50 protein-coding genes (2 of these 50 cut by a window edge) are annotated in these 57,671 nt (G+C 62.7%); 39 read left to right on the top strand and 11 right to left on the bottom strand.

Annotated elements, in window-relative coordinates:
- Positions 1-1,097, bottom strand: partial view of an MFS transporter gene (locus tag ACYG9V_RS02845; protein ID WP_352765277.1) — the 5' portion only. The gene continues 85 nt to the left of window position 1, outside the view; only the first 1,097 of its 1,182 coding nucleotides appear in the window; its start codon is at positions 1,095-1,097; its stop codon lies off the left edge, out of view.
- A gap of 123 nt (positions 1,098-1,220) precedes the next feature.
- Here ACYG9V_RS02845 and ACYG9V_RS02840 point away from each other — a divergent pair, with 123 nt between their 5' ends.
- Entirely contained in the window at positions 1,221-2,129 is a 909-nt protein-coding gene (locus ACYG9V_RS02840) for a LysR family transcriptional regulator (RefSeq protein WP_352765205.1), read from the top strand.
- Positions 2,130-2,179: 50 nt separating this feature from the next.
- On the opposite strand, the gene ACYG9V_RS02835 is transcribed toward ACYG9V_RS02840, so the two are convergent.
- The 3 genes from ACYG9V_RS02835 to ACYG9V_RS02825 form a co-directional block, all read right to left on the bottom strand.
- On the bottom strand, positions 2,180-3,229 hold the full coding sequence (locus ACYG9V_RS02835; RefSeq protein ID WP_023668653.1) for an aldo/keto reductase: 1,050 nt from the start codon (positions 3,227-3,229) through the stop codon (positions 2,180-2,182).
- Positions 3,230-3,370: 141 nt separating this feature from the next.
- On the bottom strand, positions 3,371-3,625 hold the full coding sequence (locus tag ACYG9V_RS02830; protein WP_023700209.1) for a type II toxin-antitoxin system Phd/YefM family antitoxin: 255 nt from the start codon (positions 3,623-3,625) through the stop codon (positions 3,371-3,373).
- 89 nt (positions 3,626-3,714) lie between these two features.
- On the bottom strand, positions 3,715-4,377 hold the full coding sequence (locus tag ACYG9V_RS02825; RefSeq protein WP_023700210.1) for a YggS family pyridoxal phosphate-dependent enzyme: 663 nt from the start codon (positions 4,375-4,377) through the stop codon (positions 3,715-3,717).
- Positions 4,378-4,524: 147 nt separating this feature from the next.
- Here ACYG9V_RS02825 and leuS point away from each other — a divergent pair, with 147 nt between their 5' ends.
- Positions 4,525-7,152, top strand: a complete 2,628-nt coding sequence (gene leuS / locus ACYG9V_RS02820; RefSeq protein WP_023824302.1) for a leucine--tRNA ligase — start codon at positions 4,525-4,527, stop codon at positions 7,150-7,152.
- Positions 7,139-7,735, top strand: a complete 597-nt coding sequence (lptE, locus tag ACYG9V_RS02815) for an LPS assembly lipoprotein LptE (RefSeq protein WP_023815277.1) — start codon at positions 7,139-7,141, stop codon at positions 7,733-7,735. The genes leuS and lptE overlap by 14 nt, the downstream gene beginning before the upstream one ends.
- 83 nt (positions 7,736-7,818) lie before the next feature.
- Here the strand turns inward: lptE and fsa are convergent, their stop codons facing one another.
- The gene (gene fsa, locus ACYG9V_RS02810) at positions 7,819-8,475 is read right to left on the bottom strand and encodes a fructose-6-phosphate aldolase (protein ID WP_023688874.1); all 657 of its coding nucleotides are present in this window, start codon (positions 8,473-8,475) and stop codon (positions 7,819-7,821) included.
- A gap of 90 nt (positions 8,476-8,565) precedes the next feature.
- On the opposite strand from fsa, the gene ACYG9V_RS02805 reads away from it, so the two are divergent.
- The 4 genes from ACYG9V_RS02805 to ACYG9V_RS02790 all read left to right on the top strand — a co-directional run bounded on the left by ACYG9V_RS02805 (position 8,566) and on the right by ACYG9V_RS02790 (position 14,905).
- Positions 8,566-10,749, top strand: a complete 2,184-nt coding sequence (locus tag ACYG9V_RS02805) for a primosomal protein N' (RefSeq protein WP_352765208.1) — start codon at positions 8,566-8,568, stop codon at positions 10,747-10,749.
- 224 nt (positions 10,750-10,973) lie between these two features.
- Positions 10,974-13,232 (top strand): TonB-dependent receptor, encoded by a 2,259-nt coding sequence (locus ACYG9V_RS02800; RefSeq protein WP_352765210.1) that lies wholly within the window; start codon positions 10,974-10,976, stop codon positions 13,230-13,232.
- A 15-nt stretch (positions 13,233-13,247) separates the two neighbouring features.
- Positions 13,248-13,622: a hypothetical protein gene (locus tag ACYG9V_RS02795; RefSeq protein ID WP_155923829.1), complete on the top strand. Its 375-nt coding sequence runs from the start codon at positions 13,248-13,250 to the stop codon at positions 13,620-13,622.
- Entirely contained in the window at positions 13,619-14,905 is a 1,287-nt protein-coding gene (locus ACYG9V_RS02790) for a RhtX/FptX family siderophore transporter (RefSeq protein ID WP_352596762.1), read from the top strand. The genes ACYG9V_RS02795 and ACYG9V_RS02790 overlap by 4 nt, the downstream gene beginning before the upstream one ends.
- Positions 14,906-14,916: 11 nt before the next feature.
- Here the strand turns inward: ACYG9V_RS02790 and ACYG9V_RS02785 are convergent, their stop codons facing one another.
- The gene (locus ACYG9V_RS02785; protein WP_352741756.1) at positions 14,917-16,083 is read right to left on the bottom strand and encodes an MFS transporter; all 1,167 of its coding nucleotides are present in this window, start codon (positions 16,081-16,083) and stop codon (positions 14,917-14,919) included.
- A gap of 121 nt (positions 16,084-16,204) precedes the next feature.
- On the opposite strand from ACYG9V_RS02785, the gene ACYG9V_RS02780 reads away from it, so the two are divergent.
- The 5 genes from ACYG9V_RS02780 to ACYG9V_RS02760 all read left to right on the top strand — a co-directional run bounded on the left by ACYG9V_RS02780 (position 16,205) and on the right by ACYG9V_RS02760 (position 23,007).
- The gene (locus ACYG9V_RS02780) at positions 16,205-17,992 is read left to right on the top strand and encodes an IucA/IucC family protein (protein WP_352765211.1); all 1,788 of its coding nucleotides are present in this window, start codon (positions 16,205-16,207) and stop codon (positions 17,990-17,992) included.
- Entirely contained in the window at positions 17,989-19,053 is a 1,065-nt protein-coding gene (locus ACYG9V_RS02775) for a GNAT family N-acetyltransferase (RefSeq protein WP_352765213.1), read from the top strand. The genes ACYG9V_RS02780 and ACYG9V_RS02775 overlap by 4 nt, the downstream gene beginning before the upstream one ends.
- Complete coding sequence (locus ACYG9V_RS02770) at positions 19,050-20,870, top strand: IucA/IucC family protein (protein WP_352765215.1); 1,821 nt, start codon at positions 19,050-19,052, stop codon at positions 20,868-20,870. The genes ACYG9V_RS02775 and ACYG9V_RS02770 overlap by 4 nt, the downstream gene beginning before the upstream one ends.
- Positions 20,867-22,201, top strand: coding sequence for a lysine N(6)-hydroxylase/L-ornithine N(5)-oxygenase family protein (locus ACYG9V_RS02765; RefSeq protein ID WP_352765217.1), 1,335 nt, complete (start codon positions 20,867-20,869; stop codon positions 22,199-22,201). Before ACYG9V_RS02770 ends, ACYG9V_RS02765 begins: the two co-directional genes overlap by 4 nt.
- A gap of 110 nt (positions 22,202-22,311) precedes the next feature.
- Positions 22,312-23,007, top strand: a complete 696-nt coding sequence (locus ACYG9V_RS02760; protein WP_352765219.1) for an aspartate/glutamate racemase family protein — start codon at positions 22,312-22,314, stop codon at positions 23,005-23,007.
- Between the two features lie 16 nt (positions 23,008-23,023).
- Here ACYG9V_RS02760 and ACYG9V_RS02755 read toward each other — a convergent pair whose 3' ends face one another.
- Positions 23,024-23,212, bottom strand: a complete 189-nt coding sequence (locus ACYG9V_RS02755) for a hypothetical protein (RefSeq protein WP_023726136.1) — start codon at positions 23,210-23,212, stop codon at positions 23,024-23,026.
- A gap of 138 nt (positions 23,213-23,350) precedes the next feature.
- On the opposite strand from ACYG9V_RS02755, the gene ACYG9V_RS02750 reads away from it, so the two are divergent.
- The 7 genes from ACYG9V_RS02750 (at position 23,351) to lepB (ending at position 30,432) form a co-directional block, all read left to right on the top strand.
- On the top strand, positions 23,351-23,746 hold the full coding sequence (locus ACYG9V_RS02750) for an AGROH133_08824 family phage infection protein (RefSeq protein ID WP_023684099.1): 396 nt from the start codon (positions 23,351-23,353) through the stop codon (positions 23,744-23,746).
- Between the two features lie 246 nt (positions 23,747-23,992).
- Positions 23,993-24,553 (top strand): F0F1 ATP synthase subunit delta, encoded by a 561-nt coding sequence (locus tag ACYG9V_RS02745; protein ID WP_023688887.1) that lies wholly within the window; start codon positions 23,993-23,995, stop codon positions 24,551-24,553.
- Positions 24,553-26,082: a F0F1 ATP synthase subunit alpha gene (gene atpA, locus ACYG9V_RS02740; protein ID WP_023684101.1), complete on the top strand. Its 1,530-nt coding sequence runs from the start codon at positions 24,553-24,555 to the stop codon at positions 26,080-26,082. Before ACYG9V_RS02745 ends, atpA begins: the two co-directional genes overlap by 1 nt.
- A gap of 34 nt (positions 26,083-26,116) precedes the next feature.
- Positions 26,117-27,001: a F0F1 ATP synthase subunit gamma gene (locus tag ACYG9V_RS02735; RefSeq protein WP_023668672.1), complete on the top strand. Its 885-nt coding sequence runs from the start codon at positions 26,117-26,119 to the stop codon at positions 26,999-27,001.
- Between the two features lie 70 nt (positions 27,002-27,071).
- Positions 27,072-28,643 (top strand): F0F1 ATP synthase subunit beta, encoded by a 1,572-nt coding sequence (gene atpD, locus ACYG9V_RS02730; RefSeq protein WP_023668673.1) that lies wholly within the window; start codon positions 27,072-27,074, stop codon positions 28,641-28,643.
- 109 nt (positions 28,644-28,752) lie between these two features.
- On the top strand, positions 28,753-29,160 hold the full coding sequence (locus tag ACYG9V_RS02725) for a F0F1 ATP synthase subunit epsilon (protein ID WP_023668674.1): 408 nt from the start codon (positions 28,753-28,755) through the stop codon (positions 29,158-29,160).
- A gap of 525 nt (positions 29,161-29,685) precedes the next feature.
- On the top strand, positions 29,686-30,432 hold the full coding sequence (gene lepB, locus ACYG9V_RS02720; RefSeq protein ID WP_352765279.1) for a signal peptidase I: 747 nt from the start codon (positions 29,686-29,688) through the stop codon (positions 30,430-30,432).
- A gap of 28 nt (positions 30,433-30,460) precedes the next feature.
- Here the strand turns inward: lepB and ACYG9V_RS02715 are convergent, their stop codons facing one another.
- Positions 30,461-31,969, bottom strand: coding sequence for a mannitol dehydrogenase family protein (locus ACYG9V_RS02715; protein WP_023688888.1), 1,509 nt, complete (start codon positions 31,967-31,969; stop codon positions 30,461-30,463).
- A gap of 189 nt (positions 31,970-32,158) precedes the next feature.
- Between ACYG9V_RS02715 and uxaC the strand changes: the two genes are divergently transcribed.
- The 9 genes from uxaC to recQ all read left to right on the top strand — a co-directional run bounded on the left by uxaC (position 32,159) and on the right by recQ (position 41,405).
- Positions 32,159-33,568 (top strand): glucuronate isomerase, encoded by a 1,410-nt coding sequence (gene uxaC, locus ACYG9V_RS02710; RefSeq protein ID WP_023698223.1) that lies wholly within the window; start codon positions 32,159-32,161, stop codon positions 33,566-33,568.
- A 38-nt stretch (positions 33,569-33,606) separates the two neighbouring features.
- A complete protein-coding gene (locus ACYG9V_RS02705) occupies positions 33,607-34,584 on the top strand; it encodes a TRAP transporter substrate-binding protein (protein ID WP_023684104.1) in 978 nt (325 codons plus the stop codon).
- A gap of 70 nt (positions 34,585-34,654) precedes the next feature.
- Positions 34,655-35,218 carry a TRAP transporter small permease gene (locus tag ACYG9V_RS02700; protein ID WP_460221906.1) on the top strand — a complete coding sequence of 188 codons (564 nt, stop codon included), beginning with the start codon at positions 34,655-34,657 and terminating at the stop codon, positions 35,216-35,218.
- The gene (locus tag ACYG9V_RS02695) at positions 35,219-36,499 is read left to right on the top strand and encodes a TRAP transporter large permease (RefSeq protein WP_023693176.1); all 1,281 of its coding nucleotides are present in this window, start codon (positions 35,219-35,221) and stop codon (positions 36,497-36,499) included.
- A gap of 38 nt (positions 36,500-36,537) precedes the next feature.
- Positions 36,538-37,314: a FadR/GntR family transcriptional regulator gene (locus ACYG9V_RS02690; RefSeq protein ID WP_352765221.1), complete on the top strand. Its 777-nt coding sequence runs from the start codon at positions 36,538-36,540 to the stop codon at positions 37,312-37,314.
- 20 nt (positions 37,315-37,334) lie between these two features.
- Positions 37,335-38,192, top strand: coding sequence for a 5-dehydro-4-deoxy-D-glucuronate isomerase (gene kduI, locus ACYG9V_RS02685; protein ID WP_352765222.1), 858 nt, complete (start codon positions 37,335-37,337; stop codon positions 38,190-38,192).
- Positions 38,189-38,956, top strand: a complete 768-nt coding sequence (gene kduD, locus ACYG9V_RS02680) for a 2-dehydro-3-deoxy-D-gluconate 5-dehydrogenase KduD (protein WP_352765224.1) — start codon at positions 38,189-38,191, stop codon at positions 38,954-38,956. The genes kduI and kduD overlap by 4 nt, the downstream gene beginning before the upstream one ends.
- A gap of 10 nt (positions 38,957-38,966) precedes the next feature.
- Positions 38,967-39,305: a cupin domain-containing protein gene (locus tag ACYG9V_RS02675; protein ID WP_023684110.1), complete on the top strand. Its 339-nt coding sequence runs from the start codon at positions 38,967-38,969 to the stop codon at positions 39,303-39,305.
- A 261-nt stretch (positions 39,306-39,566) separates the two neighbouring features.
- Complete coding sequence (recQ, locus tag ACYG9V_RS02670) at positions 39,567-41,405, top strand: DNA helicase RecQ (protein WP_352765281.1); 1,839 nt, start codon at positions 39,567-39,569, stop codon at positions 41,403-41,405.
- 1,317 nt (positions 41,406-42,722) lie between these two features.
- Here the strand turns inward: recQ and ACYG9V_RS02665 are convergent.
- Positions 42,723-43,661 (bottom strand): AraC family transcriptional regulator, encoded by a 939-nt coding sequence (locus tag ACYG9V_RS02665; protein WP_352765226.1) that lies wholly within the window; start codon positions 43,659-43,661, stop codon positions 42,723-42,725.
- A 127-nt stretch (positions 43,662-43,788) separates the two neighbouring features.
- On the opposite strand from ACYG9V_RS02665, the gene ACYG9V_RS02660 reads away from it, so the two are divergent.
- Positions 43,789-44,682: an SDR family oxidoreductase gene (locus ACYG9V_RS02660; RefSeq protein ID WP_352765228.1), complete on the top strand. Its 894-nt coding sequence runs from the start codon at positions 43,789-43,791 to the stop codon at positions 44,680-44,682.
- A 276-nt stretch (positions 44,683-44,958) separates the two neighbouring features.
- Here ACYG9V_RS02660 and ACYG9V_RS02655 read toward each other — a convergent pair whose 3' ends face one another.
- Positions 44,959-46,005 carry a class I SAM-dependent methyltransferase gene (locus ACYG9V_RS02655; RefSeq protein WP_352765230.1) on the bottom strand — a complete coding sequence of 349 codons (1,047 nt, stop codon included), beginning with the start codon at positions 46,003-46,005 and terminating at the stop codon, positions 44,959-44,961.
- A gap of 267 nt (positions 46,006-46,272) precedes the next feature.
- Here ACYG9V_RS02655 and ACYG9V_RS02650 point away from each other — a divergent pair, with 267 nt between their 5' ends.
- The 7 genes from ACYG9V_RS02650 (at position 46,273) to ACYG9V_RS02620 (ending at position 51,708) form a co-directional block, all read left to right on the top strand.
- Entirely contained in the window at positions 46,273-48,252 is a 1,980-nt protein-coding gene (locus ACYG9V_RS02650; RefSeq protein WP_023715924.1) for a putative bifunctional diguanylate cyclase/phosphodiesterase, read from the top strand.
- A 317-nt stretch (positions 48,253-48,569) separates the two neighbouring features.
- Complete coding sequence (locus tag ACYG9V_RS02645; RefSeq protein ID WP_352765232.1) at positions 48,570-49,745, top strand: tyrosine-type recombinase/integrase; 1,176 nt, start codon at positions 48,570-48,572, stop codon at positions 49,743-49,745.
- Positions 49,745-50,203, top strand: a complete 459-nt coding sequence (locus ACYG9V_RS02640; RefSeq protein WP_352765234.1) for a hypothetical protein — start codon at positions 49,745-49,747, stop codon at positions 50,201-50,203. Before ACYG9V_RS02645 ends, ACYG9V_RS02640 begins: the two co-directional genes overlap by 1 nt.
- A gap of 121 nt (positions 50,204-50,324) precedes the next feature.
- Positions 50,325-50,501, top strand: coding sequence for a helix-turn-helix domain-containing protein (locus ACYG9V_RS02635; RefSeq protein WP_023827081.1), 177 nt, complete (start codon positions 50,325-50,327; stop codon positions 50,499-50,501).
- Positions 50,502-50,510: 9 nt separating this feature from the next.
- The gene (locus ACYG9V_RS02630) at positions 50,511-50,723 is read left to right on the top strand and encodes a hypothetical protein (RefSeq protein WP_352765235.1); all 213 of its coding nucleotides are present in this window, start codon (positions 50,511-50,513) and stop codon (positions 50,721-50,723) included.
- Positions 50,723-51,247, top strand: a complete 525-nt coding sequence (locus ACYG9V_RS02625) for an HNH endonuclease (RefSeq protein ID WP_352765237.1) — start codon at positions 50,723-50,725, stop codon at positions 51,245-51,247. The genes ACYG9V_RS02630 and ACYG9V_RS02625 overlap by 1 nt, the downstream gene beginning before the upstream one ends.
- Positions 51,244-51,708 (top strand): hypothetical protein, encoded by a 465-nt coding sequence (locus ACYG9V_RS02620; RefSeq protein ID WP_352765239.1) that lies wholly within the window; start codon positions 51,244-51,246, stop codon positions 51,706-51,708. The genes ACYG9V_RS02625 and ACYG9V_RS02620 overlap by 4 nt, the downstream gene beginning before the upstream one ends.
- 467 nt (positions 51,709-52,175) lie before the next feature.
- Here the strand turns inward: ACYG9V_RS02620 and ACYG9V_RS02615 are convergent, their stop codons facing one another.
- Positions 52,176-53,099 carry an SGNH/GDSL hydrolase family protein gene (locus ACYG9V_RS02615; RefSeq protein ID WP_352765241.1) on the bottom strand — a complete coding sequence of 308 codons (924 nt, stop codon included), beginning with the start codon at positions 53,097-53,099 and terminating at the stop codon, positions 52,176-52,178.
- A 203-nt stretch (positions 53,100-53,302) separates the two neighbouring features.
- On the opposite strand from ACYG9V_RS02615, the gene ACYG9V_RS02610 reads away from it, so the two are divergent.
- The 3 genes from ACYG9V_RS02610 to ACYG9V_RS02600 all read left to right on the top strand — a co-directional run.
- Positions 53,303-53,527, top strand: coding sequence for a plasmid mobilization protein (locus ACYG9V_RS02610; RefSeq protein WP_352765242.1), 225 nt, complete (start codon positions 53,303-53,305; stop codon positions 53,525-53,527).
- 3 nt (positions 53,528-53,530) lie between these two features.
- A complete protein-coding gene (locus ACYG9V_RS02605; protein WP_352765244.1) occupies positions 53,531-54,751 on the top strand; it encodes a hypothetical protein in 1,221 nt (406 codons plus the stop codon).
- A gap of 127 nt (positions 54,752-54,878) precedes the next feature.
- Positions 54,879-57,671: the 5' portion of a hypothetical protein gene (locus tag ACYG9V_RS02600; RefSeq protein ID WP_352765245.1), read on the top strand. 522 nt of this gene lie beyond the right edge of the window; the window shows 2,793 of its 3,315 coding nt (coding positions 1-2,793); it begins with the start codon at positions 54,879-54,881; the stop codon falls past the right edge of the window.

The following is a 57,671-nucleotide window of genomic DNA, read 5'->3' as shown; positions in this document are numbered from 1 at the left end:
GGCAGCAAAGCGGCGATCCAGGTTAGTGAGCCGAGGCCGAGGCCATGGGCAATCACCGCGCCGCCAAGCCAAGCGCCGGCGGCATTGCCGAGGTTGAAGGCGGCGATGTTGAAGGACGAGGCGAGGCTCTGGCCCGCGCCTTGCGCCTTTTCCAGCACCCACATCTGCAGCGGCGCCACGGTGGCGAAGGCGGCGGCACCAAGCAGGCCGACATAGATGACGGCCAGGATTTGGCTGTGGACGGCGAAGGTCATGGTGGCCAGCACCAACGCCAGCACCACGAGGCTGCCGAGCACAGTCGGCACCAACCAGCGGTCGGCGACCTTGCCGCCAAGCAGATTGCCGGCGATAAGACCGCCGCCGAAGACGAGCAGGATCGGCGACACGGCGGCTTCCCCAAAACCGGTGATCTCGGTGAGCAGCGGGGCGATGTAGGTGAAGACGGCGAAGACGCCGGCGTAGCCGAGCACGGTGGTGGCGAGGCCGAGCAGCACCGGCGTGCGGCGCAGCACGGCGAGGTCGGCGCGCAGATTGGTCTTCTCGGGCGCTTCCTTGCTGCGCGGCACCAGAAGCAGGATGACGGCAAAGGCTGCCAAGCCGACCAGGGTTACGGCCCAGAAGGTGGCGCGCCAGCCGAAGGTCTGGCCGAGCCAGGTGCCGAAGGGCACGCCGAGGATGTTGGCGATAGTCAGGCCGGTGAACATCAGCGCGATCGCCGAGGCTTTCTTGTTGGGCGCGACCAGGCCGGTGGCGACCACCCAGCCGACGCCAAAGAAAGTGCCATGGGCAAAGGCGGTGATGATGCGGGCGCCCATCAGCGTCCAGTAGTCGGGGGCGATCGCACAGGCGAGGTTGCCGAGCGTGAAGATCGCCATAAGGGCCAGAAGGACGGTCTTGCGGGGCCAGTTGCCGGTGGCGATGGTTAAAAGCGGCGCGCCGATGACGACGCCCAACGCGTAGCCCGAAATCAACTGGCCGGCGGCCGAGATCGAGACTCCGAGATCTTTGCTGACATCGATCAGCAGCCCCATGATGACGAATTCGGTGACACCGATGCCGAAGGCGCCGGCAGCGAGGGCGTAGAGAGCAAGAGGCATGGCGGTTTCCAGTTCGAACTCGATGAACGCGACCAGACCCGCGCCCCGATCGCAGAGATCGTGTTGCCATGCCTTGTGAACCAGACTTGCCTTGGGCATATTTCCTGTGAAATAGATTCACAAATGGCCAGACCCGATATCAACCGTTCCGGCGAGATCGAAGTGTTCGTCCGCGTCGTCGAGGCGAGCAGCTTCTCGGCTGCGGCTCGTTCGCTGCGTATGACACCGTCGGCGGTGAGCAAGCTGATCGCGCGACTGGAGGCAAGGCTCGGCGCGCGGCTGGTCACGCGCTCGACGCGCAAGCTGCAGCTGACGCCGGAAGGGACGGCGTTCTATGACAGCGGGGTGCGCATCCTGGCCGATATGGCGGCGGCCGAGCGCGAGGCGGCCGTGGGTGCCGCGCCGCGCGGACGGCTGCGCGTCAACTCCTATGTGCCCTTCGGGGTGCATCGGCTGATCCCGCTGCTGCCTGATTTCCTCGAACGCTATCCCGAGATTTCGGTCGATCTGGTGCTGACCGACAGCGTCATCGATTTGATGGCTGAGCGTGCCGACGTCGCCATCCGCGCCGGGCCGCTCGGCGAGTCGCGGCTGGTGGCGCGCAAGCTCGGGCAAAGCCGGATGACAGTCGTTGCCGCACCGTCCTATCTCAAGACGCATGGCACGCCGCTAGTTCCAGCAGATCTCGACCGGCACAATCGCATGGCTTTCGGCTTTGCCCGGCATGTCGATGGCTGGTCGTTTGTCGATGCAACCGGGAACGCCGTCATGGTGCCGATCACCGGAAACACGCTGGTCGGCGATGGCGAGTCGATGCGGTTGATGGCGGTCGGCGGCGCCGGCATCGCCCGGCTGGCACACTGGCATGTGGCCGATGACATCGCGGCGGGGCGGCTGACGGCGCTGCTGGAGGATTTCAATCCGGGCGACGAGGAGCCTACCCACGCCGTCTATGTCGGCCAGGGCCGGCATTTGCCCGCACGGGTGCGGGCGTTTCTCGACTTTCTGGTCGAGAGCGTGCGGATGAGCTGAAAAGACGTTGGGGAGCCAGATGACCCCCAAGCATCAGGCGACAGCGATGACTATTTCTTCGGGGTGAACGGCGCCGGGCGGCGACCGGCGCCCTGACGCTCCAGCATCCAGCCGGGATATTCGGCCGGCAGCGCACTGACCTCATCCAGTCTGGCGAGATCGTCGGCGTCGAGCTTCACCTCGGCCGCGGCAAGGTTCTGCTCGAGCTGCTCCATGCGGCTGGCGCCGATGATGACGCTCATGACGAAAGGTTTGGCCAGGACATAGCCGAGCGCCACCGTGGCGACGCTGACGCCGTGCTTCTGGGCGATCTCGCGCATCACGGCGACAGCCGCCCAGGCGCGGTCCTCATCGACCGGCGGGAAGTTGAAGGCGGCGCGGCGGCCTTCGCCATTGCCGGGAGCGCCGGGGCCGTATTTGCCCGACAGCAGGCCGCCGGCCATTGGCGACCAGACCATCAGGCCGAGCTTTTCCTCGTTGATGAGCGGCACGATCTCGCGCTCGAGGTCGCGGCCGGCGATCGAGTAATAGGACTGGATGGTCTCGAAGCGGGAAAATCCCTTGCGCTCGGCAACGCCCAGCGCCTTGGCGATGCGCCAGGCCGCCCAGTTGGAGACGCCGACATAGCGGACCTTACCGCTGGCAACGAGATCGTCGAGCGCCCGCAGCGTCTCGTCGACTGGCGTCACGGTGTCGGTGCCGTGCAGCTGGTAGAGATCGATATGGTCTAGCTGCAGCCGCTCCAGGCTGCCCTCGACCGAATCCATGATGTGGCCGCGCGAAGAGCCGCGCTCGTTCGGGCCCTGGCCCATGGCGCCATGCACCTTGGTGGCAATGACGACGTCCGAGCGTTTGACGCCAAGATCCTTGAGCGACTGGCCAAGCAGGCGTTCGGACTGGCCGAATGAATAGACGTCGGCCGTGTCGAAGAAATTGACGCCGGCGGCGATGGAACGGGCAACGATGTCGTTGACGCCCTTCTGGTCGAGGCTGGCGATCAGGCCCCATTGGGCATTCTCGCCGGCGGCGCCGAAGGTCATGGTGCCGAGGCACAGTTCGGAAACGAACATCCCCGTATTTCCGAGTTGATTGTAGCGCATGGTGGCGGCTCCAGCAGATGTGTGATGACGCCATGCAAATAGGAACGGTGCGTTTCGTTTCCAGTGGTGGCACAATCGACCTAGCGCAGTTGGCTCATAGAGCCCGTCAACCGTCGCGAGATCTTCATGCCGAAAAATCTATCAGAATTCCACGGGTCGGATCATCGTCTCTGAGCGGCGGTTGACCTCCTCGACGAAATCGTCGTCCCATGCGGGACCGGAGAGGAGATATTCCGCAAGCGAAGGCTTTGCGCCGATCAGTTGGTCATAGTCATCAGGAGACAACACGACGGCAGCTGGCTTTCCGCGCAAGGTGATGGTTTGCGGCCCTTCTTCGCGCGCCTGTCGCACAAGCTTCGAAAGATTGTTTCGTGCGTCCCTGAGGTGCCAGTCCAAGAAGAATAGTCCTCGCTAACTCGGCCGGATGTGCTCGATACATTAGCTCGAAAAATCGGGGATCGACAGGTGTCTCGCGAAGCCGACGACTACCGGCTCCCAAAAATCGCCGAGCCGACCCGGACGCTGGTGGCGCCGAAGGCGATCGCGGTCTCGTAGTCGCCGGACATGCCCATCGACAGTTTGGCGACGCCGGCCTCCTTGCCGAGCTTTTCCAGCAGGGCGAAATGCGGGCCGGGATTCTCGTCCGCCGGCGGGATGCACATCAGGCCTTCGATGGCGAGGCCGTGGACATCGCGGCAGCGGGCAACGAAGGCAACGGCGTCGCGCGGCTCGATGCCGGCCTTTTGCGGCTCCGAGCCGGTATTGACCTGGACATAGAGTTTTGGTGCACGGCCTTGCCTAGCGATCTCCTTGGCGAGTTCGGCGGCGATCTTCTCGCGGTCGACGGTCTCGATGACGTCGGCGAGCGCGACGGCTTCCTTCGCCTTGTTCGACTGCAGCGGGCCGATCAGATGCAGCTCGATGTCGGGGAATTCAGTTTTCAGCGCCGGCCATTTGCCTTGCGCCTCCTGCACCCGGTTTTCGCCAAAGACGCGCTGGCCGGCCTCGATGACCGGGCGGATGGCGTCGGCCTCAAAAGTCTTCGACACAGCAACCAGCGTCACGGAGCCGGCGTCGCGGCCGGCCTCGCGCTCGGCGGCAGCGATCCTCGTCCTGACGGCGAAAAACTGTTCGACGGCGCTCGCCATGCCTATATCCTGCCTGTCTTTCTAGCCCTCGCCGGCTCACCGCAGTTGACGGGTCCGGCAATCCATGGTGAACACCGCCACGACATTTACCTTGGCCACCGGGCCTTGTCCGGCGGTCTGCGCCTGCTTTTAAGTGAAAATCATCCGATGGCAACCGAACGATACAATCCGCGCGCGTCAGAGCCCAAATGGCAGAAGGCCTGGGCCGAAAAGAAGCTGTTCGAAGCGCAGAACGACGACCCGAAGCCGAAATACTACGTGCTGGAGATGTTCCCCTATCCCTCGGGGAAGATCCATATCGGCCACACCCGCAACTACACGATGGGCGACGTGGTGGCGCGCTACAAGCGGGCCAAGGGTTTCAACGTGCTGCACCCTATGGGCTGGGACGCTTTCGGCATGCCGGCCGAAAATGCGGCGATGCAGAACAAGGTCCATCCCAAGGAATGGACCTACGCCAACATCGCCGCCATGCGCGAACAGCTCAAGATGATGGGCCTGTCGCTGGACTGGACGCGTGAGTTCGCCACCTGCGACGTCGACTATTACCACCGCCAGCAGATGCTGTTTCTCGATTTCGTCGAGAAAGGGCTGGTGACGCGCAAATCCTCCAAGGTCAATTGGGACCCGGAGGACATGACGGTGCTCGCCAACGAGCAGGTCATCGACGGGCGCGGCTGGCGCTCGGGCGCGCTGGTCGAACAGCGTGAGCTGACGCAGTGGTTCTTCAAGATCACCGATTTTGCGCAGGACCTGCTGGACTCGCTGGACGGCCTCGGCGAATGGCCGGAAAAGGTCAAGCTGATGCAGCAGAACTGGATCGGCCGCTCGGAAGGGCTGCTGGTCCGCTGGCCGCTGGCTGCTCCGGTTGGGGACACGCACGAGCTGGAAGTCTACACGACCAGGCCCGACACCATTTTCGGCGCCTCCTTCATGGCTGTCGCCGCCGACCATCCGCTGGCCAGGAAGGCCGCCGAGACCAATGTCGAACTGGCCAAGTTCATTGACGAAATCAGACATATGGGCACCTCGGTGGCCGCGCTTGAGACGGCGGAGAAAAAGGGCTTCGACACCGGCATCCGCGTCGTTCATCCGTTCGACGACTCGTGGACGCTGCCGGTCTATGTCGCCAATTTCGTGCTGATGGAATACGGCACCGGCGCCATATTCGGCTGCCCGTCGGGCGATCAGCGCGACCTCGACTTCGCCAACAAATACGGCCTGCCGGTCATCCCGGTGGTGATGCCCGAAGATGGCGACGCCAAGACCTTCCAGGTCACGGAAGAGGCCTATGTCGACGATGGCGTGATGATCAATTCGCGCTTCCTCGACGGCATGAAGCCGGAGCAGGCGTTCGACGAGGTCGCAAAGCTCCTGGAGCAGAAGACCATCGGCGGCAGGCCGATGGCCGAGCGCAAGGTGAACTTCCGCCTGCGCGACTGGGGCATTTCGCGCCAGCGCTACTGGGGCTGCCCGATCCCGATGATCCATTGCGAGGATTGCGGCGTGGTGCCGGTGCCGAAGGCCGACCTGCCGGTCAAGCTGCCCGACGACATCGAGTTCGACCGTCCCGGCAATCCGCTCGATCGTCACCCGACCTGGCGGCATGTGACGTGCCCGCAATGCGGCAAGGATGCGCGGCGCGAGACAGACACGATGGACACGTTCGTCGATTCGTCCTGGTATTTCGCGCGCTTTACAGCACCCTGGGCCAATGACCCGACGGAGCCGAAGGCTGCCGATGACTGGCTGGCCGTCGACCAGTACATTGGCGGCATCGAGCACGCGATCCTGCATCTGCTCTATTCGCGCTTCTTCACCCGCGCCATGCGCGCGACCGGTCATCTCGACCTGGCCGAGCCGTTCAAGGGTCTGTTCACGCAAGGCATGGTGGTGCATGAAACCTACCGCGTCGGCGGTGCGTCGAACAATGGGCGCTGGCTGTCGCCGGTTGAGGTCAGGGTCGAGGATATCGGCGGCAAGCGCCGTGCCATCGAGATCGCCACCGGCGAAGAGGCGGCGATCGGCTCACTCGAAAAGATGTCGAAGTCGAAGAAGAATACGGTAAGCCCGGAAGACATCACCGACGGCTACGGCGCCGACACCGCACGCTGGTTCATGCTGTCGGATTCGCCGCCCGAGCGCGACGTCGAATGGACGGACGATGGCGCCGCCGGCGCACATCGCTTCATCCAGCGTGTCTGGCGCCTGGTGTCCATTGCCGCCGAGACGCTTGACGGCGCCAAGCCGCAGGCGGCGCCGGAGGGCGAGGCGGGGGCCGTTTCCAAGGCCGCGCACAAGATCCTGAAGGCTATCGGCGAGGATATCGAGAAGCTCGGCTTCAACCGGGCCATCGCCCGCATCTACGAACTGGCCAATGCCTTGACCGCGCCGCTCAACGACGTCGCCGAGGGCAAGGCCGACGCGGCGCTGAAAGGCGCCTGCCGCGAGGCGGTGGAGATCCTTGTGCATGTGGTCGCGCCGGTCATGCCGCATCTGGCTGAAGAGTGCTGGCACACGCTCGGCGGCACCGATCTGGTCGCCGAACGGCCTTGGCCGGTCTACGATCCGGCACTGGTGGTCGACAACGAGATCGTGCTGCCGGTTCAGGTCAACGGCAAGAAGCGCGGCGATTTGACAATTGCCCGCGACGCGGACCAAGGTGCGGTCGAAAAAGCGGTTCTGGCTCTCGACTTCGTGCAGAAAGCGCTGGAAGGTAAGGCGCCCCGCAAGGTGATCATCGTGCCGCAGAGGATCGTCAATGTCGTTGCTTGACTTCAGAAGGATGGGGCCCGATCTGGAAAAGACGACGCGCTTGCTGCGCCGCACCGCGCTCTGCGGGCTGGTGGCCTCGATGACGCTGATTTCGGCCTGCACGGTCAGGCCGCTCTATTCGAGCGCGCCGCTGACGGCAGGCTCGACTGTCAGCGCGTCGGCGGAGCTCGCCTCGATCGCGGTCAAGCCGGTCAAGACCCGCTATGCCCAGCAGGTCCGCAACAATCTGATCTTCGCCTTCGGCCAGGGTGCCGGCGAAACGACGGCACCGGTCTACATGCTCGATCTCGGTGTCACCGAACTGGTCGAATCGGCCGCGGTGGTGCAGATCCAGACCGACGAAGACGAACCGACGGCAGGCACGGTGACGCTGACCGCAAACTATGTGCTGACCGATGCCAGGACCGGCGTGGTGATCGCCACCGGCAAGCGGTCGATCCCATCATCCTTCGACAAGCCGACGCAGGAGTTCGCTTCCTACCGGGCGCAGCTCGACGCTGAGAACCGCGCCGCGCGTGAACTGGCTGAAATGGTGAGCCTGTCCGTCGCCCAGGACTTGGTCAGGCACGGCAAGAAAGCCTGAGCATTCCCTGGCGCTGCCAACTCGACTTTAGCAGTCCGCAATAAAAAGGCCGGTTTCCCGGCCTTTTTGTATCGAACCCGATCTCAGCCGATCTTCTGGCCGGTCTTGGCCCAGTCGGCAGCGAACTGATCCAGGCCCTTGTCGGTCAACGGGTGCTTGACCAGCGCCTTCAGCGTCGCGGCCGGCGCGGTAACGACATCGGCGCCGATCAGGGCTGCCTGCTTGACGTGGTTCACGGTGCGAACCGAAGCGACGAGGATCTCGGTGTCGAAATCGTAATTGTCGTAGATCTGCCGGATCTCCTGGATCAGTTCCATGCCGTCCGCGCCGGTATCGTCGACGCGGCCGACGAAGGGCGAGATGAACGAGGCGCCGGCCTTGGCCGCCAGCAGCGCCTGGTTGGCCGAGAAGCACAGCGTTACATTGACCATGCGGTTCATCTCGGTGCGGATCGTCTTGCAGGCGCGCAGGCCGTCGAGCGTCAGCGGCACCTTGATGCAGACATTGTCGGCGATCTTGGCCAGGATGTTGGCCTCGGCCATCATGTCCTTGTATTCGACCGCAACAACCTCGGCCGAAACCGGGCCCTTGACGATGTCGCAGATCTGCTTGGTGACCTCGGCGATCTTGCCGCCGGATTTCAGGATCAGCGAGGGATTGGTGGTCACGCCGTCGAGCAGCCCCAGGTCGTTCAGTTCCTTGATGTCCTTGATGTCAGCGGTGTCGACAAAAAATTTCATGGGGGTCTCCTGAAAGATTTCCATGTGCATGCCATGCACATTCGGGGTTGCCCTTTGATCTAGACCAAAGTCGGGGCAAGGTCACGCCCGATGATCGAAGATTCGCCCTTTGTCGCAGCCGCGCCGGTGCTGGTGCCGATGCCCGCCGAACGGCCCTATACCTACGCTGTGCCCGCCGGCATGCGCGTGGTGCCGGGCTCGATCGTGCGCGTGCCGCTCGGTCCGCGCCAGGTTGCCGGCATCGTCTGGGATGGTGCGGTCGAGAATATCGACGCCAAAAAGCTGCGCCCGATCGAACAGGTCTTCGACTGCCCGCCGATCGACCGCGGCATGCGCCGCTTTGTCGACTGGCTGGCGCAGTACACGCTGTCGCCGCCCGGCATGGTGGCGCGCATGCTGTTGCGCGCGCCGGAGGCGTTCGATCCCGAACCATGGATCGAGGGCCTGCAGCGGACCCTCGTCATGCCCGACCGGATGACGGATGCCAGGACGCGCGTGCTGGAGACGGCGGAAGGGGGGCTTGCCTGGACGCGATCCGGCCTGGCGCACGCGGCGGGCGTGTCGTCGACGGTGGTCGAGGGGCTCAAGGCGCAAGGCGTGTTCGAGACGGTGATGATCCCGCCTCGACCGGTGGTCGCCGCGCCCGATCCCTCCTACGCCATGCCGGAGCTGATGCCGGACCAGGCAGACGCGGCCGCCATGCTGCGCGCCAATGTCACGGCCGCTGCTTTCAACGTCACGCTGCTCGACGGCGTCACCGGTTCAGGCAAGACGGAAGTTTATTTCGAGGCGGTGGCGGCAGCCCTCGACCAGGGCAAGCAGGTGTTGATCCTTTTGCCGGAGATCGCGCTGACGCATGCCTTCCTCGAACGCTTTCAGCGGCGCTTCGGCGCCAAGCCGGCGGAATGGCATTCCGACCTGCCGCCCCGAATGCGCGAAAAGGTCTGGCGACAGGTGGCGGAAGGCGGCGTGCGCGTCGTCGCCGGCGCACGCTCGGCGCTGTTCCTGCCGTTCCGCGAGCTCGGGCTGATCGTCGTCGACGAGGAGCACGACCCTGCCTACAAGCAGGAGGACCGTGTCTTCTACAATGCCCGCGACATGGCGGTGGTGCGCGGCCATATCAGCGGCTTCCCGGTGGTGCTGGCGTCGGCGACGCCATCGGTCGAAAGCCGGGTCAATGCGCAGCAGGGCCGCTACAGCAGGGCGGTGCTGTCGGCGCGCTTTGCCGAAGCCGCGCTTCCCGATCTCAAGACGATCGACATGCGGCGCGCGCCGCCGGCCCGCGGCGGCTTTCTGTCGCCGCTGCTGATCGACCAGATGCAACGTACGCTGGAGAAGAAGGAGCAGTCGCTGCTGTTCCTCAACCGGCGCGGCTATGCGCCGCTGACGCTGTGCCGTGTCTGCGGCCACCGCTTCGGCTGCCCGGTCTGTTCGGCCTGGCTGGTTGAGCACCGCTTTCGCGGCCAACTCGTCTGCCATCATTGCGGGCACAATGAGAAGCGGCCGGAGGCTTGTCCGGAATGCGGCACGCTCGACCATCTGGTCGCCTGCGGGCCTGGCGTCGAGCGGATAGCTGAAGAAGTCGTGGCGCATTTCCCCGACGCGCGCACGATCGTCCTGTCGTCCGATTTGATGGGTGGAGTGCGACGGCTGCGTCTGGAGCTTGAGGCCATTGCCAATGGCGAGGCCGACATCGTCATAGGCACGCAGCTGGTCGCCAAGGGCCATAACTTTCCCAGCATGACGCTGGTCGGTGTCGTCGATGCCGATCTCGGCCTCGCCAATGGCGATCCGCGCGCCGCCGAACGGACCTTCCAATTGCTCAGCCAGGTTACTGGACGCGCCGGCCGCACCGGCAAGAAGAGCCTCGGCCTGCTGCAGACTTTCCAGCCGGACCATCCGGTGATGCGGGCGATCGTCTCGGGCGATGCCGAGGCGTTTTACGAACGCGAGATCACTGAGCGCGAACGGGCAGCCCTGCCGCCCTTCGGCAGGCTTGCCGGCGTCATCGTCAGTGCGTTGACGCGGGCCGAGGCCGAAGGCCACGCGCGCGGCCTGCGCCGTGCAGCACCCCAGGCCAGCGACCTGTTCGTGCTCGGCCCGGCCGAGGCGCCGCTGTCGCTGCTTGGTGGGCGCCATCGTTTCCGCTTGCTGATCCAGGGTGAAAAGCGCGCCGACATCCAAGGCTTCATCCGCACCATGCTGGCCGAAGGGCCGAAGCAGCGCGGCTCGGTTCGCGTGCAGGTCGACATCGATCCGCAGAGCTTCTTGTAAGCACAAAGGCTGACGACGCCGCCGGCTGCCCTATGCCGTTTTGTCAAGAAAGCTCAACATCTTAGCGCCCGCTAAAATACGTTCTGCTCATATGCACAGCCCCGTCCGTTGCGGAACAATCCTGATCAAAGAACTCATAAAATAAATGTTGACTCCTTTCGTCATGAATTATAACTGGGCCTCTCCGCTCTGGCACTGGGGACCAGGGCATGGATGGGGGCAGCATGCGCAGATTTTACAGTTCACTTCTTTGGTCATCGGCTTTGGGTTGGTCGATCCTGGCAGGCGCGGCATTTGCCCAGGAAGCCGCCCCGACAGGCAAGCAGGAAGCCACGGTGCTCGACCAGATCCTGGTCACCGGCCGCAATGAAAGGTCCATTTCCAGCGTTGCCCAGTCTGTCCAGGTCGTGGAACGGCAACAGGTCGAGGAAGCCGCGCAGGAAAATATCGACGCCGCGACCCTGATCAGCCGCATCGTCCCCGGCTACGCGCCACGCAACCAGACCGTTTCCGGCGCTTCGGAAACCTTCCGCGGGCGCAGCGTTCTCATCATGGTCGACGGTGTGCCGCGCAACACACCGCTGCGGGACGTCTCACGCATCCTGTCGATGATCGACCTGAATTCGGTCGAGCGCATCGAAGTCATCAATGGCGCGTCCAGCCTTTATGGCGCCGGCGCCACCGGCGGCACGATCAACTTCATCACCAAGCGCGGCGACAGCGACAAGCCGAAGGTGACGGTGCGCACCGGCGTCACCGCCTTCACCGAAAACCCCGGCAAGTCGGCCGGGCCAAGCACCAGTGTCTCGGTCGAGGGCAAGAAAGGCGATTTCGACTATTTCTTCTCGGCGTCCGGTGATCTGTCGCGCCGCACCTATGACGGCCACGGCAACGAGATGGCTTCCGACGCCATGCTTGGGCAAGGCGGCGGCGACCGCACCGGCACGGGCAATCTCTTCGGCGTGGCCGGCTACCAGTTCGATTCCAGGCGCTTCGAGGCCAGCGTCGACTGGACCTATGCCAACCAGAAGCCGGACTGGTTCACCGATTACACGACCAATCCCGTCTCCCCGGATTTCGGCGATCCCTATGAAGGCAAGCCGCTGAAGGAAGATTCGAAATATCTGACCGCCAAATACACCGACAGCGACTTCGCGCTCGGAAACCTCGAGGTCAAGGCGTTCTACAACGACATCTTCAAGCAGTCGCCCTTTACCAAATTCTCGGCCGTCAACAGCCAGGTGTATTTACCGACGAACCCGACGCGGCCGGTGATCCTGCCGCCGGGTACGGACCCGACCGCCGACTTCAACCAGACGGCGCTGCAATCGCGGCGCAGCGGCGTCAACCTGACCGTCAACACGCCGATGGACTTTATCACTCAGGGCAGCACACTGACCTGGGGCGCCGACTACGTTTTCGATGCCACCGATCAGCAGCTGACCAACGGCCAGGACGCCATCTCGCCCACGACCCAGAACTCGGTTGCCTTGTTTGCGCAGGGCGAAATTCCGGTGACGGATCGCTTTCGCATCAGCGGCGGCGCGCGCTACGACCAGTTTTATCTCAACGTTGAAGACTTCACCCGGCCTGCCGCTGCCGTTCTGCTAGGCCGCAACATTATCGGCCTGCCGGCGATCCAGGTGACCGGCGGCTCGTTCGACTACGACGCCGTCACCTTCAACGCCGGCGCCGTCTACGATCTGACCGAAAGGATGCAGCTTTTCGGCAATTTCTCGCAAGGCTACAGCCTCACCGACATTGGCGGCTTCACCCGCCGCGCCGGGTTGAACTCCAACGCCGAGACCTGCGACGCCTATGGCACGGCGATCCGGCCGCTGCTGCCGTGCACCAACGCGCCGGACTATGCGATCAGCTATGCCGATATCGCGCCTGAACCCCAGCTGGTGAACACCTGGGAAGCCGGTCTGCGCGGCGATTGGGGCGACTATCGCGGCGGCGTCAGCACCTATCTGTCGACCTCGGACAACGGCGTCAGCTACGACATCGTCAACAACCGGGTATCGCAGCAGAAGGAACGTATCTGGGGCGTCGAAGCCAATCTCGAGGCAGACCTCAGCGGCATGTTCACGCTGGGCGGATCGGTCGGCTATGTCGAAGGCAAATACGACGCGGATCGCGACGGCCACATCGAAGCGAACGAGTATCTGCCGAACAACCGTGTCCCCTCGACCTACAAGGGCCTGGTCTATCTCACCACCCGTTTCGAGAACGAGCTGACCCTGCGCAGCGAGTTGGAGCTGTTTTCCGGACGCGACCGCATCGCCACCCAGGAACTGGACGGTGCAGCACTGGTCAATCTCGCCGTCTCGAAGACGTTCGGCAATGAAAGCGTGCTGAACCTTGCCGTGCGCAATGTGTTCGACACCTACTACATCAACCCTTCCGCATCGGCGACCCGCGGCGCCGACGTTCCGGGTCTGGGACGTTCGGTCGCTCTGTCCTACCAGATCACATTCTGAGGGGCGGCGGTGGCGGTGTCTCTCCAACGAAACGGTGCATTGGTCTCGCTGCTGGCAGAAGCGCCAGCCGATCCGGCGGATGGCGCGCGCTATATCGAGGCGCTCGGCCGCCTTTCGCAGGAACGGGAGCCGTTCGTGCTCCTGGTCGATATCCGCATCGAGATCGCGCTGAGCGACGCCCAGCGCAAGGCGCAAAACCTCTGGTACAAGGCGGAACGCGAGCAGCTCGAAAAAGCCTGCCGCGCCTGTGCGCTGGTGCGCCCCGCCGCCGACGAGAACATGCAGCGCGTCTGGCAAAGCCTGTTCGGCTTTCCAGTGCTCGTCACCCGCAGCCGGGCGGAGGCCGGCGCCTTCCTGAACGGTTACGCACCGAAGGACTATGTCAAATGAGCGCCGACGCAGACCGGCCGGCGCCAGCCGGGCTTTCGCGCCTGCGGCTTTTCGTCGTTCTCGCCTGCCTTTATCTGGCGCAGGCCATCCCGAGCTATCTGTTTGCCGCGGCGATCCCGCCGATCCTGCGCGAGCAAGGCGTGTCGCGCACCGCCATTGGCTTGATGGCGCTGCTGATGCTGCCGCTGGTGCTGAAATTCCTATGGGCGCCGCTGGTCGACCGCTTTCGGCCAATGGCCCGCGCCCATCGCGCCGGCTGGGTCATCATCACCCAGATCGGCGTCATCGCCGGCATCGCCGCCATGCTTTGGATCGAGCCGACCGATGTCGCCGGTATCTTTGCCGTCGGCCTTGTCGTGAGCCTGTTGATGTCGACCCAGGACATCGCCACCGACGGCTACGCGGCCAAATATCTCGACCCGAAGGACAGGCCGATCGGCAATGCGATCCAGGGCGGCGCCGTCGCGCTCGGCGTCGTTCTCGGCGGCACGCTCGGCCTGTTGGCTTATCATCATGCCGGCTGGCAAACCATGGTGGCCATGGTGGCCGCGCTGTCCATCATCCCGCTGGTCGCCGCCTTCGCCATGCGCGAGACCGATCCCGTCGCCAGCGCGCCGCAGGCGGCCATCGACCGCCCCTCGATCCTGCGCTTTCTGCGCCGGCCGGAGGCACGCCAGATCCTGTGGATCGCGCTCATCTACCGCGCCAGCGAGGGGCTGGTGAAGTCGATGGAAGGCTCCTATCTCGTCGATGCCGGCGTGCCGCTCGATATCATCGGTTATCTCTCGGGCGGTGCCGCGCTCACCGTCGGGCTCGGCGGCTCGGCGCTGGCGGCGTGGCTGCTGCACAACAGGGGCGCCGCCTCGGTGCTCGGCCTGCTCGGCGCGCTGCGAACCATCTGCTTCCTGATCTTCGCGCTGCACGCTTTCGGCGCTATCGCCGGCTTCTGGCCGATCTTCGGCGCCTCGTTCCTGCAGACGCTGGTGCGCTACATGGAGATCGTGGCGCTCTACAGCCTGTTCATGGCCGTGACGTCGTCGGACCAGCCGGGCACCGACTTCACCATCCTGTCCTGCGCCCAGCTTATCGTCTACCTCGTCGGCTCCATGCTTGCCGGGCGCCTCGCCGACATGCTCGGCTACTCCGCGCTGTTCACCCTGGCGACCGTGCTGTCGGGCATCGCCGTGGTGGCGACCTATCGCATGCTGAATGCCCATTTCGCCGATGCCGCAAAAGCCCAGCCGGGTACTCCGATGCAGCCGCTGCCGGAGGTCGCCGAATGAGCGCGGTTTGGCTAGTGCTTGCGAACCATGGCAGCGAGACAGGCAGCGGCCAGCGCCAGCGCCGCGCAGTCGGCCAGCGGCGCAAAGGGCCAGAGCGTGAAGGCAAAGCCGCCGGCCAATGCGCCGATGCTCTGGCCGAGCACATGGGTGCTGGTGAGCCAGCCGGCCGCCGCGCCCTGCTCGCCGGGCTCCAGGCGCTTCATCAGCCAGGCGGTGTAGCCGGGTGTCGCCAGGGCAATGCCGGCCGCCGCCACCACCAGAGACGCTGCCGAGGCAACATGGCTGGCCGTGACGGCCAGCGCCGTCATGCCGACGCAAACCATGAGACAGCCGACGACGACGCTGTTGCGCTCCGCCAGCCGCAGGCGCGCCATGAGCAGTCCCTGGACCAAAACCATGACGATGGCGACCAGCATCAGGGCCAGGCCGGTCACCGTCGTGGCCTGCGTCGCACCAAGGCCAAAACGCTGCTGGGCCATCGGGCCGAGCATCATCTGCACCTGTCCGAAGCCGAGCGTCAGGCACAAGCCCATCGCCAGGCAAGGCAGAGCGCGGCGATCGAAGGGCGATATTCCACGGCCGACGTCGGCTGCCTTGCCGTCGCTCCGTCCGCCGGCTTCCCCTTTGCCCGGCGCGAGCCACAGCAACAGCGGGCTGAACAGGAACAGGATGGGCGGCAGCAGCGGCGACAGGACGGCAGCCGTTGCCGCCAGCGCGCCGGCCAGCCGCCCCATGCTGACGCCGGCGCCAAGCAGTCCCAGCGCGGCCTGTCGCCTGTCATCGGCAACCGAGCGGCTGGCCCAGACCTGCGCCGTCGGCATGACGCCGGACGTGGCAAAACCGTACACGGTTCGCGAAAGCATCAGCAAAGCGATGCCGAGCGCGGCTCCCATGCCGGCTATCAGCAGAATGGCGAACACCGCCTGGCCGGCCAGCATGGAGAGGCCGAGCAAGCGCAGCAGCCTGGCATGGCCAAGCCGCTCGCCCATACGGCCCCACAGCGGCGAGCCGACCAGAAAGGCCGCCGCGCCGACAGCAGTTGCCGCGCCGATCGCAAACGTGTCGAGCCTCAGCCGCTCCATCACCAGGGGAACGAGCGATACGAAGGCCGACTGGCCGAAGCCGATTGCCGAGACCGCGATTGCCAGGCGGCGAAGAAGCGAAGATCGATTTTTCATACTGGTCGTCATAACGCGAAGCTTATTTCCTGGTTAGAATAAATAATCAACAGAAATGTTCTAATAACCACAGCGTATAAGATATAATACTACAGTATTGTGTGGATTTATGAGGATGCACATGGAACAAGTAAAACCAGAATCTTCCTCTGCATTAAGCCCGTTCCTCAACGCGTTGCTGCGGGAATGGGATGGCTGGGAATTCGTCGACGCCAGCCAAACCGGGCTGTTTCGGCCGCAGGCGGCCGTGCTGCGTCTGAATTTCCCTGCCTCGCGCGCGGCGGTGCTCGTCGAGGCGCGGCATCGCTCGAAGGTTGGTTACCACGAGTTCGCGATGCCGCTCTGGCGCCTCGATATTAGTAGCGAGGGGGCCGATGGCGAGGCGTCCGAGATCGACCTTTTCAGTCTTTTGGCGCTGATCCTGGCGGAGCCTGACATTGCCGGCCGGGCGACAGCGGAAAGCCGACTGACCTTCCTGCGCCGCAGCCTGGCCAGCATCGCCGCAATCGCTGACGCGACTGCGGCGCGTGGATCGTCGCGGCCCTTCTCCGAAGGCGATCCTGATTTCATCGATGCCGAAAGCGCCCTGCGCTTCGGCCATGCCGTGCATCCGGCGCCGATGAGTCGCGAAGAGTTCACGCACACGGATTCCGCGCGCTTCGGGCATGAATACTGCAATGCGTTCAAACTGCGCTGGTGGGCCGTCGACCCGACCATCCTCACTGGGGGCAGCGTCGAGCCGCTAGATGTCACCGAGATGGTCCGCGGGCTTGCCGCCAGCGATCCGCAGCTGCTTGCTCGGGCTGGCAAGCAACAGGGCAAGGTTCTCGTTCCGATGCATCCGTGGCAGGCCGTACGGCTCATGCTGGAAGACCGCGTCGAGCGCCTGTTTTGCGCCGGCCGTATCGTCGATGTTGGGCTCGGCGGACCAGCGTGGCGGGCCACGACCTCGCTGCGCACGGTTCATTCAGCTGAAGCCGAGTGGATGCTGAAATTCTCGCTCAGCCTGCGCCTGACCAATTCCAGGCGCATCGTCGAGGAGCATGAGTGCCGGCGCGGCCTTTCGGTGCACCGGCTGGTCAAGGGCAAGCTCGGCTATGCCTTGCAGCGGCGCTGCCCGACCATGACGGTGCTGGGTGAGCCCGCCTGGTTCGGCCTGCGTGACGAAGACGGCCGGCTGATGACGGATACCATCGTCTCGTTTCGCGAAAATCCGTTTCGCGGCACGGGCAATCCGCCGGCTGCCGTTCTCGGCGCGCTTTGCGAGCGCCATCCCGGCCGTACCGAAAGCCATCTGTCCGACCTGGTCAACCGTATCGCCCGCGACGAGAAGCGACCTGTCGAGGAAACGGCGCGTTTGTGGTTCGAGCGTTTCCTTCATGCCGCCATCGAGCCGTTTATCGTTGCCTTCTCGGAATTCGGCCTGCTGTTCGGCGCCCATCAGCAGAACCTCGTCGTCGGCCTCGCCGGCGGCTGGCCGAATGCGCTCTATTTTCGCGACTGCCAGGGCACCGGTTATGTCGAGGAATTCCTGCCCAGGCTGCGCGAATTCGTGCCCGAGGCTGGTCAGGCGGGCGATCATGTCTTCCCAGCGGAAGCGGCCGCGAAGCTGTTCGGCTACTATCTGGTCGTCAATGGCGCTTTCGCCGCCGTCGCAGCCCTTGCCGCCGCTGGCCTCACCAACGAAGACGATCTGCTGGCGATATTCCGCCGCTCGCTCGAGCGGCTGGCCGCCACGCGGATGGCTGACCGGTCCTGCGTCGACTATTTGCTCAACGCGCCGACGCTGGCTGCCAAGGGCAATTTCCTGATCGCGCTGCGCGACATCAATGAGAACACCGAAGTGACCGACCCGCTGGCAGGTTACGTCGAGCTTCCGAACCCCCTGCATGTGAGAGAATACGCATGAACATCGAGGCTGCGAAAAACTGGTCACCCGCCACCGTCGCCGGCAACGAAGGATGGCAGCATCTGGCCTCGGCCGCGGAGCCGCTCGCCATCCGTGCCGGCGATGGCCATGTCAGCCTGGTCAACGCTGAGGGAACAGCGGTGGGACAGGCCCGCATCTCCGACGCGGATGGCCGCCTGCTCCTCGACGATGTCGCGTTCATTGGCGGCCGCCTCGACCAACCGCAAATCCTGGCAGGTCTCGTCGACGCCGCGCTGCGCCTGCATCCTTCCTTCGACTGCGCCTTCCTGCCGGCGGCCAAGACGCTGTGGCCGGTTTCGGCGCTGGCCACCGAGACGGTTCCGGGTGAACCGGAATGCGCCGTCATCCATCGCTCGGTCCTGCGCCAGCTGCCGCTGCTGTGGCGCAGCCAGGCCTCGCATGTCACCTATCCGGCATTGACGACCGCTATCGGCCCGGAAGACCGGCTGCCGCCATTGCGCCAACCGCGCCCCTGCGGCCCGATGTACGAACGCTGGATTCCGGAAATCGGCCTCACCGTATCGCTGCGGCCGATCGACCGCAGGACCGATCTCGACCTCTTCCATCGCTGGATGAACGATGGCCGCGTCGCCTTCTTCTGGGAACTTGCCCAGAGCCATGAGGATCTCGACAAATATCTCGCCGAGCAGGAAAGCGATCCGCATATTTTCGGCGTCATCGCCAGCTTCGACGGCGAGCCGACCGGCTATTTCGAGTTCTACTGGGCCAAGGAGGACCGGCTCGGGCCCTATTATGAGCCGCTCGACTGGGACCGCGGCTGGCATGGACTGATCGGCAATATGCGCCATCTCGGCCGGCCGAAGACGCTGTCACTGTTCCGCTCCGTCACCCACTATCTGTTCCTCGACGAGCCGCGCACGCAGCGCGTCGTCGGCGAGCCACGCGCCGCGCACCAGAAGATGCTGAGCTATTGCGCCGGCGCCGCCTACGACAAAGTCAAGGAGTTCGACTTCCCGCACAAGCGCGCGGCGCTGGTCTGCTGCGAACGCGAGCGCTTCTTCCGCGAGGTGCCGCTGTGACGGTGCAGCAACCGATTGCCAAAGCGGGGGAGGCGACACGCTGGGCCGCGATCAACCGCGACGCCGTCGCCAAGGCCATTTCCGAACTGACCTTCGAGGAGTGCCTGTCGCCGCGCGAGCTTTCGCCCGGCCGATGGGAGCTGACGCCCGGCCCCGGCGTGACCTATCGCTTTGCCGCGACGCGGCGCCTGTGGGGCCAGATCGCCGTCCGTCCGGAGACGCTGACTCGCGACGCCGGCATCGAGCTGCCGGTCGACGATGCGGTCGCCTTCTTCGCCGACGCGCGCGAGACGCTCGGCATGTCGCCGGCAACATTCTGCACCTATGCGAAGGAGCTTTACAACACGCTGATGGCCGACATGCGGATCGCCAAGGCACGCGGCAATCGACCGGCCGCCGATCTAGCCGCGCTGCCGGATACCGAGTTGCAGGCATTGCTCGACGGCCATCCGAAGGCCCCTGCCAACAAGGGACGGCTTGGCTGGGGACGGGACGACTTCGAGCGCTACGCGCCAGAATCGGCCACCGCATTCCAGCTCTTCTGGCTTGCCGCCGCCAGCGATCGCTGCCTGCTGGCGCTTGACTGCGGGCTCGACGAAGAGGCGCTGCTGCAGGCCGCACTCGGCGACTACGAGCGCGCAAGGCTCGAAGCGGCTTTCAGCGCCGCCGGGATCTCGCGATCGACGCATAGGCTGCTGCCGGTCCACCCCTGGCAGTGGCAGGCGATGATCGCCTCGCAATATGGTAGCGAGATCGCCGCCGGCCGGCTGGTGCCGCTTGGCCAGTTCGGCGATCCGTTCCTGCCCTTGCAGTCGCTGCGCACGCTTGCCAATGTGGCACGGCCCGAGGCGCTGCACGTCAAGCTGCCGCTGACCGTCCTCAACACCTCAGCGTGGCGCGGCGTGCCGGGCAAATACATGGCGATCGGCGCCGATCTGTCGCGCTGGCTGGCCACGGTGGCGGCCGCGGACCCGGTGCTCAAGGACGTCAAGGTCTTGCAGGAAGTCGCCGGCGCCTTCTATCCGCATCCGCACTATACCGGCGTTGAAGGCGCGCCCTATCAGTTTTGCGAGATGCTGGGCGCCATATGGCGCGAAAGCCCCGAAAAGGATCTGACAGCGGGCCAGCGGCCGATGATGATGGGCGCCCTGCCGCAGCGCGACGCGCATGGCAGGCCGATCGCCAGCGCCCTGATGGAGCAGTCCGGCCTTGGTCCGGAGGCATGGCTCGATCGCCTGTTCTCCACGGCCTTCGTGCCGCTCTACCACTTCATGTGCCGTTACGGCGTCGGCTTCATCGCCCATGGCCAGAACGTCACCATCATCCTCGACGGAGCGACGCCTCTCGGCGTGGCGGTCAAGGATTTCCAGGGCGACCTCGATCTCGTCGACCAGCCGTTTCCCGAACTGGCCGGCCTCGACCCCAAAATCCTGTCGACGCTGAAGCGTCGGCCACCGGCACATCTTCTCCAGCATCTGCAAACGGGACACATCGTCAGCGTTCTGCGCTTCCTATCCGAGGCGCTGGCCGCCTATGACCGCTTCGACGAGAGGACTTTCTACGCCATCCTGGCCGCCGCCATCCGGCGCTACCAGGCGCAGAACCCTGAGCTGTCGGAACGGTTCGCGCTCTTCGATCTGTTTGCTCCGAAGATCCCACGCATCGCCATCAACAAGGTGCGCTTCGCCATCGGCTACGGCGACAGCGGCGAACGCCCTCTGCCTGACCTTGGCACACCGCTCGACAATCCGCTTAACCCCGAGTCAGCCCGGCGATCTCCCATCAGCCCAGCCAGCTCCATAAGGAGTTCGCCATGACCCATACGCTTGACCTCGCAGGCATCGGCATCGGGCCGTTCAATCTCAGCCTCGCCGCCCATCTCGATGCGGTGGACGGCGTCGAAGCGCGCTTCTTCGATCGGGCGACGCGGCTCGAATGGCACCCGGGCATGATGCTGCCGGGCGTCGAACTGCAGACATCCTTCCTCAAGGATCTCGTCACCGCGACGCATCCGACCAGCCCATGGTCGTTCATGTCCTATCTGGTCGCGCAGAAGCGGTTCTATGAATTCCTCAACGCGGATTTCTCAGCCATCCCGCGGCCGGAATTCGCCCGCTATCTCGGATGGGTCGGTGAGAACTTGTTTTCGCTGCGCTTCGCCAGCGCCGTCGACCGGATCGACTTCGACGGAACGAATTTCGGGCTGCGTATCGGCCGCGAGCAGGTGAACGCGCGCAATCTCGCCATTGCCGTCGGGCTGGTGCCCAACATCCCCGCCTGGGCGCGGGCGGCGGCCTCCGATCAATGCTTCCACAACGCCCAGGCCGCCAACCGCCTCGATCGCCTGAGCGGACAGCGTGTCGCCGTGATCGGCGGTGGCCAGAGCGGCGCCGAAGTGCTTCTGCATCTGATCTCCTCCGACCGCTTCGCCGGCCGCGAAATCGAGTGGATCTCGATGCGGCCGAATTTCCTGCCACTGGACGACTCGCCTTTCACCGACGAACTCTTCACGCCGGGCTATGTCGAAAACTTCCATCGGCTGCCGCAAGGGCGGCGCGAGACGATCCTGGAACAGCAACTGCTTGCCGGTGACGGCGCATCGACGAGCACGCTGAAGGCGATCTATCGCCAGCTTTACACGCTGCGGCACCTCTCGGAGGAAACGACGGCGGTCAACATGACGCCGCACCGCGAAGTGCTGAACGTGACGCGGGAAGGCAGCGAATACCGGCTGATCATGCGCAACGGCTTCGACGGCGCCATCGAGACGCGCACCGTCGATGCGGTGGTTCTGGCCACCGGCTATGCCTTTGCCATTCCTGATTGCATGGCACCGCTCATGAACAGGATCGCGTTGGACGAGCGCGGTCATTACAGGCTCAACGCCAGCTTCGAGGTCGAATGGGACGGGCCCGACGACCGCCGGATCTACGCACTCAATGCCGGCCGGCTCAGCCATGGCATAGCCGAGCCGCAGCTCAGCCTGATGGCTTGGCGCAGCGCCAAGATCGTCAATTCGCTGCTCGGGCGGGCACAGTTCGATCTCGATCTGCCCGATCCGCCGGTTGCCTGGAGTTCAAGGCACACGACACAAAGCCTGCATCATCTCGGCGCCAATGCGAGGATGACCGAATCGGGCGCGCGGTGATGTTTGTGGAGGCGGGCCAAAGAGCGTGGTACGGCGCGCGTTAAGGTTGACATCGACCCGTAAAGCTTTTCTGTGAGACAGATCGTTCGGTCCTGCTGGAGGCTCAGCGCATGAAAACCCTTGGCCTCATCGGCGGCATGAGCTGGGAATCGACGGCGATCTATTATCGCCTGCTCAACGAGATCGTGCGCGAGCGGCTGAGCGGGCTGCATTCGGCAAAGCTGTTGCTCTATTCCTTCGACTTCGCCGAAATCGCCGACCGGCAGCATCATGGCGACTGGGACAGTGCGGGCGTGCTGCTGGCGGATGCGGCGCGCAAGCTGGAGGCGGGCGGCGCAGAGGGGCTTTTGATATGCACCAACACCATGCACAAGCTCGCCGACCGGGTACAGGCGGCGGTGTCGATCCCGCTTATCCACATTGCCGACGCCACGGCCGTCGCGGTCAAGGGCGCCGGCGTCAAGCGGCCGGCGCTGCTGGCGACCCGCTTCACCATGGAGCAGGATTTCTACAAGGGCCGGCTGACGGAGAAATACGGGCTGCAGCCCGTGGTGCCGGACCAGGCCGGGCGCGACATGGTGCACCAGGTAATCTACGACGAGCTCTGCCGGGGCATCGTCAACGCGGCATCGAAGGCGGCCTATATCGACGAGGTCGCCCGTCTGCGGCGCGATGAGAAGATCGATGGCATCATCATGGGCTGCACCGAGATCACCATGTTGATTGGCGAGCGCGATTTCGACATTCCGGTGTTCGACACCACGCGCATCCATGCCGAGGCGGCGGTCGCATTCATGCTGCCCTGAAGGGTCAAAACAAGCATCAGGGCTGGGCAGCCACGGCGACATTGCCGCTGCCGACCACTTTCAGCTTCCATCGATCTGCTTCCGTGCCGGCCAGATTGAGGTGCCCGGTCAGGAAATAAAGGCGATCGGTGTCGGGGCCTTTGGCTGTGCAAAACCGGTCCTGCAGATAGGAGTGAGGCGTCGCCTGACAATACAGGTTGGCCACGATGCTGGCCGGACGCGCGCGCGGCCTAAACAGCCTTCCGCTCCTTCACGAATTGCGTGCCAAAACTGCCGCGCGCTTGACTTCTTTTTGCAGCGACATTCAATACATCCGGCATTGCTGTGAGGGGATGAAAGCAAGATGGAATTTGCGTTTCCGTGGCCGACCAGCCAGGGCGAATGGCTGGCTTGGTCCAGCGCCGTCGTCACCTTGGCGCTCGGTCTGCTGTTTTTCCTCGCGCCAGGGCTGGCATTTCGGATTCTGCGGCTGCAGGTCCGGCCCGAAAGGGCAGCGGCAATCGCGGAAGGGCGCGGCCGGATGTCGGGCTTCTATCTCGGCGTCAGCCTGTGCTGCATTCTGTTGGCGCAGCCGTGGCTCTATATGGCACTCGGCTTTTCCTGGCTGTTCACCGCTTTTGGCCGTTTGCTGTCGATGATGTCGGACGGCGCCAACACGCCTTTCAACTGGGCGTCGATCGTCGTCGAACTCGTCCTGGCCGCGTTGCCGCTTGCCTTCGTCTTCGGCTTTCTGCCCTGAATCGGCAGCCAATCCAAAGGCTTCGGTTGAACTCTGCGGCCGGATGCGACAATAGTGCCCGAAAAGCATGCGGGACGACGCATTGCGGTCTTAAAATGCCTGTGCTAGACGGCAATCGACTTTCGGCCGGGGATAGCGGAAGCCGCGCCTCCGTGCTTGGAAAAACTTAGTAAGGTCAAAGATTTAGCCAGAGTTTTTGCTCGCGCCAACAATCTGCGGCCCCTCAGACAAGAGAAAAGACGGTCCGTGGCTCAATCGTCATCGCCAATCTCGGGTGTCGCAGAACGCTACGCGGGTTCGCTGTTCGAACTTGCGCGGCAGTCGAATTCGGTGGCCAAGGTCGAGGCCGACCTCGACAGTTTCGCCAGGATGCTGGATGACAGCGCCGACCTGACGCGCCTCATCAACAGCCCGGTGTTCTCCAGCGAGGACCAGGCCAAGGCAATCGCGTCGATCGCCGACAAGGCCGGCATCACCGGCCTGACCGGCAATTTCCTGCGCGTCGTCGCCCGCAACCGCCGGCTCTTCGCGGTGCCCGGCATGATCAAGGCTTTTCGCAAGATCGCCGCCGAACAGCGCGGTGAGACATCAGCCGAGGTCACTTCGGCGCATGAACTGACGGCTGCCCAGCAGACCGAACTCAAGGCCGCGCTGAAAGGCGTCGCCGGCAAGGACGTGGCCATCACTGTTACCGTCGATCCGTCGCTGCTCGGCGGGCTGGTGGTCAAGATGGGCTCGCGCCAGATCGATACGTCGCTCAAAACCAAACTCAATTCGCTCAAGCTTGCACTGAAAGAGGTCGGCTGATGGACATCCGCGCTGCGGAAATTTCCGCAATTCTCAAAGACCAGATCAAGAATTTCGGCAAGGAGGCCGAGGTCTCCGAAGTCGGCCAGGTGCTGTCCGTCGGTGACGGTATCGCTCGCGTCTACGGCCTCGACAATGTCCAGGCCGGCGAAATGGTCGAATTCCCCGGCGGCATCCGCGGCATGGCGCTCAACCTCGAAGCCGACAATGTCGGCGTCGTCATCTTCGGCGCCGACCGCGACATCAAGGAAGGCGACATCGTCAAACGCACCGGCGCCATCGTCGATACGCCTGTCGGCATGGGCCTGCTCGGCCGCGTCGTCGACGCGCTCGGGAATCCGATCGACGGCAAGGGCCCGATCAAGGCGACCGAACGCAAGCGCGTCGACGTCAAGGCGCCAGGCATCATCCCGCGCAAGTCGGTCAACGAGCCGATGTCGACCGGCCTCAAGGCCATCGATGCGCTGATCCCCGTTGGCCGCGGCCAGCGCGAGCTGGTCATCGGCGATCGCCAGACCGGCAAGACCGCGATCATCCTCGACACGATGCTCAACCAGAAGGCCGTGCACGACAACGGGCCGGAAAAGGAAAAGCTCTACTGCGTCTACGTCGCCATCGGGCAGAAGCGCTCGACGGTCGCGCAGTTCGTGAAGGTTCTCGAAGAGCGCGGCGCCCTTGAATATTCGATCATCGTCGCCGCCACAGCTTCCGATCCGGCGCCGATGCAGTTCCTGGCGCCGTTCACCGGCGCCACCATGGGCGAATATTTCCGCGACAACGGCATGCATGCGCTGATCAGCTATGACGATCTGTCGAAGCAGGCCGTCGCCTATCGCCAGATGTCGCTCTTGCTGCGCCGCCCGCCGGGTCGCGAAGCCTATCCGGGCGACGTGTTCTACCTGCATTCGCGCCTGCTCGAGCGCGCCGCCAAGCTCAACGACGATCTGGGCGGCGGTTCGCTGACCGCGCTGCCGATCATCGAGACGCAGGCCAACGACGTGTCGGCCTACATCCCGACCAACGTGATCTCGATCACCGACGGCCAGATCTTCCTCGAAACCAACCTGTTCTTCCAGGGCATCCGTCCGGCGGTCAACGTCGGCCTGTCGGTGTCGCGCGTCGGTTCGTCGGCGCAAATCAAGGCGATGAAGCAGGTCGCCGGCTCGATCAAGGGCGAGCTCGCGCAGTACCGCGAAATGGCTGCGTTCGCGCAGTTCGGCTCCGATCTCGACGCCGCCACGCAGCGCCTGCTCAACCGCGGCTCGCGCCTGACCGAACTGTTGAAGCAGCCGCAGTTCTCGCCGCTCAAGGTCGAGGAGCAGGTCACGGTGATCTTCGCCGGCGTCAACGGCTATCTCGACAAGCTGGCGCTGAACCAGGTCGGCAAGTTCGAGCACGGCCTGCTCAGCCATATGCGCTCGGCCGGCAAGGACGTGCTGGACGGCATCCGCAAGGAAAAGGCGCTGTCGGACGATCTGCGCGCCAAGCTGAAGGCCGAGATCGACGCCTTCGCCAAGACCTTCGCTTGAGAAGAAGCCGGACGCTCGGGATCAGGTTTGAAGCATGCCTTCATTAAAAGACCTTCGTAACCGTATCGCCTCGGTCAAGGCGACGCAGAAGATCACCAAGGCGATGCAGATGGTCGCCGCGGCGAAGCTGCGCCGCGCGCAGGAAGCGGCGGAAGCGGCGCGTCCCTATTCCGAGCGGATGGGTGCGGTGCTGGCCAATATCACGCAGGCGATCGGCGGCGGCGGCGATGCCCCGGCGCTGATGACCGGCACCGGCAAGGACGATGTGCATCTGCTCGTCGTCTGCACGGCCGAGCGCGGCCTGTGCGGCGGCTTCAACTCGCAGATCGCACGTCTGGCCCGCGACCATATCCGCCGGCTTCTGGCCGACGGCAAGCAGGTCAAGATCATCTGCGTCGGCAAGAAGGGTTTCGACATTCTGCGCCGAGACTATGCCTCGCTGATTATCGACCGCGTCGACCTACGCGATGTCAAGAAGCTCGGCTTCGTCAATGCCGATGCGATCGCCCGTAAGATCATCCATCTGTTCGGCGAAGGCGGCTTCGATATCTGCACGCTGTTTTATTCGCAGTTCAAGTCGGTGATCAGCCAGATTCCGACCGCGCAGCAGATCATTCCTGCCGGCGTGGCTTCGGCTCCCGCCGAAGCGACCGCCGGTGGCAATGCCGTCTACGAATACGAGCCGGAGCCGGGCGAGATCCTCACCGACCTCATTCCGCGCAACATCTCGGTCCAGGTCTTCCGCGCGCTGCTCGAAAACGCAGCCGGCGAGATGGGCGCCAAAATGAGCGCCATGGACAATGCAACGCGCAATGCCGGCGACATGATCAACAAACTGTCGATCACCTATAACCGCCAGCGGCAGGCGCAGATCACCAAGGAACTGATCGAAATCATTTCGGGCGCCGAAGCGCTCTAGGCGCGACCGCCAGGAGGTCATCGACCTTCTGATGGAGCGTGAGAAACAAAGGACGAGAAGGGTAAAGACGATGGCGAAAGCAGCGACCCCCGCGAAGACGGCCCCCAAAGCGGCCGCAAAGGCTCCGGCAGCAGCGGCGAAGGCCGCTCCGGCCAAGAAGGCGGCCGCGCCCGCCAAGGCCGCGGCCCCGGCAGCGAAGACGACGAGCGTTGCCGTCAAGAAGACCGGCGCCATCGGCAAGGTTCGCCAGGTCATCGGCGCCGTCGTCGACGTGCAGTTCGGTGATCATCTGCCGGCCATTTTGAACGCCATCGAAACCTCCAATGTCGGCAACCGCCTGGTGCTCGAAGTTGCCCAGCATCTGGGCGAAAACACCGTGCGCTGCATCGCCATGGATTCCACCGAAGGCCTGGTTCGCGGCCAGGACGTCTATGACACCGGCGCGCCGATCACCGTTCCGGTCGGCCCGGGCATGCTCGGCCGCATCATCAACGTCATCGGCGAGCCGGTCGACGAAGAAGGCCCGGTCGACGGCATCGAGATGCGCGCCATCCACCAGCCGGCGCCTACCTATGTCGAACAGTCGACGGAAGCGCAGATCCTGATCACCGGCATCAAGGTGCTCGACCTTCTGGCGCCCTACGCCCGCGGAGGCAAGATCGGCCTGTTCGGCGGCGCCGGCGTCGGCAAGACGGTTCTGATCCAGGAGCTGATCAACAACGTCGCCAAGGCGCATGGCGGCTTCTCGGTCTTCGCCGGCGTCGGCGAGCGCACCCGCGAGGGCAACGATCTTTATCACGAGTTCATCGAGTCCGGCGTCAACAAGAAGGGCGGCGGCGAAGGCTCCAAGGCGGCACTGGTCTATGGCCAGATGAACGAGCCGCCGGGCGCGCGTGCCCGCGTCGGCCTGACCGGCCTGACGGTCGCCGAATATTTCCGCGACCAGGGCCAGGACGTGCTGTTCTTCGTCGACAACATCTTCCGCTTCACGCAGGCCGGTTCTGAAGTGTCGGCGCTGCTCGGCCGTATTCCTTCGGCCGTGGGTTACCAGCCAACGCTGGCCACCGACATGGGTGCGCTGCAGGAACGCATCACCACAACGACCAAGGGTTCGATCACTTCGGTGCAGGCGATCTACGTGCCGGCCGACGATTTGACCGACCCGGCGCCTGCGACCTCGTTCGCCCACCTGGACGCGACGACCGTGCTCAACCGCGCGATCTCGGAAAAGGGCATCTACCCCGCCGTCGATCCGCTCGACTCGACCTCGCGCATGCTCGATCCGCTGGTCGTCGGCGAGGAGCACTATGCCGTCGCCCGCCAGGTGCAGTCGATCCTCCAGCGCTACAAGTCGCTGCAGGACATTATCGCCATCCTTGGCATGGATGAGCTGTCGGAAGAGGACAAGCAGACGGTGGCCCGCGCCCGCAAGATCGAGCGCTTCCTGTCGCAGCCGTTCTTCGTCGCCGAAGTGTTTACGGGTGCGCCGGGCAAGCTGGTCGACCTCGCCGACACAATCAAGGGCTTCAAGGGCCTCTGCAACGGCGACTACGATCACCTGCCGGAAGCCGCCTTCTACATGGTCGGCGGCATCGACGAAGCGGTCGAGAAGGCTCAGCGCCTGGCGGCTGAAGCAGCGTAATCAAGGCAATAGGGAGTAGTCAGTAGTCAGTAGTGAATAGCGGCCGGGTGATCAGGACAGCTGTCCTCTCCCTACTCCCTACTCACTATTCCCTACTCACTAAATTGACATGGCTGAAGCTTTCAAGTTCGAACTGGTCTCGCCGGAGCGCCTCCTGGTTTCCGAGCAGGTCGAGTCCGTCGTCATTCCAGGCGCCGAAGGTGAAATGACAGTCATGGCGCACCATGCGCCAGTCATGACCACGATCAAGCCGGGCGTCGTCACGCTGAAGACCGCCGGCGGCAAGGAAGAGCGCTATGTGGTGTTCGGCGGCTTTGCCGACATCGTCCCTGCCGGCTGCACGCTGCTCGCCGAATCGGCGGTCGCCGTCGGCGATATCGACCGCGCCGATCTCGCCCGCCGCATCCAGGAAGCCAAGGAAGACGCCGCCGACGCCAAGGACGACCAGAGCCGCAGCAAGGCGGAGCAGTTCCTTAGCCAGCTTACCACGCTCGAAGGCGCGCTGCTGCCGGCGTAAGCCGCAGAATGACTTGAAGAAAAGGCCGGGCTCAGCCCGGCTTTTTTGTTGCGGCCGCCATCCTGGATCGTCTCGCATAGGCGCAGGGCCTTGGCGGGATTTCAGGGCGGGCAGCCAGCATGATCAGATCGGGTGGCGGCATGCCGGCTGCCAGTCAGGGCGAGATGAGCTTGTATTAGGCGATGGCGCCGGCGGAACCGCGATTTGGCTGCGGCGGTACAGTCGGATCGGGGCTTGCCCCTGCTTTCTGGTTGTTCGACAGTCCGGCTGTCTATCGATTTGGGGTGGCCGATGACGGAACAGACAACGCAACCGGAAGCGGCCTCGCGATCCCGGTGGACGACGGCGCTGATCGCGGCCTTTGGCGGTCCGTTCGGCGGGTTCCTTTGGATCGGCGCCGGCCGGCCGGCGGTTGCCAGCCTGGTGGTGATCAGCGCCATAAGCATTGCGCTGACATATGTGGGATTCCCGGTTCTGCCGGGGGTCGATCTCGCCTGGCTGGTGGATCTCTCCAGTTTAGGTCTCATGGTCCTGTGGGTAGCGCTCGTCGTGCCTTTCGCGTCACGATACAGACCGAACCGGTGGTATTCACACGGCCTTTCGGTGCTGCTGTTGGCCGTGCTGACCTCCTACGGAGCCGCGTTAGCGATCCGCACATTCCTCTTCCAGCCGTTTTCGACCCCGGCAGGCAGCATGACAACAACGCTGGAACTCGGCGACTATTTCTTCGTCTCGAAGTTTGCCTATGGTTACAGCCGCTACAGTGTTCCTCTTGGGCTGCTGCCCTTCGAAGGCCGGATCTTTGCCGCCGAGCCGAAGCGCGGAGATATTGTGGTGTTCAAATTTCCAGCGGATCCGAGCATCGACTACGTCAAGCGGGTCGTTGGACTGCCGGGCGACAAAATCCAGATGGTCGACGGAATCCTTCGCATCAATGGTGTGGCGGTCAAACTCGAGGATGTTGGTCCGTACAGCTCCGAGGACTCTCCCCAAAGCGCCAGACTGCAACGTGAAACCCTCCCCAACGGCGTTTCCTATTCCGTCATCAGTCTTACGGACAATTCAATAACCGACAACACGCGGGTGTTCGACGTGCCCGAAGGCCACTATTTCGTGCTTGGCGACAACAGGGATAATTCCTCCGATAGCCGGCTCAGTGTCGGCTTCGTTCCTGCCGAAAACCTGGTCGGCAAGGCAGTGCGACTGTTCTGGAATTCGCAAGGCACGGAGTATTCGTCGCGGCAGAGGCTGGACGCTCCGGCGGGACAATAGGCTTGAAATGGGCGGTTCCGGACCAGCTTCAGCCTACGTTTGTCGGCTCCGGTATGCCGAGCGCTGAGAGCGCAAGCACGATCCCGCCTTGCAGGATATGCTCGCGATGAGCGGCGACCAGTTCGATCAGCGTCTGCCGCTCGGGCTTGCCGCTGGCGAAGCCGGCCCAGTCGAACACCGCCGCTACTCGTTCCAGCATCCGTCGTTCGTCGAGCGCCGCCAGCGCCGCGTCGAGCGGATCGGTAAAGTGGGCTTCCGGCAGGTCCTTGCCGCGCGCCTCGCAGGCGGCGATCCAGGCGGCGATCACCAGCGTCAGATGCTCCGGGACCAGGCCGGCCTGGATGCACTCGATGGCGGTAGCGACAATGCGCTGCGGCAATTTCTGGCTGCCGTCATTGGCGATCTGCGCGGTGCGGTGGGCCAGCGCGGTGTTGGAGAAACGTTCGGCAAGTTCGGCCGTATAGGCTGACGTGTCGAGCCCGGCATCCCCAGGCAATGTCGGGATGGCCTCGGCCCAGAGCCGGTCGACGAACGCGCGGATCGCGGGATCCGCGAAGGCGCGGTCGACGGTGACGTGGCCGCTGAGCAGGCCGATATAGGCGATGCCCGAATGGGCGCCGTTGAGCAGCCGAAGCTTCATGTCCTCGAACGGCCGGACATCCTCGACCATGGTGACGCCGAATTTCTCCCAGGCCGGGCGGCCGGCTGGAAACCTGTTTTCGATCACCCATTGCCGGAACGGTTCGGTCATCACCGGCCAGGCGTCCTCGAGGCCGAGTTCGACCGCGATGCGCGCCCGGTCGGCATCGGTGGTTGCCGGCACGATGCGGTCGACCATGCTCGATGGGAATGCAACGTCATCGGCTATATGACCGGCGAGGGCAGCGTCGCCTGAAGCAGCAGCGCCGGCATCGCGCAGTTTTGCAAACCCGACCAGCAGCCGGTGCAGCGTGGCGCCATTGGCCGGCAGGTTGTCGCAGCAAAGCACGGTGAAGGGCGGCGTGCCGGCGGCCCGGCGTCGCACCAGCGCTTCCGCCAGGAATCCATGCGCTGTCCTGGGAGATCCGGGATTGCCCAGATCGTGGACGATATCGGGATGGTTTTCGTCGAGGCTGCCGTCGGCGGCCCTGAGATAGGCCTTTTCGGTGATGGTCAGGGTGACGATGCGGGTGCGCGGGTCGGTCAGCGCGGCCAGCACCGCGCCGGGGTCTTCCGGCGCGACCAGCATCGACTGGATCGAGCCGATAATGTGCAGCGCTTCGCCATCGCTGCCGCGCACCGCCAGCGTGTAGAGCCCGTCCTGTGGCGTCAGCGCATCGCGCGTGTCGGGGCTGCGCAGCGAGACGCCGACAATGCCCCAGCCGGTCTCGCCGGCCGCTAGGCAGTCATCGACATAGGCGGCCTGATGGGCACGGTGGAAGGCTCCAACGCCGAGATGGACGATGCCTGGGGCGACACTGGCGCGATCATAGGGGGGGACCGCGACCGAGGCCGGCAAGGATTGCACTGTTGCGTTGGAAAGGCGTCTGCTGGTCATGGCTTGGCTTGTTGGGCGCGGCTTGTCGCTGGATGGTGTGCGGGGCGGGATCTGCTAGCGGCGTAACATCCGCTCTTCCGCCGCACAATGACCTGACGCCGGTTAAAAGTCATCATACAACAATCCAGTTTTTGTATGTTGACATTATTTCTTTCCAATCCTACCGATATCGCCCCTGGGAGGAACGACGTGGCGGGACTGACCGATCCGGATCTGCTTTTTGCCGCCGAAGGGCGCGCGCTGTCGATCGCGCGCGATCTCCATGCCGGCATCAAGGACCTGCCGATCATCAGCCCGCACGGCCACACCGATCCGCGTTGGTATGCGCTCAACGAGCCATTCCCCGATCCCGCGCAATTGCTGGTGGTGCCCGACCACTACATTTTCCGTATGCTGTTCAGCCAGGGCGTGCGGCTGGAAGATCTCGGCGTCCCGACCCTCGACGGCTCGCCGGTCGAGACCGATCCCAGGGCGATCTGGCGGCGCTTCGCCGAGCACTATTACCTCTTCCGCGGCACGCCGACGCGGTTGTGGCTCGACCATGTGCTCGAGCATCTGTTCGGCATCGAAGAGCCGCTCAACGCCAGCACCGCTAGCCGCCATTACGACACCATCGCGGCGCTTTTGCAGCGCGACGATTATCGCCCACGCGCGCTGTTCGAGCGCTTCAACATCGAGGTCATCGCGACGACCGAGGGCGCACTCGACGATCTCCAATGGCACAAGACGATCCGCGACAGCGGCTGGCAGGGCCGCGTCATCACTGCCTACAGGCCGGATGCCGTCGTCGATCCCGACTTCGAAGGATTTTCGGCCAATCTCGATCGTCTGGGCGAGATCGCCGGCTGCGACACCGGCACATGGGCCGGCTATCTCGACGCGCATCGCCAGCGCCGCGCCTTCTTCAAAAGCTTCGGCGCAACCTCGTCGGACCACGGCCATCCGACGGCCGAGACCGCCAATCTTTCCGATGCGGCGGCGGAAGAGCTGTTCAACCGCATCCGCCGCGGCTCGGACGACGAGCGCGAGCGCAAGCTGTTTCGCGCCCAGATGCTGACCGAAATGGCCAAGATGAGCCGCGACGACGGGCTGGTCATGCAGATCCATCCCGGCTCCTGGCGCAACCACTCGCCTGGTGTTTTCCAAAAATTCGGCCGCGACAAAGGCTTCGATATTCCGACCCGCACCGACTATGCCGCGGCGCTCAAACCCTTGCTCGACTGCGTCGGGCTGGAGCGCGACCTCTCCATCATTCTGTTCACGCTCGACGAGACCAGCTACGCGCGCGAACTGGCGCCGCTGGCCGGCGTCTATCCGGCGTTGAAGCTCGGGCCGGCCTGGTGGTTCCACGACAGTCCGGAAGGCATGCGCCGGTTCCGCGAGATGACCACCGAGACCGCCGGCTTCTACAACACCGTCGGCTTCAACGATGACACCCGTGCCTTTCCGTCGATTCCCGCCCGTCACGATGTGGCGCGCCGGGTTGACTGCGCCTTTCTCGCCCGTCTCGTCGCCGAGCACCGGCTGCGTGAGGACGAGGCGCATGAGCTGGCGCGGGAGCTTGCCTACACGCTTGCCAAGAAGGCGTACCGGCTGTGAGCCGGGCGCGTGGAATTTTAAAAGGGAGGAAGACAGTCATGTTGCATTTTTCAAAACTGATGGCAGCCACATTCGCCTTCGGCTCGCTGATGATCGGCGTTGCCGGCGCCCAGACCGTACTGCGCTCGGCCGACACCCATCCGGACGGGTATCCGACCGTCGAGGCGGTCAAATATCTCGGCGAGCTCATCAAGGAGCGCACCGCCGGCCGCTATTCGGTCGAGGTCTATCATTCGGCGCAGCTCGGCGAGGAAAAAGACACGATCGAGCAGACGCAGACCGGTGTCATCGATCTGAACCGCGTCTCGATGGGTCCGTTCAACGGCATCGTGCCGGAAACCGCGGTGCCGTCGCTGCCCTACATGTTCCGTTCGGTCGAGCACATGCGCCATGTCATGGACGGGCCGATCGGCGACGAGATCCTCAAGGCCTTCGAGACGCATGATCTGGTCGGCCTTGCCTTCTACGATTCCGGCGCCCGTTCCTTCTACAACACCAAGAAGGACATCACCTCGATCGCCGATCTGAAAGGCATGAAGTTCCGCGTCATCCAGTCCGACGTGTTCGTCGACATGGTCAACGCGCTTGGCGCAAACGCCACGCCGATGGCCTATGGCGAGGTCTATTCGGCGCTCGAAACCGGCGTCATCGACGGCGCCGAGAACAACTGGCCCAGCTTCGAATCCGCCAAGCACTACGAAGTCGCCAAGCACTACACCGTCGACCAGCACCAGATCGTGCCGGAAGTGCTGGTAATGTCGAAGTCGAGCTGGGACAGACTGACGCCGGAAGACCAGGCGATCGTCAAGCAGGCGGCCAAGGACAGCGTCGTCAAGATGCGCGAATTGTGGGACGCGCAGGAGAAGAAGTCGCGAGAGATCGTCGAGAAGGCCGGCGTCAAGGTCAGCGAGATCGACAAGCAGCCGCTGATCGATGCGATGAAGCCGGTCTACGACAAGTATCTGAAGACGCCGGAGCTCAAGGACCTCGCGACGCGCATCCAGGCGACCAAGTGATTTTCTGGCGGGGCGGCATGGCGCCGCCCCGCTAATCGCTTTTAGGGGACGGAAAGACCGGGAGGTTCGGATGAGTGCGGGAACGGCCAGGAGCGGAGCGCCACCGCGCTTCAGCGCGGTGCTTTCGAAGATTTGCGACGGTGCGCTCTATCTCGCGGGCATCGGGATGGTCGCCATGACCGCGCTTGTTGCCTACCAGGTGTTTTCCCGCTTCGTGCTCAACGCGTCACCGAGCTGGACCGAAGTCACCGCCATCATGCTGATGAACTGGTTCATTTTCCTGGGCGCTGCCGTCGGCGTGCGCGAGAATTACCATATGGGCTTCGACGTGCTGCTCTATATCCTGCCCAAGGGCAGCAAATGGGCGCTGCGCACCCTGTCCGACCTGATCGCGTTCGGCTTCGGCTTCGGCATGGTCTGGTACGGCTGCAAGCTGGTCGGGCTGACCTGGCGGACCATCATCCCGGCGCTCGAGCTTCCCGGCGGTTTCGACTATCTGCCGCTGGTCGCCGGCGGCTTTCTGATCTGCCTGTTCTCGGCCGAACGCATCGTGCTGCGCTGGTCCGGCGCCGACATCGACAAAGATATCAATCTCGAGGAAGTGCCGGAAATGCCGGCCGTGCAGGAGGCCTAGATGGAACTCTGGATCCTGTTCGGCGTCTTCACGCTTTTGATGTTTGCCGGCACGCCGATCGCCTTTTGCCTGGGTGCGGCGTCCTTCGCCACCGTGCTTTATCTCGGCCTGCCGCCCCTGGTGGTGTTCCAGCAATTGAAGTCGGGCATGTCGGCGTTCTCGCTGATGGCGATCCCGTTCTTCATCTTTGCCGGCGACCTGATGGTGCGCGGCGGCATCGCGCAACGCATCGTTTCCTTTGCCGGCTCGCTGGTCGGTCATGTCCGCGGTGGGCTCGGTCAGGTCAACATCATCGCCGCGACGTTGTTCGGCGGCATTTCCGGCTCGGCGGTGGCGGAAGCCGCTGCCGTCGGCGGGCTGATGATCCCGCAGATGAAAGCGCGCGGCTACGGCGCCGACTACGCCGTCAACGTGACGTCGATGGCGGCGCTGATCGCGCTGCTTCTGCCGCCGTCGCAGAACATGATCATCTATTCGATCGCCGGCGGCGGCAAGATTTCGATCGCCGACCTGTTCACCGCCGGTATCCTGCCTGGCCTGCTGTTCGCCGCTTCGCTGATGGTCACCGCCTATTTCGTCGCCCGCAGCCGAGGCTACCCGGTCGAGGCCTTTCCCGGCTTCTCGCGTGTCGGCGAGCTGGCGGTCATCGCCATCCCCGGACTTCTGCTTATCGGTATCATCTTCGGCGGCGTTCGCTCGGGCGTTTTCACGGCGACGGAAAGCTCCTGCATCGCCATCATCTACGCCTTGCTGGTCACCGTCTTCGTCTACCGGTCGATGGCCTGGGGCGATTTCGTCCATGCCACAAAGGGCGCGGTGCGCACGACCTCGATGGTGCTGCTGATCATCGGCACGGCGGCCTCGTTCAGCTGGCTGATGGCCTATCTCAAAGTGCCGGTGCTGCTGATCGCAGGCATGAACGCCATCTCCACCGATCCGCTGGTGGTGCTGCTTCTGCTCAACGTCTTGATGCTGCTGCTCGGCACCTTCATGGACATGGGGCCGATGATCATCATCTGCACGCCGATCTTCCTGCCGCTGGTCACCCATTACGGCGTCGACCCCGTGCATTTCGGCGTCATCACCATCCTCAATCTCGGCATTGGGCTCAACACGCCACCGGTCGGCACGGTGCAGTTCGTCGCCTGTGCCGTCGGCAAGATTACGGTCTGGGAAGCGATGCGCTCGATCTGGCCGTTCTATGGCGCGGGCATCGTGGTCCTGGGGCTGGTCACCTATATTCCGGCGATTTCGCTCTGGTTGCCGAGCGTGTTCAAATAGGGCGTCTTCAAATAGACGTCTTCAAACAGGGGTGCGATATGGCATCGGATAGCGCTGTTGATCTCAGGGTCGAGAGAAAACCCAAACTGTCGGAGACCGTCGTCGCGGCGATCCGCAAGCAGCTGCAGGCGGGCGAGATCCTGCCCGGCTACAAATTGCCGACCGAAGGACAACTGACCGAGACCTTCGGCGTCAGCCGCACCGTCATCCGCGAAGCGCTGGCCAAGCTCGCCGCCGACGGGCTGGTCGAGGCGCGCCAGGGCGCAGGCGTGTTCGTCACCGAGCACATCTCAACGATGTTCGGCGCGCTCGCCGCCGACATGGGCAGCAAGGATTCCATCGCGCTCAATGTGCTCGAAGTGCGCCTGGCCGTCGAAATCGAATCGGCCGGGCTCGCCGCCATTCGCCGCAACGCCGCGCAGGAAGCAGCGATCCAGGAAGCGTTCTTCGAATTCGAACGGCTGCTTCTCAACAGCGAGCCGACTGGTCCGGCCGATCTCGCCTTCCACCGGGCAATCGCCAGCGCCACCAACAACCCGTTCTATGTCGAGATGCTCGATGTGCTCGGACGCCGCGCCATTCCCTGCGACGTGACCTCGCCCTGGTCGACGGAACTTGTGCAATCCGACAGCTATCAGCGCGGGCTGCAGCGCGAGCATCTGGTGATCCTGAATGCGATCACGTCAGGCGACGCCGAAGCCGCGCGCGAGGCGATGCGCACCCATCTCACCGCCAGCCAGCAGCGCTACCGCGAGCGCCTGCACGCCCGCCAGGTCTTTTATGCCGACTCGGTCAGGGCGACGGCATCCGAATAACCATTTCAGCCGGAGCAGTAATGTCTCAAAGTCACCCGCATACCGATTTCACCTCGCGTTTCGCCATCGACCCGGTTGCCGCGGCTTCTATGGGCACCGACGAACTGCGGCACAACTTCCATATTGACGACCTGTTCCAGCCGGGACGCGTCAGCCTGACCTATGCCCATTATGACCGCATGATCGTCGGCGGCGCCGTGCCGGAAGGGACAGCGCTGCCGCTGGAAGCGATCAAGCCGACGGGGACCAGGAATTTTCTCGACCGCCGCGAGCTGATCATCGTCAACATCGGCGGCGCCGGCTCGGTGACGGCGAATGGCGAGGCCCACCAGTTGCAGGCGCGCGACATGCTCTATCTCGGCATGGGCAGCACCGACGTTTCGTTCGCATCGGCCGATGAAGGCGCACTGGCCAAATTCTATCTGCTCAGCGCGCCTGCGCATCACACCCATCCCAACCGGCTGATCCGCATTGGCGATGCCAAGCGCCTCGATCTCGGCAGCAAGGAAACCTGCAACGAACGCTCCATCTTCCAGTTCATCCATGCCGATGGCGTCAAGACCTGCCAACTGGTGGTCGGTATGACCCAACTGGCGCCGGGCTCGGTGTGGAACACCATGCCTTGCCATGTGCATGACCGGCGCATGGAGGCCTATCTCTATTTCGACCTGCCGGAGACGGCGCGCGTCTTCCATTTCCTGGGCGAGCCGGACGAAACGCGGCATCTGGTGATGGCCAATGAGGAGGCGGTGCTGTCGCCGGGCTGGTCGATCCATTCGGGGGCCGGCACCTCGAACTATGCCTTCATCTGGGCGATGGCCGGCGACAATGTCGACTACACCGATGTCGACCCGGTGCCGCTGGGTGAATTGCGTTGAGCGGCCCTTCCTCCTTCAGCCTGGCCGGCAAGCGTATCCTGGTCACCGGCGCGAACACCGGCATCGGCCAAGGCATCGCCGTCTCGATCGCGCGCGCCGGCGGCACCGTCATCGGTGTCGGCCGCTCGGCGATGGACGAGACGGAAAGACAAGTCGCGGAAGCCGGTGGCCAGTTCGAGGCGGTGCGATGCGATCTTGCCGACCATGCGGCCGCCAAGGCGATGCTCGACCAGGTCTGGGAAAAGACCGGCCCGATCGACGGGCTGGTCAACAATGCCGGCATCATCCGCCGCGCCGATGCGGTCGATTTCTCCGAGGCCGATTGGGACGACGTCATCGACGTCAATCTGAAGACGCTGTTCTTTCTCAGCCAGGGTTTTGCCAGACACGTGCTGGCCGATCCCGGGAGGCGCGGCAAGATCGTCAACATCGCCTCGGTGCTGAGTTTCCAGGGCGGCATCCGCGTCGCGTCCTATACCGCGTCGAAACATGGCGCGCTCGGCATAACCCGGCTGCTTGCCTGCGAATGGGCGGCAAAAGGCATCAACGTCAACGCCATTGCGCCCGGCTATATCGAAACCAACAACACCGAGGCGTTGCGCGCCGATCCCGACCGCAGTGCTGCCATCCTGGCACGCATCCCGGCGGGACGTTGGGGCGGGCCGGAAGACATAGGCGATGCCGCCGTGTTCCTGCTGGCGCCAGCGTCCGACTATATGCATGGCGCGGTGGTTCCCGTGGACGGCGGCTGGCTGGCGCGATGAGGAGATGGTCATGATTGAAGCCAAGATTTTCGCACAGCCCGGCGAGAGCGCCTGGACGCCGACGCCGGACGGCAACAGACGCCGCGTTCTCGTCTCCACCGATGAGCTGATGATGGTCGAGTTCGGCTTCGACAAGGGCGGCGTCGGCGCACTGCATTCGCACCCGCATGTCCAGGCCAGCTATGTCGCCGAAGGTCGCTTCGAGGTGACCATCGACGGCCGCACCGCGACCATCGAGACCGGCGGCAGCTTCATCGTGCCGTCCAATCTGGTGCACGGCGTCAAGGCGCTGGAGGCCGGGCGCCTGGTCGACAGCTTTACCCCGCACCGCGCCGATTTCCTGGCCTGAACCTTTTCGGCAATTCCAGAAACAGGAAACCCGCGCCTCCTGGGGAGGCGCGGGCTGTTGCCTGTGCGCTCGTGGCGCATCGGTACTCGAAACATCGCCGCAGGGTTTGACGGTGCCGCAACATGGTGAAGATAGGTTTAACGATGCCAACCAGGTCGATCGCCGGTGGGGTGTTGCTGCTGCTTGTTGTGGTCACGCAGGGGCTGCGCTAATCGTTCTGTCCACGCCGCTGCTTCGGGCGGCCGATCGAAAACATCAGTGATGCAGATATCGACGACGAGCGTGCCGACGCACGATCCCAAACGACGTGTCCTCAAGGACGTGTTCGGTTTCGACGATTTCCGTCCCGGACAGGCCGCAGTGATGGAGGCACTGCTTGGCGGCCGCCACGTGCTGGCGGTCATGCCGACGGGTGCCGGCAAATCGCTGTGCTACCAGGTTCCGGCGCTGGTCAAGGGTGGGCTGACCATTGTCGTTTCGCCGCTCGTGGCGCTGATGCAGGATCAGGTCGCGGCACTGCGCCTCGCCGGCGTCGCCGCCGATACGATCAATTCCTCGATCGATCGTGATGCCAATGTCGCGGCATGGCGCCGCGTCGCGTCGGGCCAGACGCGGCTGCTCTACCTCGCGCCGGAACGGCTGATGACCGAGCGGATGCTGGATGCGCTTGCCAGGCTCGATGTCAGCCTGATCGCCATCGACGAGGCGCATTGCATTTCGCAGTGGGGGCCGGCGTTCCGGCGCGAATATGAAGATCTTTCGCAACTGCGTGGCATCTTTCCCGACGTACCGATCATTGCGGTGACGGCGACGGCGGACGAGACGACGCGGGCAGACATCGAGAGACGGCTGTTTGGCGGGCGTGTCGAAACGCAGGTGCTTGGCTTCGACCGGCCCAACATCAAGCTTGCCATCGAGCCCAAGCAGGACAGCAAGCGGCAGTTGCTCAATTTCATCGGGCGCCATCAGGGACGCAGCGGCATCGTTTATTGCCTGTCGCGCAAGAAGACCGAAGAGATGGCGGCGTTTCTCGAAAAGAACGGCGTGACCGCGCTCGCCTATCACGCCGGGATGAGCAAGGAGGCGCGCGATGCGAATCAAAACGCCTTCATGACCCTGTCGGGCGTCGTCATGGTGGCGACCATCGCCTTCGGCATGGGGATCGACAAGCCTGATGTCGCCTATGTCTTCCACACCGATCTGCCCGGCAGCCTGGAAGCCTATTACCAGGAGATCGGCCGTGCCGGTCGTGACGGGCGGGCGGCTGAGGCGCATATGCTTTACGGCCTCGGCGATATCCGCATGCGCCGCATGTTCATCGACGACGAGGACGCCGCTGTCGAACACAAGCGCCGCTCGCATGGCCGGCTCGATACGCTGATCGGCTATTGCGAGACGGCCGAGTGCCGCCGCCAGGTGCTGCTCGGTTATTTCGGTGAAGAGGCGGTCCCTTGCGGCAATTGCGACAATTGCCTGGAACAGGCGCCGCGCACCGACGGCACCGCCGAGGCGCGCCTCATCCTGGCGGCGGTGGCGCAGAGCGGCGAGCGCTTCGGCGCCGGCCATGTCATCGACATCCTCATCGGCCACGAGACTGAAAAGATCGCGGCAAGGGGGCATCACAGGCTGGCAGCCTTCGGCAATGGCGCCGCGCACAAGAAGGATTTTTGGCAATCTATGATTCGCCAGCTGGTCGCGAACGGTTTCCTGATGCCGGACCCGGCCGGCCATGGCGGGTTGGCCATCACGGACAAGGGCCACGCACTCGGCCGGGGCGAGGTGCCGTTCCAGTATCGGGTCGAGATGCGCACGCGCGCCGCGCGCCGCGCGGCTCATGCCGGGCAGAGCCCTCAGAGCGAAAATGTCGATGCGTCGCTGCTCGCGGCGCTCAAGACGGTGCGGCTGCGGCTGGCCAAGGAACGCCAGGTGCCGGCCTATGTGGTGTTTTCGGATCGTACACTGATCGACATGGCCGAGCGTCGTCCGCAAGACCTCGACGATTTTGCCGAAGTGAATGGCGTCGGCGCCGCCAAACTCAAGGAGTTCGGCAAGGCTTTTGTGAGCGCCATTGCCGCGCACCTTTCCGAGACGCCAGGCTGAAAGGGTTTTGCTGGACCAAAGCCCGATCCGGCATCAGTACGCCTTCAACTTGCCCGCCCGCTTATCCTTTCATTTTGGCGCTACCCTGCCGTAGGGGGAATGGCCTTCCAAATTGTATGGAACCGTGACGACAACACACATTCCTGAATCTATGCGGTCGATTCTTCGGATGGAGCCGTGACTATGGAACCCGCTGTTGCGCGCGGGTGGCGGTTTTCTTGGCCTTGGAGACGCTACGTTGGCAGCCGCTATCCGCTGAGCCGAATGGTATGATTCAGACCATCTTTGTTGTTGAAAACCCGCTTTCGACGGGAGTATAGAACTCGACGTTACCATTGCTTTTCGTAGGAGGCTGTGGTAGATAACGTGGGTCCAATCCGCAAAGCATTGCCTTGCGTGGAAGTGGTCGAAGCCGGCGGCGAATGGGTCCGTTCGTGTGGCCAAGGAAGACCAGGAAATTACCCGATCATTCGTGATTGAATCGTTTGCGCTGTCCTATGCTGAGGGCCAGCGGATACGCCTGCATCTCGACAAGTTCGTTCGTCTGTAGAGAGGCTAAGCCCGACGAAAGACCGGTGGGAACCTGACCACCAGTTCATTGAAAGCGCCCGCCGTAGCCAGCTCCGAGCGGAGAGCCAACTGGACTCCCTGCAATCGACCATCGCCGAAACGCGACGCGTCCTAGAGGCTTCACGGAAGCTCTTGGAAAAGATTGCCGAGCGCGAAGACCATACCCAGCCATAGGGAATGGCCGGTGCAGGTTGGGCATGCTTGTGGGGCTTCACCGCACCGGCCACTGCGGGGAGATATGAGGCCCCCTGCGCTGCTTAAGATATAGGCATATTAGCAGCCGCGCAATTAACCGTATTGCGCTACCCAGCCGTAGGGGCATGGAAATCGGAGAAGTTTGTGCCGGTTACCGCCAGCACGCGAGCAAGTCATTCTGGAAGCATGGAAACAGCGATTTTGCTCGTGCCATTGTGCGTCTGAAATCTAGTTCCTGCTGCCGATTATCCCTACGTTAACTGGAATACTTATATTCCCGAAGGGTTGCGAATCAGTCGATTGTCAAGCGCATGCCATGGAGCAAGCAAGGGATCGATCTGAGCAGAAGGGCCGCAGCGGTCGAAGCGCGCTGGGAAATCCGAGCGGCTTCGGCAATTGTCCGCTCTGGCTCGCCCGCTACAACTCGACTCGCGCAGTGTGGACGGAATCACCGGCCATGTGGACGAGAACCATCTGGCGATGTCGTTCACCGAGTTTCGTTCGCGCTACAGCCTTTAAGGGCAAGGTGATCAAGGCGATCGGATCGCCGCCTCAGGCGGCTTCGCGTTCGGCCTGCGCAGTCGGGTCCGGCTCCTGGCGGCTGTACTGCCGCGGCGAACAGCCCATGACGCGCTTGAATGCCGTGCTGAAGGCGCTTTCGGATTCGTAGCCGAGCGCCAGGGCGATGACGGAAACCGGATCGCCGGAATGCATCAGCCGGTCGCCGGCCAGCATCATGCGCCAGCGCGTCAGATAATCCAGGGGTGAGGCCCCGACCGTCTGCTTGAATCTGAGCGCAAAAGTCGATCGCGACATGCCGGCACGCTCGGCCAGCTTCTGCAATGTCCAGCCATGGGCCGGGTCTTCGTGGATGGCGCCGATCGCCGCGCCGATCTGCCTGTCGGTCAGTGCGAACAGCCAGCCGACATTGCCTTGCGCGGTCATATGCAGGCGCAAGGCCTCGATCAGGATCATGTGGGCGAGGTGCTCGACGATGAGAAAGCCGCCGGGACGCCGCTGGCGCAATTCCTGCATCATCCGCTCGACCGGCCAGCGAAGCGCCGAATGGTCGCTCTCGCCGCGGATATGGACGATGGGCGGCAGCATCCGCAACAGGATGCCGGCATGGTCGCCGGACAGCGTGAAGCGACTGCTGACCAGGAGGAAATCGCCGCCGCCATTATGGACGGTGATGCCGCCGGTGCGTGCCGGTGAAAAGATCGTTCGGGCATCGACCGTCGTCAGGCCGAGATCGCTGGCAAGCCGGAAAGGGCGGCCGCGCGGCAACAGGAAACAGTCGCCCACGTCCAGCCGCACCGCGTCAGGGACGCCCTCAACCGACAGCCAGCATTGGCCGGACACCACCGCTCCGCATTTGATCGCTGCCTGCTGGTCAGGAAACTGGATCGCCCAGTCGCCACCGGCTTCCAGGCCGGCGGACAGGTAATTGCGCGGCTTCAGCAGCGACAGCACGTCTGACAGCGGATCCATGAGGGTTCTCGGACGATTGCGAAGATATTTCGGATTTTACCGCATAGATCGTATGATCGCAACCTTCTATCTCCTTCGGCAACGGGCTGCCTGTACGGCCTTCGCCGAAAACCAAGGAGAAATGATCATGCGTGTGTTCGTTACCGGGGCTACCGGTTTTGTCGGTTCGGCTGTTGTGCGGGAATTGCTCGGGGCGGGCCATCAGGTGCTTGGCCTCGCGCGGTCGGAAGCAGGTGCGAAGTCGATCGTGGCAGCGGGTGCCGAGGCGCATCGCGGCGATATCGAGGATTTCGACAGCCTGCGCAGCGGCGCTGCCCAATCGGATGGCGTCATCCACACGGCCTTCAACCACGACTTTTCGAGATTCGCCGCCAGTTGCGCAGTTGACCAGCGCGCCATCGAAACGCTCGGCGCGGCGCTCGAGGGTTCCGAGCGGCCGCTGCTTGTCACCTCCGGCCTCGCCGGTTTTGCGCAGGGAAGGCCGGCAACCGAAGACGACAAACCCGCGCCTCCATCGGCCGCCATGCCGCGCGCTTCGGAAGCAACGGCCGTGGCGCTCGCAGCGCGCGGGGTGCGCGCATCGACGGTGCGGCTGGCGCCGACCGTCCATGGCGAGGGCGATCACGGTTTCGTGCCGATGCTGATTGCCATTGCGCGTGAAAAGGGCGTCTCGGCCTATGTCGGCGACGGCGCAAATTGCTGGGCGGCGGTGCACCGGTTCGACGCCGCCACCCTGTACAGGCTGGCGGTGGAGAAGGGGGCGGGCGGCGTCAGCTATCATGCGGTTGCCGAACAGGGCGTGGCGAGCAAAGAGATCGCCGAGATCATCGGCCGCCGGCTCGGCCTGCCGGTCGTTTCCATAGGCCCCGAGGACGCGGCTGCGCATTTCGGCTTTCTCGGGCATTTCATCGGCAGGGACTTGTCGGCGTCAAGTGAGCAGACCCGCACTGCGCTGGGATGGCAGCCGACCGGGCCGGGGCTCATCGCCGATCTCGATCGTGCCCGCTATTTCGAGGCCTGATCAGGCCGGCCAGTCGCGTTGCATTGCACGACCTACAGCCTGGCGATCAGCGGCAGTGCCAGCAACACGGCCAGACGCAGCCCGCCGAGCGGGCAGCACCGTCGTGCTGCTGGAACCGCCGCCACATCTGTATGGCGGCAAGCAGAACGAACACGGCGTAGGCCGCCCGCAGCCCGGACGACCTGCTCGCCCGTCGCCGGAAAGCCGGCGAAGCCATGGCCTCGTCATGGCAGACCTACCTTGCTACGGGGATGCGCGCGCGATTCCCGCGCCTAGTTAGAGATCGCCCTTCCTCACCTTGCCGTAAACGATATTCCGGTTCGAGCCATAGTAGACTTTCGCGTCGAAAGGACTCCCGCCGAGGGCGGCATTGATGATGCCCCACATATCGTCGGCCGAACGTAGGATGAGCGGCCAATCCATGAAAGTCTCCATGTAACCATCCGTCGTTATCTCGTCGCTGAAATTGGCAAACAGGAATTCGCCACCGGGCTTGACGAGTTCCATGGCTCTTTGAAGCAGGCGGACGCCGATGGCACGCGGCAGGTAATCGTAAAGGCCCGATGCGTAGACGAGATCGAATGTGCCAAGGGCGTAGGCGCGGCGTAGGATGCCGCGTACGGAACCCTGGACTGCCTCGACTGGCGTGCCGGCAAAGTCGTGGTTCACCGTGGCTATGCTGACGGGGTCCTGATCCAGGCCGATCCAACGTTGCAGTTTATGCCTGGCCAACGCGTCGGAGCGTTCGGCTTCCCTGAGGTGGCCGCAGGCAATCGCTAGCACCTCAGCCTTTTCCACACTGCTGGCCGTCTCGTCCACGGTCCTGGCCAGAATATCCCGCCGCTCGCGCCCCGCCACCGAACTGGCAGCTTCACTGGTGTACGCATAGATTTGCCGACCAAGTAAGGTCGACGAGGCCACGATCTCGTCGGCGATCGGATGCTTGTAGTAAATATCCAGCAGGCCTGCATCGCCCGAATACCCGCGCGGTTTTTCGACCGACCACCGCGTGAACGGGTCCTGGAGCAAATATTCCGCGACCCGATGCTGCTGAGCCAAAGGAACGAGTTTCTGCCAAACCGCGGGAGCAACCTGCCGGCGGAGCTTGTGGAGTCGCCCCGCCAAACGATGGACAATGGGGGCGGCCGGTTTGTGTCGCGCAAAGGCTTGATGAGCAAGGTCCAGTATCAGGGCGAGCTGGGCCGTGCTGTCCCTCAACTCGTCGGAGTCAGCCGCCTCTTCGGAGGTCGCAACATGTTTCTTCATCAGCCTGGTGGTGACCAGGCTGTATTGGTCGAGCTGCAGTTTTGGCTTGATAGGCATGCCGTTTACTCTCCGGTTTACCGCCCCGGTCCCCGGCCAGCAGCATAGGTGCGCCGCCAACCAATGCTAACAATTTTAATAAAATTTAAGTAAAATTTTAATCAACGGAACGGCCATCAATCCTGCAAACTGGCTAAATCCGAACCGCCCGTTTACCCTCGGTTAGCGACATCTGACTTTTCTTGCGGACAGGGACGTCTTCATTCCCCGATCGCAGGCGACGTCGGCTGTTGCATTCGCTACTGCAGATCGCGGAGGAGCGTTGCGATGCAACTGAGCGAGGACGTTGCCCAGAAGGTGGCGGCAGCGATTGGACGTCCGCGGTGGCATTCCGCCGATCCGGAACTCCTGACACTGTTCCTGCAGAAGGATGCCGATGAGAATCGCAGCCTTGTGCGATGGGGTATTGCGGCTGCTGTATTCAGCTATGTGGCCTATGGCCTTTTCGATTGGTTTCTCTTTCCGGATGTCGCCGGCCGGCTTGTTTTGACGCGCGTTACGCTAGGGATCACTTCCCTGGCGCTTGTCGAATTTGTCGCCCGACGGGGCTTTGCCCTTGCCACCTTGCACCTTGTAGCAGCGCTGGCGATTGTCTCCGGTGCCCTTGGGTGGCTCGTCTCCGCTGTTGGAACAGAGCATCAGGATGCCCTCTCCCATTTCATGGTTTTTGGCACAGTGTTCATCCTGGGTGCGAATCTGTTCTTCAACTTCCGTTTTTGGCTTTCAGCCCTTGCCTCCGCGACGGTCGCCGCAAGCTTTGTGTACGCCGCGATGTTCTCCCTTCAGGCCGACATCGCCGGCCGCATCGTGCTGTCGGCCTATTTCGTGAACTGCCTCGTCTTGTCGCTTTATCTTTCCTGGCGGCTGAGCCTGGAGCGGTACCAGACCTTCCTGCACGCGCTTCGGGCGCAGTTCCAGGAGCAGGCTGCTATCAAGAAGGGGCAGAAGCTAACCGAAATCGCCGACACCGATCCGCTCACGGGAATGAAGAACCGCAGGGCGATCATTCGAGAATTCTCGGAGCTGCGCGAAGACTGGGCCGCGGACGACGACGAGATAGGGCTCATTCTGATCGACGTCGACTACTTCAAAAGGTTCAATGACGGACTTGGTCATCAGGCCGGCGACGATTGCCTGATCAAACTCGCCCATGTCCTCTCCGAGATGGCGGCTGCCAACAACGCCATCGCGGCCCGCTATGGCGGAGAAGAATTCGTCATTCTCTGCAAGGTCACCGGGCGGGCTCACCTTCATGAGATAACGAAGAAATTCTGTCGCGCTGTAGAGGATTTGGATATCTACCACCCTGATCGGGGCGACAAGCTCAACATCGTAACGATCAGTGCCGGGGCGTCGTTGACGCGCGCCGATCAGAGCATAGAGCTTAGAATCCTGCTGCAGGAAGCTGACCGCGCGCTCTACGCGTCCAAGTTTGCCGGTCGGGCTACGTTCACGATTTACGACCCGCACGCCACCAGCCAGGATCGCTCCGGCGAAAATCTTTCAGAACTGCTGAAGGTGGCAGTTTCCAACCAGCTCGTTTCTGTCGCTTACCAGCCAATTCGCGAGCTGGCGTCGGGCCGCGTGCTGGGGCACGAGAGTCTGATGCGTGTATGCGACTTCGACGGCACCATGATCAGTCCGTCCGTATTCATACCCGTTGCCGAGCAGACCGGAGCGATCGTGGAACTGGGTACATGGCTGATCGATCGAGCCTGCGGTGACATGGCGGAATACGGATTGGGCTCGGTCGTGACGGTGAACGTATCCGTTCTTCAGCTCAAGGCTCCCAACTTTTCACTCCGGATCACCGAAATCCTTGGCAGGCACGGCCTTGCGCCCCAGAAACTGGCCATCGAAATCACCGAAGGCAGTGACATCTTTCTGGAGGCGCAAGCGGTCAGAAACGTGGAGCGGCTGCGAAAACTCGGCGTTCAGATCTGGCTGGACGACTTCGGAACGGGATTTGCCGGCTTGACATGGCTCCGCCGCTTCAAATTCGACGTGGTCAAGATCGATCGCAGCTTCCTCCACGATTGCCAGACGTCTCGTGGCTTGAGCCTGTTGCGGGACATGGTCGGGCTGCTTCGCAATCTCGGCCATGTCGTGCTCGCCGAGGGCGTCGAAACGGAGGAGCAGTACATATTGCTGCAGCGCCTGGGGGTAAATTTGATGCAGGGCTTCCTCACCGGGCATCCAGTCCCGATCGAAGAGGTAAACCAAATGAGGCAAGGCCTTGTTGCCTAGCGGCAGCCTCTACGCTGAAGCTTCGGAGGGCATCCTGCTTCGTTCCGGTCCCCCTACGCTACTTCGTAGCTTCGGGCGACACTCCTACGCCCAGATTCGGTTCCGGGTGGCCTGCCACCCGAAGCCCGCAGGGCGTAGGGTGGCGGAGAGGGAGTCCGCCAAACTACCGTCTTCCGCCGTTCCCCTACGTCCCGTCCCTGCCTTGAAACTCAAGGCTTACAGCACCTTTTCGTCTTTTATTGTTCCCCATTGTTCTGTACTATCCCCACTTTGGAGTGGGGAAGAAAGTGGGGAACGTGGCGAGGACGCTGCAAAAATTGACCGACGTAAAGGTCAAGTCTGACAAGCTTAAGCCTGGTCGCCACAGCGACGGCGGAGGCCTGTATCTCAACGTGTCACCCACAGGCACCAAGTCGTGGCTCTTCATGTGGACGCCGGCCGGCGGCAAGCGGCGCGAAATGGGGTTGGGGGCCTATCCAGCCGTCACATTGGCCAAGGGCCGGTCCAAGGCTGCTGAGTGCCGGGTGGCGGTTGAAGAGGGGCGAGATCCAATCGCCGAGAAGGCCAAGGAGGAGGAGCCGACGTTCGGAGAATGCGGCGACAAGTTCTTGGCTTCGATGGAAGGGTCCTGGCGCAATGAGAAACATCGCGCGCAGTGGAAAATGACGCTTCTCGTATACTGCGCGCCCATCAGGCCGAAGAAGGTCTCTCTGGTAGGCACGGGCGAGGTTTTGGAGGTGTTGACCCCGATTTGGAACGAGAAGCCCGAAACCGCCTCCCGGCTTCGTGGGCGCATAGAGCGCGTACTAGACTTCGCCAAGACCAAAGGATGGCGATCTGGCGAGAACCCTGCATTGTGGCGCGGCCACCTCAAGAACGTTCTGCCCGCCAGGAAGAAGCTTTCGCGTGGCCACCATCCGGCCATGCCCTATGACCAAGTGCCTGCCTTCACCGGGCGCCTTCGAACGGCAGAAGCAATGGCCGCGCGAGCTTTGGAGTTCCTGATTTTGACCACGGCCAGGTCCGGCGAGGTCTACGGCGCGAAGTGGCCTGAGATTGACTTCACCGCCGGCATCTGGACAGTCCCGGCCGCGCGTATGAAGGCCAGCAAGGAACATCGCGTTCCCTTGTCCAAGCGAGCGCTTGCGTTAGTCAAAGGGCTGCACGAGGCAAAAATCTCCGACTACGTTTTCCCCGGGCAAGGGAAAGAGAAGTCTCTTTCGAGCTCAGCAATGGATATGCTTCTTCGCCGAATGAAGGCACACCAGTTCACGGTGCACGGTTTCCGCTCTTCCTTCCGCGACTGGGTCGGTGACAAGACGCAGTTCCCTCGGGAGGTCGCAGAAGCTGCGCTTGCACACGAGGTGGGTAGTGCAGTCGAGCGTGCATATCGTAGAGCCGATGCAATTGAGAAGCGGCGGAAACTGATGCAGGCATGGGAAGATTATCTGACTGCCGCAAGGGCTGACAACGTTGTGAAGATGAGAGGATAATGGCTGAGGAGTTTCAATCTCACTTCGCTGAGTTGAAGCTGCGCATGGACCGCTTGGCCAAGCGTTTGGGGATATCCTCAGACCAGCGACCGGAGGCAATCTGGGAGCTTATCGGCAAGTCTCTAGCCCAAAAGGAGCGGGAATTTGCAGGCTTTCCCGTCTTTTTGGACTTTCGAGCCCCAGAAATAGGTCGTCCTCTAGGATTGGGCGACAATGAAATTGCACAGAAAGTGCAGGCCCACTTAGCCGCTCATCCAAACTTGCGGACGGTCCGCCAAGCAGTCGAAGCCATGCGGGAAAGTGGACTTCTTTCGAATGCTATTACCCGCGAATCGTATCAGAAAGCCGTGTCACGAGGGCGCCGGGCTCTAGCCGAGGAAGACACAAGGAAGGAAGCCCAGGCTAAGGCGGATGAACAGCGCTTAAAGGAGGGAAGGCGGAAGCCCCGGCAGTTCTAATTACGGCAATCTGTTTGCAGAACTGACAGCGCTTTTCCCATGCGTAAATTGGTGGACGACCTGATGCACACGTGCACAGGTGGCGTGTTGGCCGGTCAGCCAGCAAGGGGGATCCCCTTCCATGACCAAAATCTCAGTTACCATCAACGAAGCCGTAGAGATTTCCGGCATCAGCCGCAGCGGTCTCTACAAGATGTTCAAGGCCGGGAAAATCACACCCCGGAAGAACGGCAAGCGCACCCTTTTGCTCGTCGCCGATCTCGAACGCGTGATCGAAAACCTCCCGGCAGCGGCGTGAGGTGCGACAATGACCATACACGACAAAGCCGCCGGCCTGGCAGGGCTCGGCGGCTCGGTAGATAGGAATGCTGTCGATGCATCTTTCTACTCCAACCACTCCGAAACGGCAATTGAAATTGACGATGGAACGTATGCCATCGCGGTTGTCGCAGCGCGCTTTCGGGTGCCACCAGCCACCGCATTTGAAGTCTGCCGCTTGGCAGGTTTGGGGGTGCGCTAATGGTCGCCCGCCCACATCTGCCTGCTCTCACCGCTGAGCGCGCCAGAGCGCTTCTGATCTACGACCCTGAAACTGGCGCGCTGAATTGGCGCGTCGCAAGGCCCGGGACTTTCAGTGGCGCCCTCGCAGGTACGCGAACCAGCGAGGGCTACACCCAGGTTGAAATCGACTATCGCCTGTACAAGGCGCACCGCGTCATCTGGCTGATGCAAACTGGGAAATGGCCGAAGCACCATGTCGACCACAAAAATGGCATGCGCCCAGATAACCGATGGAAGAATCTGCGCGAGGCGACACCCCTTCAGAACGCTCGCAATCGCCGCCCGGGCAAGAGCAACAGCAGCGGTCGCATCGGTGTTACGCGGACCGCCAGCGGCCGATGGCAGGCGTTCATCGGTGTCGATCTGCAGAACCTGGTGCTTGGGACATTTCCAACCTTTGACGAAGCTGCTGCTGTGCGGGCTGCCGCCGAACTCCTGCACTACGGCGAGTTCGCGGCCCAACCTCTTGAGGCCGCAGAATGAGCCGCGAGTTCTCAAAGATCAGCCCGAAAGTTTGGCGGTCGAAAAGGTTTCGCCGCCTGCCTTCAGACGATGCTCGCTTTCTCCTGCTCTACATCCTGACCAGTGAGCATCAGACTAGCGCCGGCTGTTTCAGAATGCCGGATGCATATGCGGCGTCCGACTTGGCTTGGCCAACCGACAAAATGCAAACAGCGCGTGGTCACCTCGTCGAGGGCGGCCTAATCGCATTCGACGCCTCCACAGACGAGTATTTTGTTATCGGCTGGTTCGTACACAACAAGCCGATGAACACCAGCCATCAGAAGTCGATCGTACGCGTTGTCGCCGACGTTGAAAGCGACGCGTTACGCGAGGTGGCGGAGGCCGAACTTCAACCGGCATTGATCCCCAGCACGGTGGAAACGCTGAGTGGCTCAAGGCTTGGCACCTCAGTCTATATGAACAGGAGGGCGGCTTCATGAGCCCACACCGTGAACACACTGTGTCGAGACACTGTCGACATAAGGAGACTCAGACGGAGACAGTTACACGAGACGGAGAAGAGACTGGAACCGAGAATTTTAAAGAGACTTTCACTCAGACCGTCAAAATCGCGAACGAAGGCGTTCCCTCATCGCCGGCAAGGGGCTTTGGAGGAAAGATAGGACACAAGCCGGCGAGAACTGCGCTCCATAGCACCGGAGGCAACCATGGATAACACCAAGCCCCTCACCCTTCAAAGAGCCGCCGGGATTGCTGGCGTGTCACCTGATACCATCGCGCGATGGTGCAAACGTTATGGGATCGGAAAACAGCTCCACCCGAAGGCACCGTGGCGCGTAGACCCCACAGGGCTCGCGATAATTATGGCAGGAGATGCCGACGCCCTTCGCAGCTACCGCGAGCAAGTGGCATAACGGATGCCGCGCCACTTGCTCGCGAGCCTAGCTCACACCACGCCCATTGCAGCCATGAACTTCTTTGCCACAGCCTCAGCTCCCTTCCCCTTAGGGTGAAGCTCGTCCGTCCATTGACCCGCTTTCACGGTGTTCCGAACGTCAACAACGGTTATGTGCCTGACTTGGAGTAGTGTGGCGTAGAACGCATCGATCAAGTGTTTCATGATTTTTGCGATCAGCACCTTGTCCGCTTGCAGGTTGTAGCCACGCCGCTCTAGGGGCTTGCCGAGCCAAACGCCATTGTGGCGCGGGATAGGATAGTCGTAGGTGTTAACGAGCATGGTAGTCCGTCTGCTAGAGAGCTGGCGAACGTCATCTGCAATCTCTTGATAGCCAGATCGCAAGGTATCCATGCTCATCTGGAGCCAGGACACATTGATGTGTGTGGTGGGGTCGTTGCCGTCCCCTTCGTCCCGCCAGCGGAGCAGATCAAATAGGGCTCCGCCTCCGATGAAGTCGTTTCCGCCGGCCGAAACAATGAAGTATCTGAACGATTCAGAGGCCACATTCTGGCGGTAGTCTTTTTCCGTGCGAACTTGTTGAAACGTGTCTCCAGGATAGGCTGTTCCCGTTGCGTAAAAGCGCGGGTTCAACTCAATGATGTCGTAGAATGTGTGGTCGTAGCCGGCTACAGCGGACAGCGGCCAAAGGATGTTCACCCAGGAGTCACCGTCGGAGGTAACCCGGATTTTTTCCTGCTTTGGCAGATCCTTTGGAGGAGATCGACGCTGCTTTTCAGTAGGAGTCTTGTACACCTTCTGTCGAGGCACGAGGCGTCCTCGACCGTCATAGATGTCGTAGACCAGTGAGACGGCCTCGTTCGGTTTAGGAAATAAACCGCCTGCACTGGAACGCTTTACGGAAGTCGAAGCCTGCAACGAATCAGAATGCGATTTTGTAGTTGATTTAGCCATCTTGCCCTCCCAAACAACCCGGCAGAGGCTACAACGGCTCTAAGAATATTGCTACGAAAAATCCTCTTACCTTATTTCCACTTTGGATTCGCCCGCGCGGATAATCCCGGATGTTGCTGAAGATGCGGAACGCCAGCGACAGCTGAGGCTGATAGATTGCCAGTGTCATCACTGGAGGTCTCACTATGCGCCTAGGCGCCGCGATGATCGAAAATATCAGACTTCGTGTTTCGCCCGAGGAAAAGGCCGAACTCCGCGCTGCAGCCGTGGATCGCGGCCTTACGCTGTCTGAATACATCCGAGAAGCGAGCGAGGAGCAGCGCCGTCTTGTTGAATTCGCCCAGCAGCAAGGTCTTACGCTGAGCGAGTTCTTGCGCCGCTCTGGAGTCGGCGTCGTGGGAACAGGCCGCAAGAGCGGGGCCGCCTGAGCCATGTCACAGTTTTTAACTCCCCCGCTGTTCCAAGCATTCGATGCCAGCGCAAATCCACGGGTAGGGGCCAAGGCTTATATTTACGGGACCGGCACCACAACGCTGTTGTCCTTGTTCAGCAATGAACTGCTGACGACGCCGCAGGCCAATCCGATGATTGCGGATGCAGCCGGCGTTTTCCCGAACTGCTTCATTGCCCAGACCAAGTTCAAGGTTGTCCTCAAGACCTCCGCCGATGTGATCGTCGCGACCCGTGATCCGGTTTACTCAACAGGGCAGGCCGACAACGTGTCAGCCTCAAACGTCAGCTTCGATGGCTCAGGCATCGGATTTTCCTCGACCAATGTCCAAGATGCCCTGGTGGAGATGTACGGGTCGGTTGCAAAACTCTCCGGCGCCGATTTCCTCGGGCCGGTCACCGTAAGCCAGAACTCGACTGGGGCGTTTTTCCAGGCTGTTTCGACCGACGATGGAGCCGCAGCAGCTCCAAGCTTCGAGGCCTACCGCAATTCAGCGTCTCCGGCCGCAGCAGACGTTCTCGGGGAAGTCCCCTTCTACGGCAAGGATAGCACCGACGCCAAGACGCTCTACGCTGCCATACGGGCCGTTCTGATCGATCCTGTCAACGCGACGGAAGACGGCGAGCTTCTCATTCGCACGGTCCTTGCTGGCACGCTTGCCGATCGGCTGCACATTCGCGGCGGCGCCTACATGGAAGGTGCAAGTGGAGGCGATAAGGGAGCCGGGACGTTCAACGCGACTGGCGTCTTCGAAAACGGCGTTCGAATCGGCGCCGCCGATGCTGTTCTTGAAGACCAAAAGGCTTCCGGCACGGACGCGCAGCTTTTGGCTGCCGGGGCATTTCGAACGAGGGACTTAAACACAAAGGTCCGCGATGTCTTCTCGCTGATTACCCTGTCAACGAACCAGTTCACGCCAAGTGTCTCGGGCTGGGTCGAATGGTCTACCCCGGCAAAGGGGTCGGAATTGTTCCAGTCGCGGCTTTTCAACGTCACAGACACAGCGGCGGTTGGATATAGTTCAAGCGGCTACTCAAACGCGGGCGGGGAAGAGCACACCACTAGCTGCTTCGGTGGGGCGCCGGTTGTTGCCGGCAAAACATACCGGATAGAGCAGCGCAATGGTGGTGGAAACGGCGGCATTGCGACCAGCTACGGCACCGAAGTTTACACCCGCGTCCTCTTCTGGAGGACAGCTTAGTGGCCGTTCATGTGAAGATCCCTAAAAGCTCGGCCGATGTTACGTCCAAAGAGCAGTATGACGCCCTACCGCCCGGCGCCATCTTTATGTCTGGCGACAAGGTATTCCAAAAGCCGAGGGTGTTGCATTGAGTGATCAATTCCTCACTCCGACTGGAAATTTCGTCGCTCGCGGTGCCGAGCACGTAAACCCGGCGCTTGTCGACATCCTGGGCGAGGCTGCCAACCGCCTTGGCGTGAAGGTTGAGGCATATTCGGGCTATCGTCCGGGCGATCCTCGTTTTCACGGCAAGGGCATGGCTACCGACATTCGCATCATCGGTGCGGATGGTAAGCCTGTTCCTAATTATCAGAGCGCGGAGGGCTTCTCGCAGTACGAAAAGCTCGCTCAGGAGGCCCGTAAAATCCAGCAGGAGAAGTACCCCAGCCTCGACAAGAATTTCCGCTGGGGAGGGTATTTCTCAGGCGGCAAGGGCAAGTATGGGGCTATGGACCTCATGCACTTCGATCTTGGCGGCTCGGATAAGCTTGGCATGGCCGGCGGCTCTTGGGAGAAGGGGTTGAGTGAAAAACAGGCTGCGCTGTTTCCCGGTGCGACAAGCTCTGGCGGCGTGGCTGCATCTTCGACGTTCGATCCCACGGCTTTCGGTGCCGTCCCTCTTGATGCGCCTGCCACCGCCTCAGCAACGCCTTCTTCCGCCATCGGCACGACCCAGGCCGCCTTTGCCGGTGATACGCCTGTAGCCCCTGCCGTTGGCGCGCTGAACAACCTCGTCCAGCCTGCCGCCGCTCAACAGCCGGGCTTTCAACCGACGCCGATCAGTGCGCCAATGCCATTTGAGCCGCCACAGGCAGCAGCACCACCTCCGATCGCTGCTGGTGACGGAAGTGGCGCTGGTCCTTCAGGCAATTTCCCAGGACTCGTCACGCCCGGCAATATCGATCTGTCGAAGCGTCCTGTCGTGAAGAATGCTGACGGCACGATCAGCACCGTGCGGTCGATGTCGTTCAATGAGGACGGCAAGGAAATCCTGATCCCCACAGTTTCCCCAGATGGAAAAATCCTGTCGGATAACGAGGCGATCGACCTCTACCGCAAGACCGGCCAACAGCTTGGTATCTTCGATAGCCCAGCCAGCGCCACGACCTATGCTCAATCATTGCACGAGAGCCAAGCCAAGTTCTATGGCGGCGGTCAAGGCGCGAAACCCGCATTCGATCCGGTCGCGGCTGGAGCGGTGCCGTTCGACCCGACGCAGTTCGGTGCGGTCCCGGTCGACGAGAGTGCGCCAGCCATCACGATGTCAGGTCGCCAATCGACCAACGTCGAACAACTGAATCCTGACGGCTCCACATCTCCGGCCAACATTCCAAAGCAGCCGGGGCAGCCCTTCGGTTCAATCGAGGGGACATCTCCCTCTGTTATGGACCGCCTTTACATCGCCGGAAAGGCTCTTGGTCTTCCTGTCGACCAAATGACCCGCGACAATGCCTCGATCGATGCTGGTATGCGCGGCGTGGCGGACACGGCCTCCTTCGGGCTTGCGGATGAAATCGCGGCAAAGCTTGGCAGCGCCACGGGCGTTGGAGGGCGTGAAGGTAACTACGAGGGCAATCTAAACCTTCAGCGCACCCTGGACCGCGTGGACGAACAGCAGCACCCTATGGCTCGCGGTGCCGGTCAACTTGCCGGCGGCGTTGCCGTAGGGATGCTCGCTCCGGCGGCCAAAGCCGCTAATGTGGTGGAAGGTGCGGCGGCTCAGGCGCCAAACGCGCTTGCCAGGATCGGTCAAGGAGCCAAGCTGGGTGCGACGTATGGTGGCCTGTACGGCTTTGGTTCGGGAGAAGGCTTCGAGGATAGGGCAAAAAACACCCTTTCCGGTGCTCTGACGGGCGGCACGATCGGCGCCGCAATTCCCGCTGGAACAGCCGTAGCTGGGAAGGTGTATAACACTCTAGCCGATGTCATGATGCGGCCGGCAGCAAATGCCATTCGCAGCGTTGTAGCACCTGAAGCCAATGCCTTGCGCCTGGCACAGCGCGCACTAGCCCGCGATAGTCTGACACCTGATCAGGCCGGAGCCAAAATGTCAGACGCCCTGGCGGCAGGCGATGACACGACCATGCTCATGGATGTCGGCGGCGAGAATACCCGGCGCCTTGGCAGAGCCGCAACCAATATCCCCGGAGAGGGCGCAGACAAGATCAAGACCGCCGTTTATGACAGGCAGCTTGCTCAGCCCGAGCGCGTGGCTGAAGCTGTCAGGAAGGGCCTGGACGACCCGGCAAACTACTTCTCAACCATTGACGACATCATTGCTCAGCGGCAGACGGCGGCCAAGCCGCTCTACGATCAGGCGTACAAGACCCCTGTTCCATTCACGTCCAAGCTTGAAAGCCTCCTCGGTCGCGGCAAAGTCATGAAGGACGCGCTGCGCAGAGCGAGGGATATGGGCGAGGCCGAGGGCATTCCATCCCAGCAGTTCTTTGCGAAGATCGCCGATGACGGAAGCTATACGATCCAGAGTGTACCGGACGCCCGGCAATGGGATCTGATGAAGCGATCCCTCGATGACATCATTCAATCCGAGACCGAGACGATGCCGAATGGTAGCGAAAAGCTCTCCAATCTAGGGCGCATTGTTTCGGGCATTCGCCGCGAGATGCTCACTGAAGTCGACCAGGCAAACCCCGCCTATGCGAAGGCTCGGCAAGTGTACTCGACGGCCTCGGAATCGCTCGATGCTGTGACCAAGGGTGGCAAGCTTCTCGATGCCGATCCTGAACTCGCCCGCCGCACTCTGGCTGACATGAGCGAAGGCGACAAACAGCTTGCGCGCCTTGGTATCTCTAAAGCCCTTGTAGACCGCGTACAGAGGGCCAGGGACGGTGCCAACGTCGTCAGGGGCATCTTTGCCTCG

The organism is Mesorhizobium sp. W016 (genome assembly GCF_054719485.1).
This window is presented reverse-complemented; position numbering and strand designations above follow the sequence as displayed.

Bases quoted from the DNA above. Each gene is read 5' to 3' on its own strand.
- ACYG9V_RS02690 (WP_352765221.1), top strand. From the start codon at position 36,538: ATGGCATCGGATAGCGCTGTTGATCTCAGGGTCGAGAGAAAACCCAAA.
- ACYG9V_RS02735 (WP_023668672.1), top strand. From the start codon at position 26,117: ATGCCTTCATTAAAAGACCTTCGTAACCGTATCGCCTCGGTCAAGGCG.
- ACYG9V_RS02705 (WP_023684104.1), top strand. From the start codon at position 33,607: ATGTTGCATTTTTCAAAACTGATGGCAGCCACATTCGCCTTCGGCTCG.
- fsa (WP_023688874.1), bottom strand. From the start codon at position 8,475: ATGAAATTTTTTGTCGACACCGCTGACATCAAGGACATCAAGGAACTG.
- ACYG9V_RS02660 (WP_352765228.1), top strand. From the start codon at position 43,789: ATGCGTGTGTTCGTTACCGGGGCTACCGGTTTTGTCGGTTCGGCTGTT.
- ACYG9V_RS02765 (WP_352765217.1), top strand. From the start codon at position 20,867: ATGACCCATACGCTTGACCTCGCAGGCATCGGCATCGGGCCGTTCAAT.
- ACYG9V_RS02625 (WP_352765237.1), top strand. From the start codon at position 50,723: ATGGTCGCCCGCCCACATCTGCCTGCTCTCACCGCTGAGCGCGCCAGA.
- atpA (WP_023684101.1), top strand. From the start codon at position 24,553: ATGGACATCCGCGCTGCGGAAATTTCCGCAATTCTCAAAGACCAGATC.
- ACYG9V_RS02650 (WP_023715924.1), top strand. From the start codon at position 46,273: ATGCAACTGAGCGAGGACGTTGCCCAGAAGGTGGCGGCAGCGATTGGA.
- ACYG9V_RS02695 (WP_023693176.1), top strand. From the start codon at position 35,219: ATGGAACTCTGGATCCTGTTCGGCGTCTTCACGCTTTTGATGTTTGCC.
- ACYG9V_RS02825 (WP_023700210.1), bottom strand. From the start codon at position 4,377: ATGGCGAGCGCCGTCGAACAGTTTTTCGCCGTCAGGACGAGGATCGCT.
- ACYG9V_RS02725 (WP_023668674.1), top strand. From the start codon at position 28,753: ATGGCTGAAGCTTTCAAGTTCGAACTGGTCTCGCCGGAGCGCCTCCTG.
- ACYG9V_RS02805 (WP_352765208.1), top strand. From the start codon at position 8,566: ATGATCGAAGATTCGCCCTTTGTCGCAGCCGCGCCGGTGCTGGTGCCG.
- ACYG9V_RS02635 (WP_023827081.1), top strand. From the start codon at position 50,325: ATGACCAAAATCTCAGTTACCATCAACGAAGCCGTAGAGATTTCCGGC.
- ACYG9V_RS02675 (WP_023684110.1), top strand. From the start codon at position 38,967: ATGATTGAAGCCAAGATTTTCGCACAGCCCGGCGAGAGCGCCTGGACG.
- ACYG9V_RS02655 (WP_352765230.1), bottom strand. From the start codon at position 46,005: ATGCCTATCAAGCCAAAACTGCAGCTCGACCAATACAGCCTGGTCACC.
- ACYG9V_RS02605 (WP_352765244.1), top strand. From the start codon at position 53,531: ATGTCACAGTTTTTAACTCCCCCGCTGTTCCAAGCATTCGATGCCAGC.
- ACYG9V_RS02835 (WP_023668653.1), bottom strand. From the start codon at position 3,229: ATGCGCTACAATCAACTCGGAAATACGGGGATGTTCGTTTCCGAACTG.
- ACYG9V_RS02840 (WP_352765205.1), top strand. From the start codon at position 1,221: ATGGCCAGACCCGATATCAACCGTTCCGGCGAGATCGAAGTGTTCGTC.
- ACYG9V_RS02610 (WP_352765242.1), top strand. From the start codon at position 53,303: ATGATCGAAAATATCAGACTTCGTGTTTCGCCCGAGGAAAAGGCCGAA.
- ACYG9V_RS02665 (WP_352765226.1), bottom strand. From the start codon at position 43,661: ATGGATCCGCTGTCAGACGTGCTGTCGCTGCTGAAGCCGCGCAATTAC.
- ACYG9V_RS02620 (WP_352765239.1), top strand. From the start codon at position 51,244: ATGAGCCGCGAGTTCTCAAAGATCAGCCCGAAAGTTTGGCGGTCGAAA.
- ACYG9V_RS02790 (WP_352596762.1), top strand. From the start codon at position 13,619: ATGAGCGCCGACGCAGACCGGCCGGCGCCAGCCGGGCTTTCGCGCCTG.
- ACYG9V_RS02700 (WP_460221906.1), top strand. From the start codon at position 34,655: ATGAGTGCGGGAACGGCCAGGAGCGGAGCGCCACCGCGCTTCAGCGCG.
- ACYG9V_RS02780 (WP_352765211.1), top strand. From the start codon at position 16,205: ATGGAACAAGTAAAACCAGAATCTTCCTCTGCATTAAGCCCGTTCCTC.
- ACYG9V_RS02630 (WP_352765235.1), top strand. From the start codon at position 50,511: ATGACCATACACGACAAAGCCGCCGGCCTGGCAGGGCTCGGCGGCTCG.
- leuS (WP_023824302.1), top strand. From the start codon at position 4,525: ATGGCAACCGAACGATACAATCCGCGCGCGTCAGAGCCCAAATGGCAG.
- kduI (WP_352765222.1), top strand. From the start codon at position 37,335: ATGTCTCAAAGTCACCCGCATACCGATTTCACCTCGCGTTTCGCCATC.
- recQ (WP_352765281.1), top strand. From the start codon at position 39,567: ATGCAGATATCGACGACGAGCGTGCCGACGCACGATCCCAAACGACGT.
- lepB (WP_352765279.1), top strand. From the start codon at position 29,686: ATGGTCCTGTGGGTAGCGCTCGTCGTGCCTTTCGCGTCACGATACAGA.
- ACYG9V_RS02800 (WP_352765210.1), top strand. From the start codon at position 10,974: ATGCGCAGATTTTACAGTTCACTTCTTTGGTCATCGGCTTTGGGTTGG.
- lptE (WP_023815277.1), top strand. From the start codon at position 7,139: ATGTCGTTGCTTGACTTCAGAAGGATGGGGCCCGATCTGGAAAAGACG.
- ACYG9V_RS02750 (WP_023684099.1), top strand. From the start codon at position 23,351: ATGGAATTTGCGTTTCCGTGGCCGACCAGCCAGGGCGAATGGCTGGCT.
- ACYG9V_RS02615 (WP_352765241.1), bottom strand. From the start codon at position 53,099: ATGGCTAAATCAACTACAAAATCGCATTCTGATTCGTTGCAGGCTTCG.
- ACYG9V_RS02775 (WP_352765213.1), top strand. From the start codon at position 17,989: ATGAACATCGAGGCTGCGAAAAACTGGTCACCCGCCACCGTCGCCGGC.
- ACYG9V_RS02760 (WP_352765219.1), top strand. From the start codon at position 22,312: ATGAAAACCCTTGGCCTCATCGGCGGCATGAGCTGGGAATCGACGGCG.
- atpD (WP_023668673.1), top strand. From the start codon at position 27,072: ATGGCGAAAGCAGCGACCCCCGCGAAGACGGCCCCCAAAGCGGCCGCA.
- ACYG9V_RS02715 (WP_023688888.1), bottom strand. From the start codon at position 31,969: ATGACCAGCAGACGCCTTTCCAACGCAACAGTGCAATCCTTGCCGGCC.
- ACYG9V_RS02640 (WP_352765234.1), top strand. From the start codon at position 49,745: ATGGCTGAGGAGTTTCAATCTCACTTCGCTGAGTTGAAGCTGCGCATG.
- ACYG9V_RS02785 (WP_352741756.1), bottom strand. From the start codon at position 16,083: ATGAAAAATCGATCTTCGCTTCTTCGCCGCCTGGCAATCGCGGTCTCG.